Origin of the sequence: Methylobacterium radiodurans (assembly GCF_003173735.1) — a bacterium.
Classification (GTDB): Bacteria; Pseudomonadota; Alphaproteobacteria; order Rhizobiales; family Beijerinckiaceae; genus Methylobacterium; species Methylobacterium radiodurans.
Genome location: NZ_CP029551.1, coordinates 3,633,508 through 3,688,966, shown reverse-complemented (window position 1 = coordinate 3,688,966; position 55,459 = coordinate 3,633,508). Strand labels below are relative to the sequence as shown.

General features: G+C 73.0%; 50 protein-coding genes, 1 tRNA gene and 1 pseudogene (1 of these 52 cut by a window edge). 33 read left to right on the top strand and 19 right to left on the bottom strand.

The features are described from left to right. A protein-coding gene (locus DK427_RS17240; protein WP_245930609.1) for an NAD-dependent epimerase/dehydratase family protein crosses the window boundary here: on the bottom strand, window positions 1-659 show its 5' portion. The gene continues 295 nt to the left of window position 1, outside the view; only the first 659 of its 954 coding nucleotides appear in the window; it begins with the start codon at window positions 657-659; its stop codon lies beyond the left edge, outside the window. A 6-nt stretch (window positions 660-665) separates the two neighbouring features. Beyond that, window positions 666-1,655, bottom strand: a complete 990-nt coding sequence (locus tag DK427_RS17235) for an MraY family glycosyltransferase (RefSeq protein WP_109952334.1) — start codon at window positions 1,653-1,655, stop codon at window positions 666-668. Window positions 1,656-1,800: 145 nt separating this feature from the next. Between DK427_RS17235 and DK427_RS17230 the strand changes: the two genes are divergently transcribed. Then, on the top strand, window positions 1,801-2,781 hold the full coding sequence (locus DK427_RS17230) for a catalase family peroxidase (RefSeq protein WP_109952333.1): 981 nt from the start codon (window positions 1,801-1,803) through the stop codon (window positions 2,779-2,781). A gap of 75 nt (window positions 2,782-2,856) precedes the next feature. On the opposite strand, the gene nagZ is transcribed toward DK427_RS17230, so the two are convergent. The 3 genes from nagZ to argS all read right to left on the bottom strand — a co-directional run bounded on the left by nagZ (window position 2,857) and on the right by argS (window position 7,251). Beyond that, window positions 2,857-3,861 carry a beta-N-acetylhexosaminidase gene (gene nagZ / locus DK427_RS17225; protein WP_109952332.1) on the bottom strand — a complete coding sequence of 335 codons (1,005 nt, stop codon included), beginning with the start codon at window positions 3,859-3,861 and terminating at the stop codon, window positions 2,857-2,859. Between the two features lie 249 nt (window positions 3,862-4,110). After that, entirely contained in the window at window positions 4,111-5,463 is a 1,353-nt protein-coding gene (locus DK427_RS17220; RefSeq protein WP_109952331.1) for an SPOR domain-containing protein, read from the bottom strand. Between the two features lie 33 nt (window positions 5,464-5,496). Then, window positions 5,497-7,251: an arginine--tRNA ligase gene (gene argS, locus DK427_RS17215; RefSeq protein WP_109952330.1), complete on the bottom strand. Its 1,755-nt coding sequence runs from the start codon at window positions 7,249-7,251 to the stop codon at window positions 5,497-5,499. 301 nt (window positions 7,252-7,552) lie between these two features. On the opposite strand from argS, the gene DK427_RS17210 reads away from it, so the two are divergent. Next, window positions 7,553-8,050, top strand: coding sequence for a hypothetical protein (locus DK427_RS17210; protein WP_109952329.1), 498 nt, complete (start codon window positions 7,553-7,555; stop codon window positions 8,048-8,050). A 22-nt stretch (window positions 8,051-8,072) separates the two neighbouring features. Here DK427_RS17210 and DK427_RS17205 read toward each other — a convergent pair whose 3' ends face one another. Further along, the gene (locus DK427_RS17205) at window positions 8,073-9,320 is read right to left on the bottom strand and encodes a deoxyguanosinetriphosphate triphosphohydrolase (RefSeq protein ID WP_109952328.1); all 1,248 of its coding nucleotides are present in this window, start codon (window positions 9,318-9,320) and stop codon (window positions 8,073-8,075) included. A 171-nt stretch (window positions 9,321-9,491) separates the two neighbouring features. Between DK427_RS17205 and DK427_RS17200 the strand changes: the two genes are divergently transcribed. Continuing rightward, complete coding sequence (locus DK427_RS17200; RefSeq protein ID WP_109952327.1) at window positions 9,492-9,818, top strand: HesB/IscA family protein; 327 nt, start codon at window positions 9,492-9,494, stop codon at window positions 9,816-9,818. A gap of 57 nt (window positions 9,819-9,875) precedes the next feature. On the opposite strand, the gene DK427_RS17195 is transcribed toward DK427_RS17200, so the two are convergent. Next, window positions 9,876-14,270, bottom strand: a complete 4,395-nt coding sequence (locus DK427_RS17195) for a translocation/assembly module TamB domain-containing protein (RefSeq protein WP_109952326.1) — start codon at window positions 14,268-14,270, stop codon at window positions 9,876-9,878. Window positions 14,271-14,413: 143 nt separating this feature from the next. Further along, window positions 14,414-16,450 carry an autotransporter assembly complex protein TamA gene (locus DK427_RS17190; RefSeq protein ID WP_109952325.1) on the bottom strand — a complete coding sequence of 679 codons (2,037 nt, stop codon included), beginning with the start codon at window positions 16,448-16,450 and terminating at the stop codon, window positions 14,414-14,416. 793 nt (window positions 16,451-17,243) lie between these two features. Between DK427_RS17190 and DK427_RS17185 the strand changes: the two genes are divergently transcribed. The 3 genes from DK427_RS17185 (at window position 17,244) to DK427_RS17175 (ending at window position 18,483) form a co-directional block, all read left to right on the top strand. After that, on the top strand, window positions 17,244-17,624 hold the full coding sequence (locus DK427_RS17185) for a DUF6481 family protein (protein ID WP_109952324.1): 381 nt from the start codon (window positions 17,244-17,246) through the stop codon (window positions 17,622-17,624). Window positions 17,625-17,854: 230 nt separating this feature from the next. Beyond that, window positions 17,855-18,142, top strand: coding sequence for a hypothetical protein (locus DK427_RS17180; protein WP_109952323.1), 288 nt, complete (start codon window positions 17,855-17,857; stop codon window positions 18,140-18,142). Between the two features lie 110 nt (window positions 18,143-18,252). Continuing rightward, the gene (locus DK427_RS17175) at window positions 18,253-18,483 is read left to right on the top strand and encodes a hypothetical protein (protein ID WP_245930607.1); all 231 of its coding nucleotides are present in this window, start codon (window positions 18,253-18,255) and stop codon (window positions 18,481-18,483) included. Window positions 18,484-18,501: 18 nt separating this feature from the next. Here DK427_RS17175 and DK427_RS17170 read toward each other — a convergent pair whose 3' ends face one another. Both DK427_RS17170 and DK427_RS17165 read right to left on the bottom strand, forming a co-directional pair. Then, a complete protein-coding gene (locus tag DK427_RS17170) occupies window positions 18,502-18,798 on the bottom strand; it encodes a PilZ domain-containing protein (RefSeq protein ID WP_162559820.1) in 297 nt (98 codons plus the stop codon). Between the two features lie 218 nt (window positions 18,799-19,016). Then, window positions 19,017-20,054 carry a glutamine synthetase beta-grasp domain-containing protein gene (locus DK427_RS17165; protein ID WP_109952321.1) on the bottom strand — a complete coding sequence of 346 codons (1,038 nt, stop codon included), beginning with the start codon at window positions 20,052-20,054 and terminating at the stop codon, window positions 19,017-19,019. Window positions 20,055-20,512: 458 nt separating this feature from the next. On the opposite strand from DK427_RS17165, the gene DK427_RS17160 reads away from it, so the two are divergent. Then, window positions 20,513-20,701 (top strand): DUF2735 domain-containing protein, encoded by a 189-nt coding sequence (locus DK427_RS17160; RefSeq protein ID WP_109952320.1) that lies wholly within the window; start codon window positions 20,513-20,515, stop codon window positions 20,699-20,701. A 21-nt stretch (window positions 20,702-20,722) separates the two neighbouring features. Here DK427_RS17160 and DK427_RS17155 read toward each other — a convergent pair whose 3' ends face one another. The 5 genes from DK427_RS17155 to DK427_RS17135 all read right to left on the bottom strand — a co-directional run bounded on the left by DK427_RS17155 (window position 20,723) and on the right by DK427_RS17135 (window position 26,458). Continuing rightward, window positions 20,723-21,664, bottom strand: a complete 942-nt coding sequence (locus DK427_RS17155; protein ID WP_109952319.1) for a glutaminase — start codon at window positions 21,662-21,664, stop codon at window positions 20,723-20,725. A 10-nt stretch (window positions 21,665-21,674) separates the two neighbouring features. Then, window positions 21,675-24,434 (bottom strand): molybdopterin-dependent oxidoreductase, encoded by a 2,760-nt coding sequence (locus DK427_RS17150; protein ID WP_109952318.1) that lies wholly within the window; start codon window positions 24,432-24,434, stop codon window positions 21,675-21,677. Continuing rightward, a complete protein-coding gene (locus tag DK427_RS17145; protein ID WP_109952317.1) occupies window positions 24,434-25,264 on the bottom strand; it encodes an FAD binding domain-containing protein in 831 nt (276 codons plus the stop codon). The genes DK427_RS17150 and DK427_RS17145 overlap by 1 nt, the downstream gene beginning before the upstream one ends. Window positions 25,265-25,408: 144 nt before the next feature. Next, window positions 25,409-25,684: a YiaA/YiaB family inner membrane protein gene (locus DK427_RS17140; protein WP_109952316.1), complete on the bottom strand. Its 276-nt coding sequence runs from the start codon at window positions 25,682-25,684 to the stop codon at window positions 25,409-25,411. Window positions 25,685-25,732: 48 nt separating this feature from the next. Beyond that, on the bottom strand, window positions 25,733-26,458 hold the full coding sequence (locus DK427_RS17135; protein ID WP_109952315.1) for a PspA/IM30 family protein: 726 nt from the start codon (window positions 26,456-26,458) through the stop codon (window positions 25,733-25,735). 159 nt (window positions 26,459-26,617) lie between these two features. On the opposite strand from DK427_RS17135, the gene DK427_RS17130 reads away from it, so the two are divergent. From DK427_RS17130 to DK427_RS17095, 8 genes are all read left to right on the top strand, one after another. After that, window positions 26,618-27,304 carry a TetR/AcrR family transcriptional regulator gene (locus tag DK427_RS17130; protein WP_109952314.1) on the top strand — a complete coding sequence of 229 codons (687 nt, stop codon included), beginning with the start codon at window positions 26,618-26,620 and terminating at the stop codon, window positions 27,302-27,304. A gap of 174 nt (window positions 27,305-27,478) precedes the next feature. Next, window positions 27,479-29,155 (top strand): methyl-accepting chemotaxis protein, encoded by a 1,677-nt coding sequence (locus DK427_RS17125; protein WP_109952313.1) that lies wholly within the window; start codon window positions 27,479-27,481, stop codon window positions 29,153-29,155. Between the two features lie 536 nt (window positions 29,156-29,691). Beyond that, window positions 29,692-30,513 (top strand): guanitoxin biosynthesis heme-dependent pre-guanitoxin N-hydroxylase GntA, encoded by an 822-nt coding sequence (gene gntA / locus DK427_RS17120; protein ID WP_109954233.1) that lies wholly within the window; start codon window positions 29,692-29,694, stop codon window positions 30,511-30,513. Continuing rightward, the gene (locus DK427_RS17115) at window positions 30,510-31,454 is read left to right on the top strand and encodes a methyltransferase (protein ID WP_109952312.1); all 945 of its coding nucleotides are present in this window, start codon (window positions 30,510-30,512) and stop codon (window positions 31,452-31,454) included. Before gntA ends, DK427_RS17115 begins: the two co-directional genes overlap by 4 nt. Before the next feature lie 3 nt (window positions 31,455-31,457). After that, a complete protein-coding gene (locus DK427_RS17110; protein ID WP_109952311.1) occupies window positions 31,458-32,384 on the top strand; it encodes an L-histidine N(alpha)-methyltransferase in 927 nt (308 codons plus the stop codon). A gap of 110 nt (window positions 32,385-32,494) precedes the next feature. Next, the gene (locus DK427_RS17105; RefSeq protein ID WP_109952310.1) at window positions 32,495-33,004 is read left to right on the top strand and encodes a ferritin-like domain-containing protein; all 510 of its coding nucleotides are present in this window, start codon (window positions 32,495-32,497) and stop codon (window positions 33,002-33,004) included. Then, window positions 33,001-34,035, top strand: a complete 1,035-nt coding sequence (locus tag DK427_RS17100; protein ID WP_245930606.1) for an SDR family oxidoreductase — start codon at window positions 33,001-33,003, stop codon at window positions 34,033-34,035. The genes DK427_RS17105 and DK427_RS17100 overlap by 4 nt, the downstream gene beginning before the upstream one ends. Then, on the top strand, window positions 34,036-34,911 hold the full coding sequence (locus tag DK427_RS17095) for an alpha/beta fold hydrolase (RefSeq protein WP_109952309.1): 876 nt from the start codon (window positions 34,036-34,038) through the stop codon (window positions 34,909-34,911). 115 nt (window positions 34,912-35,026) lie between these two features. Here the strand turns inward: DK427_RS17095 and hmpA are convergent, their stop codons facing one another. Next, window positions 35,027-36,256, bottom strand: a complete 1,230-nt coding sequence (gene hmpA, locus DK427_RS17090) for an NO-inducible flavohemoprotein (protein ID WP_109952308.1) — start codon at window positions 36,254-36,256, stop codon at window positions 35,027-35,029. A gap of 106 nt (window positions 36,257-36,362) precedes the next feature. Between hmpA and DK427_RS17085 the strand changes: the two genes are divergently transcribed. From DK427_RS17085 to DK427_RS17075, 3 genes are all read left to right on the top strand, one after another. Next, a complete protein-coding gene (locus DK427_RS17085) occupies window positions 36,363-36,812 on the top strand; it encodes an Rrf2 family transcriptional regulator (protein WP_109952307.1) in 450 nt (149 codons plus the stop codon). Window positions 36,813-36,956: 144 nt separating this feature from the next. Then, a complete protein-coding gene (xseA, locus tag DK427_RS17080; protein ID WP_109952306.1) occupies window positions 36,957-38,666 on the top strand; it encodes an exodeoxyribonuclease VII large subunit in 1,710 nt (569 codons plus the stop codon). Window positions 38,667-38,709: 43 nt separating this feature from the next. Further along, window positions 38,710-38,898, top strand: coding sequence for a hypothetical protein (locus tag DK427_RS17075; RefSeq protein ID WP_109952305.1), 189 nt, complete (start codon window positions 38,710-38,712; stop codon window positions 38,896-38,898). Window positions 38,899-38,911: 13 nt separating this feature from the next. On the opposite strand, the gene DK427_RS17070 is transcribed toward DK427_RS17075, so the two are convergent. Continuing rightward, window positions 38,912-39,709, bottom strand: coding sequence for a GNAT family N-acetyltransferase (locus DK427_RS17070; RefSeq protein WP_109952304.1), 798 nt, complete (start codon window positions 39,707-39,709; stop codon window positions 38,912-38,914). A 207-nt stretch (window positions 39,710-39,916) separates the two neighbouring features. Between DK427_RS17070 and DK427_RS17065 the strand changes: the two genes are divergently transcribed. Then, a complete protein-coding gene (locus tag DK427_RS17065) occupies window positions 39,917-40,144 on the top strand; it encodes a DUF4170 domain-containing protein (protein ID WP_109952303.1) in 228 nt (75 codons plus the stop codon). A 175-nt stretch (window positions 40,145-40,319) separates the two neighbouring features. Then, window positions 40,320-41,267, top strand: coding sequence for a ribose-phosphate pyrophosphokinase (locus DK427_RS17060; protein WP_109952302.1), 948 nt, complete (start codon window positions 40,320-40,322; stop codon window positions 41,265-41,267). 16 nt (window positions 41,268-41,283) lie between these two features. On the opposite strand, the gene DK427_RS17055 is transcribed toward DK427_RS17060, so the two are convergent. After that, window positions 41,284-42,072, bottom strand: coding sequence for an aldolase (locus DK427_RS17055; protein ID WP_109952301.1), 789 nt, complete (start codon window positions 42,070-42,072; stop codon window positions 41,284-41,286). A 314-nt stretch (window positions 42,073-42,386) separates the two neighbouring features. On the opposite strand from DK427_RS17055, the gene DK427_RS17050 reads away from it, so the two are divergent. The 10 genes from DK427_RS17050 (at window position 42,387) to DK427_RS17005 (ending at window position 52,740) form a co-directional block, all read left to right on the top strand. After that, on the top strand, window positions 42,387-43,100 hold the full coding sequence (locus DK427_RS17050) for a DUF1013 domain-containing protein (RefSeq protein WP_109952300.1): 714 nt from the start codon (window positions 42,387-42,389) through the stop codon (window positions 43,098-43,100). 310 nt (window positions 43,101-43,410) lie between these two features. Further along, window positions 43,411-45,123 carry a 30S ribosomal protein S1 gene (gene rpsA, locus DK427_RS17045; RefSeq protein WP_109952299.1) on the top strand — a complete coding sequence of 571 codons (1,713 nt, stop codon included), beginning with the start codon at window positions 43,411-43,413 and terminating at the stop codon, window positions 45,121-45,123. A 457-nt stretch (window positions 45,124-45,580) separates the two neighbouring features. Then, a complete protein-coding gene (locus DK427_RS17040; protein ID WP_109952298.1) occupies window positions 45,581-46,150 on the top strand; it encodes a hypothetical protein in 570 nt (189 codons plus the stop codon). 287 nt (window positions 46,151-46,437) lie between these two features. Then, window positions 46,438-47,415, top strand: a complete 978-nt coding sequence (gene sppA / locus DK427_RS17035) for a signal peptide peptidase SppA (protein WP_109952297.1) — start codon at window positions 46,438-46,440, stop codon at window positions 47,413-47,415. A gap of 77 nt (window positions 47,416-47,492) precedes the next feature. Beyond that, entirely contained in the window at window positions 47,493-47,801 is a 309-nt protein-coding gene (locus tag DK427_RS17030) for an integration host factor subunit beta (RefSeq protein WP_109952296.1), read from the top strand. A gap of 28 nt (window positions 47,802-47,829) precedes the next feature. Further along, entirely contained in the window at window positions 47,830-48,192 is a 363-nt protein-coding gene (locus tag DK427_RS17025; protein ID WP_109952295.1) for a lipopolysaccharide assembly protein LapA domain-containing protein, read from the top strand. Between the two features lie 22 nt (window positions 48,193-48,214). Next, complete coding sequence (locus tag DK427_RS17020) at window positions 48,215-48,907, top strand: phosphoribosylanthranilate isomerase (RefSeq protein ID WP_109954231.1); 693 nt, start codon at window positions 48,215-48,217, stop codon at window positions 48,905-48,907. A gap of 60 nt (window positions 48,908-48,967) precedes the next feature. Further along, entirely contained in the window at window positions 48,968-50,209 is a 1,242-nt protein-coding gene (gene trpB, locus DK427_RS17015) for a tryptophan synthase subunit beta (RefSeq protein WP_109952294.1), read from the top strand. Window positions 50,210-50,307: 98 nt separating this feature from the next. Beyond that, window positions 50,308-50,384, top strand: a tRNA-Met gene (locus DK427_RS17010). A 499-nt stretch (window positions 50,385-50,883) separates the two neighbouring features. Continuing rightward, window positions 50,884-52,740, top strand: coding sequence for an ABC transporter ATP-binding protein (locus DK427_RS17005; protein WP_245930605.1), 1,857 nt, complete (start codon window positions 50,884-50,886; stop codon window positions 52,738-52,740). A gap of 122 nt (window positions 52,741-52,862) precedes the next feature. On the opposite strand, the pseudogene DK427_RS17000 reads toward DK427_RS17005, so the two are convergent. Next, window positions 52,863-54,224, bottom strand: a pseudogene (locus DK427_RS17000) (8'-apo-carotenoid 13,14-cleaving dioxygenase). Window positions 54,225-54,492: 268 nt separating this feature from the next. On the opposite strand from DK427_RS17000, the gene DK427_RS16995 reads away from it, so the two are divergent. The 3 genes from DK427_RS16995 to DK427_RS27145 all read left to right on the top strand — a co-directional run bounded on the left by DK427_RS16995 (window position 54,493) and on the right by DK427_RS27145 (window position 55,459). Beyond that, window positions 54,493-54,678, top strand: coding sequence for a hypothetical protein (locus DK427_RS16995; RefSeq protein WP_109952292.1), 186 nt, complete (start codon window positions 54,493-54,495; stop codon window positions 54,676-54,678). Between the two features lie 4 nt (window positions 54,679-54,682). Then, entirely contained in the window at window positions 54,683-55,150 is a 468-nt protein-coding gene (locus DK427_RS16990) for an HAD family hydrolase (RefSeq protein WP_109952291.1), read from the top strand. Between the two features lie 81 nt (window positions 55,151-55,231). Continuing rightward, a complete protein-coding gene (locus DK427_RS27145) occupies window positions 55,232-55,459 on the top strand; it encodes an MgtC/SapB family protein (protein ID WP_425452601.1) in 228 nt (75 codons plus the stop codon).

Below are 55,459 nucleotides of genomic sequence, written 5' to 3'. Positions count from 1 at the left end.
AGGGGCCCGGGGGCGGCGAGCACCGCGTCGACCGCCGCCGCGAGGCTCTCCGCGGAGATCAGCGAGCGCCGTGCCGAGAGGCTCCCCAGCGGCAGCCAGTAGGGCGTGCGGGCGAGCCGCAGGAGGGCCGCCATGTTGCCCTTCACCCCCGCCCCATAGACGAGGACGGGGCGCAGGGCCACCCAGTCGAGACCGGTCTCGGCGAGCGCCCGCTCCGCGTCGAGCTTCGAGCGGCCATAGGCGTCCGTGGGCGCGGGCGCGTCGGCCTCGGTGAGCACGCCCGGCGCGCTCGCCCCGCACTGCGCCCGGATCGAGGAGAGGAAGACGAAGCGGCGCACCCTGGCGCGGGCGGCGGCCTCGGCGAGGCGGCGCGTCGCCTCGGTGTTGAGGGTGCGGTAATCGTCCTCCGGCGCCCCCGACATGGCGTGGGCGAGCCCGGCCGAGTGCACCACCGCGTCGATGTCCGAGAGGGCGGCCGCCATGTTCATCGGCCGCGTCAGGTCGCCGACGACGGCGCTGGCCGCCCCCTCCGGCACCTCTACGGGCCGGCGCAGCAGCACCCGCACCCGGTAGCCCCGGGCGGTCAGGCTGCGCAGGAGATGCCGGCCGATGAAGCCCGTCGCCCCGGTGAGGGCCACGTGACGGATATCGCGGGTCACCGGTTGCTAGCTCCTGGCGCGGGCGAAGCGGGCGAGCAGCCCCGCGACGAGGATCGTGCCGAGGGCGAGCGCGGCCACGGTGACGGGCCATGCCGGCCAAAGCAAGGTCGCGGCCGCCAGCCCCGCCAGCGCGAGGTTGAGCGCGAGGACGCGCCCGACCACGCCCGGCACGGTGAGCCCGTTCACCGTCGCCCGCTGGTAGAAGTGGCTGCGATGCGCCTCCCAGACCCGCTCGCCGGCTTGGAGCCGGCGCAGCAGCGTCAGGGTGGCGTCGGCCAGGTAGTAGAGCGGCAGCAGGATCGCGGCGGTGAGCCCACCCTCGAGGGCGAGGCGGTAGAGCAGCCACGCCACGAGGAGCCCGATCGGCAGCGCGCCGACATCGCCCAGGAAGAGCCGCGCCACCGGCCGGTTGAAGGGCGCGAAGCCGAGCATCGCCCCGAGCAGCCCCGCCGCCACGAGGGTCGGCAGAGCCGGCAGGTAGCCGAGCGCGCCGAAGGCGAGGAGCGCGCCCGTCACCGGCACGATCTCGGCCACCGTCATCCAGTCGAGCCCGTCCATGAAGTTGACGAGGTTGACGAACCAGAGCCCTGCCAGCACCGCCAGCGCGCGCTCGACCGGCAGCGGCAGCCAGGGCAGGAGCTGCCCCCGCAGGCTGGCCACCAGCGCGGTCACTACCGCGGCCTGCACCGCGAGCCGTAAACTCGCCGGCAGCGGCCGGATGTCGTCGACCGCGCCGAGCACGGCCAGGATCGTGGCGCCGCCGGCGAGCGCCAACCACTCGCCGACATCGCCCAGATCGGACGTGCGCAGCACCCCGGCCGCGAACAGGGCCGCCGTCACCACGGCGATGCCTCCGCCCTGCGGTGTCGGCTCGGCGTGGCTGGAGCGGGCGTTCGGCCGGGCGAGCGCGTAGCGCACCAGGAGCGGGCGCAGGCGCACGATCAGGCCGGCGGAGAGCGCGGCGGCGAGCGCCACGGCGACGAGGGGGCTGAGCATGGCCCGGCCGATAGCGCGGAAACGCCGCGGGGGCGAGATCCGGGCCGCGACGGCGTTTGTGACTTGATTGTGCGCAATTAAAATGGTTCCAAGGATGTCGTTGCCTGCCGCCGATTCTCGGCCCAACGATTTCGGGAGACGCCCCATGATCCGGTTCCGCACCATCGCCGGCTGCGCCGCCGCGGCCGCCTGCCTCGTGAGCGCGGCCCGCGCCGAGGAGACCGATGCCGGCGCCATCGTCGCCGCCCAGTTCGCGGCCGGCGGCAACCACACGGGCGTGCGCGCCAGCGGTGCCAAGGGCGTCTGCCTGAAGGGCGCATTCGCGCCCGCCCCCGGCGCCGCGGCTCTTTCGAAGGCGCCGCACTTCACCAAGACCGTGCCGGTCACCGCCCGCTTCTCGATGGGCGGCAGCAACCCGAAGGTCTCCGACAAGGCCAAGCCCGTCACCCGCGGCTTCGCGATGCGGATGGAGGACCCGGCCGGCGACCTCGTGTTCGTGGTGATCTCGGCGCCGGTCTTCTCGACGAAGACCCCGGCCCAGCTCCTCGAATTCCTGCAGGTCCGCGCCCCCGGCCCGGACGGCAAGCCGGACGCGGAGAAGATCAAGGCCTTCTCGGCCCAGAACCCCGAGACCACCCGCCAGGCGGCCTGGCTCAACGCCCGGCCGGTGCCGGCGAGCTACGCGGGCGTCGATTACTGGGCGGTGCACGCCTACACGCTGACGAACGCGAAGAACGAGGCGAAGGTCGCGAAGCTCAAATTCGTCTCCGCCGACAAGGCCGGCCTCACGGACGACGAGCTGAAGGCCAAGCCCGACAGCTTCTACGTGGACGAGCTGAAGGAGCGCCTCGCCAAGGGCCCGGCCCGCTTCGACCTCGTGGCGATCCTGGCCGAGCCCGGCGATCCGACCGCGGACCCGACCGCCGCCTGGCCCGAGGAGAGCCGCAAGACGGAGACGCTGGGCACGCTGAGCATCACGGCGATCGCGCCGGACGCGACGTGCGACGCCCGGACCTTCGACCCGGTGGCGGAGCTGCCGGACGGCGTTGCCGGCCCGAGCGACGACCCGATGTTCGCGATCCGCTCGCCGGCCTACGCGGTCTCGGTCTCGCGCCGGACGAACTGAGCCCAAGGCCCCCTCTCCGCGTTGGGCGGACGGGGGGCCGCCCGCGCGGGCCCGAGCAGTGCGATCGCGTCCCGATCAGGCCGCCAGACCGAGGGCCGCCGCGAAGCGGGCGCGGGCCTCGGGCAGGTCGAGGCCCTCGCCCGCACCCAGCCGGGCGAGGGCCGCCTCGGCCCGGCGGGCGGCCTCGCCCGCGAGCAGCGGCGCGCCCTCGGCGACCGCCTGCATCTCGGCGCGGTCGCCGTTGCAGTGGAGCGCCACGTCGATCCCCGCCGCGAAGGCCGCCTCGGCGCGGGCCCGGAACGGACCCTGGAGGGCGTGCATCGAGAGGTCGTCGGTCATCAGCAGGCCGTCGAAGCCGATCGCGTCGCGAATCACCCGTCCGATCACCGTGGGCGATTGGGTGGCCGGCCGCTCGGGGTCCAGCGCCCGGAAGACCACATGGGCGCTCATCGCCATCGGCAGGTCGGCGAGCGCCCGGAAGGGCGCGAAATCCTGGGCCTCCAGGGTGGCGAGGTCGGTCTCGACCACCGGCAGGCCGTGGTGGCTGTCGCAGGCCGCGCGGCCGTGGCCGGGGATGTGCTTCATCACCGGCAGCACGCCGCCCGCCATCAGGCCCTCGGCCACCGCCCGGCCGATCTCGGCCACCGCGGCCGGCGTAGTGCCGTAGGCGCGGTCGCCGATGATGTCGTGCGCGCCCATCACCGGCACGTCGAGCACCGGCGCGCAATCGACGTTGATGCCGACCTCCGCGAGGTCGTGCGCCATCAGCCGGGCGCCGAGCCGGGCGAGCGCCGCCGCCGCCCCGTCGAAGCGTGCATAGGCGCGGCCCGCCGGATAGGCCGGCCAGTGCGGCGGGCCCATGCGCTGCACCCGGCCCCCCTCCTGGTCGATCAGGATCGGCGCGTCGGCCCGGCCGACCGTGTCGCGCAGCGCCGCCGTCAGCGCCCGCACCTCGTCGGGCGTGCCGATGTTGCGCTTGAACAGGATGAAGCCCCAGGGCCGCACGTCCCGGAAGAAGGCGGCCTCCTCCGGCGCGAGGGTCCGGCCGGCGCAGCCGAGGATCAGGGCACGGGAGGACATCGGGACGGGCTCGCGCGGGGTGGACGGGACCGGATCGGGATCCGGGGGGCCGAGGAGGATCCGCCGGAGGAACCCCGCCCGCAAGGCGAAAGCGGGGCAGCCCCTTGCCCGCGGGCGATGCCGCCCGGCGGGTGTTGCGTTCCGGACTCGGGGGAAAGACCTTGGGGGAAGAGAGGCGGCCGACGCGCTAGGCGACACGGCCCAGGATCTGGCCCAGGATCTGGCCCAGGATCTGGCCCGGTTCTCGGCTCAGTTCTTGGCCACGAAGCACTGGCCGCCCGCGCCCTGCAACTCGCTGCACAGGCTCGTCGCCTCGGCCTTGGCGAGCGGCCCGACGCGGACGCGGAAGATGGTCTTGCCGTTGACCTCGGCTTGGCGGATCAGCTCGGGCTTGCCGGCGAGCTGGCTGTACTTGCGCTGCATCTCGCGCAAGGCCGTCTGGGCGTCGCCCGCGCTGTTGCGCACGCCGAGCTGCACCGAGAAGCCGCCGACCGCGGCGCTGCTCACGGCGGGCGTGTCGGCCGCGGCCGTGGTGGCGGGCTCGGCCGGGATGACCGAATCGGGCGAGGCGGAGGCGAGGCGCTGCGGCGCCTTGCGGATCGACGGGGCGGGGCGCGCCTGCGCGGCGGCGGGCTCCGGCGCGGCGGGGGCGGGCTGAGCGATGGGCTGGGCGGCCTGGACCGGCGCCTGGACCGGAACTTGGGGCGTCGCGGCGGCGAGGCGCGCGGGCCTGGCGCGCGGGGCCGGCTCGTCGGTCGGCATCGTCATGGTGGGGATGGGCGAGACGGGCGGCGCCTCGTCGGCGGCCTCGCGCTGGGGCGCGGGCGCGGTGGCGGGCGGCGTGTCGGGCTTCACCGCCACGGTGCGGACGCGGCGGGGCTCGCCGAAAGCGTCGAGCGGGGCGCTGCCCGGGGTCACGGCGCCCGTCTGGGCCGCGCGGGCGGCCTGGCCGATGTCGATCGGCTGCTCCTCGCGGTTGACGATGCGGATCTGGCTGTCCTTCGCCTTCGGCTCGTAGATCTGCCGGTTCTGGTCCGGGATCTCGACGCCGTCGGCGACCTTCGGGGCGACCTTGAGCGGGGCCGTGTCGGCCTGGATCACCGGCACGCCGCCGGAATGGCCGCCGCTCAGGCCCTTGTAGGCGAGCGCGCCGCTCACCGCGACGGCGACGACGGCGACGCCCGCCCCGACCGTGGCGAGCCGGCGGCGGGGCCGCACGCGCTTCAGGGCGCGCTGGTCGGCCGCGGGCTCCTCGCCGTAGCTCTCCGGCGGCGCCTGCTCGACGGAGGCGAGATACTGGTCGAAGGCGTCGGCCGGGTTGGGGCGATGCGATTCGGGAGCGAAGCTCGGCTCGACCCGGCCCTGCCAGGACGGGTCCATGGCGGATTGCGGGGCGGGGTGCGCCGCGGCGCGATCCTGCTCGCCGCGCCGCTCGTCGCGGGCGGCCAGCAGGGCGCGGAAGGGGTCGTCCTGCCCGACGATGCGGGCGAGCTCGGCGAGCGGGTCCTTGGCCGAGGGCGCGCCCGGCTTGCCCCCGGTCTGCTGCTGAAGCTCACGCGCGAAGGCTTCGAGGTCGAGCTGGGCGCGCGCGGCATTCGTCATGGCAGCAATCTCCCTCTAACGCCGATCCGGGCGTCAGCGCATCTCGTCGGGTGCGGTGACGCCCAGCACTGCGAGACCGGAAGCGAGCGTGCTCCGCACGGCCTCGACGAGGGCTAGCCTCGCCTCGGTCGACTTTCGGTCGGTTGCATTAACAAACCGTAATTGCGGCAAGTCTTTGCCCTTGTTCCAGAAACTATGCAGCGAACTGGCGACTTCATAGAGGTGGAAGGCGATGCGGTGCGGCTCGTGCGCGGCGGCGGCCGCTTCCAGCACCCGGGGGTACTGCGCCACGAGGCGCATCATCTCGACCTCGCCCGAATCGGCGAGCAGGCCGAGGTGGGCTCGCGCGAGCGTCGCGGCGTCGGAAAAATCCGTGTCCGGATAGGCCTCGCGCGCCTGCCGCTGCACCGAGCGGGCCCGGGCATGGGCGTACTGCACGTAGAAGACCGGGTTGTCCTTCGACTGCTCGACCACCTTGGCGAGGTCGAAATCGAGGGTGGCGTCGTTCTTCCGGTAGAGCATCATGAACCGGATCGCGTCGCGCCCGACCTCGTCGATGACCTCGCGCAAGGTCACGAACTCGCCCGCGCGCTTCGACATCTTCACGGGCTCGCCCGCGCGCAGGAGGCGCACCAGCTGGCAGAGCTTCACGTCGAGGGTGGCCTCGCCGTCCGAGACCGCCTTCACGGCCGCCTGCATGCGCTTGACGTAGCCGCCGTGGTCGGCGCCCAGCACGTCGATCATCTCGCGGGCGCCGCGCAGGAACTTGTCGCGGTGGTAGGCGATGTCGGCCGCGAAGTAGGTGTAGGTGCCGTCCGACTTCAGCAGCGGCCGGTCGGTGTCGTCGCCGAACTCGCGCGTGCGGAACAGGGTCTGCTCGCGGTCCTCCCAATCCTCCGGCAGCTGGCCCTTGGGCGGGGGCAGGCGCCCCTCGTAGACGAGGCCGCGCGCCCGCAGGGCCCCGAGCAATTCGCCCACCGCGCCGCTGTCCTGGAGCTTGCGCTCGGAGAAGAACACGTCGTGGCGGATGCCGATCGCCGCGAGGTCGTCGCGGATCATGTCCATCATGGCGGCGAGCGCCGCGTCGCGCACGAGCGGCAGCCACTCGGATTCGGGCTTGTCGGCGAGCGCATCGCCGTACTCCGCCGCGAGCCTCTGGCCCACCGGGATCAGGTAGTCGCCCGGGTAGAGCCCCTCCCCCACCACGGCGTCGCTGCGGCCGAGCGCCTGGAGGTAGCGGATGTGGGCGGAGCGGGCCAGCACCACGACCTGGGCGCCCGCGTCGTTGATGTAGTACTCGCGCACGACCTCGCGGCCCGCCGCGACGAGGAGGTTGGCGAGCGCGTCGCCGAAGACCGCGCCGCGGCCGTGGCCGACATGCATCGGTCCCGTGGGGTTGGCCGAGACGTACTCGATGTTGACGAGCCCGCCCGGCATCCGGGCCCGGCCGAAGCCCGCCGGGTCGGCGAGCGCCGAGCGCACCACGTCCTGCAGGACGTGCGGCGCCAGCCGCAGGTTGATGAAGCCGGGGCCCGCCACGCTCGCCTCGGTGACGCGCGGGTCGGCGCGCAGCTCCGCGGCCAGCGCCTCGCCCAGCGCCTTCGGGTTGGCGCGCGCCTCCTTGGCCAGCACCAGCGCGGCGTTGGTGGCCAGATCCCCGTGGGTCGGGTCGCGGGGCGGCTCGACCACGACGCGGCCGAGGTCGAGCCCCTCGGGCAGGGTTCCGGAACGGGTCAGCGCTTCGAGGGCATCGCGCACGCGCGCCTCGAACAGGGCGAAGATGTTCATGGTCGTGTCGTCGGATCCGTCGCAAGGGCCGCCGGGAACGGACGGCGGCGCGTGCCTTGATGCCCGCGCATAGCAAGGGGGACGATGCAAGTCACGGCAAGGGGCCTCGGCGAAGGCGTCATGGCGAAGGCGTCATGGCGAAGGCGTCATGGTGCGCTACCCAGGCCCGTGCCGCCCGCCCGCGCGAGGACTGTGTTGTCCACCAGGATGGGAAGATCTGCGTAGAGCTCCGGCTTGAACCGCCACGGCCAAGTTTGCGTTGACTGGCGTGTCGCGCGTCCCGCGCGCTGGAGAACACCCGATGAAGGCCCTTGTTCTGGCTGGCGCGGCGCTCGGCGCCGGCCTGATGATGACGCCCGTGAGCGCCGAGGCCGGCCCCTACGGCTACGGCGGCCATCGCGGCGGTTACGGTGGCGGCTTCGCCGGACACCGCGGCTTCGGCTACGGCGGCTACGCGGGCCGGGGCTTCGGTTACGGCGGCTACGGTGGGCGCGGGTTCGGCTACCGCGCGGCCGGCTACGGCTATCGCGGCGGCTATTACGGCGGCCGGGGCTATTACGGCGGGCGCGGCTACGGTCGGGGCCTCGGCCTCGGGCTCGCCGGCGCGGGGATCGGTCTCGGCGTCGGCCTCGCGGCGGGCGCGCTCGCGGGCAGCTCCTACGGCTACGGCGCGCCCTATTACGGCACGAACGGCTACGGCTCCTACGGCTACGCCCCGGTCGGCTACAGCTACCCGTCCTACGGCTACGCCGCCCCGGCCTACGGCTACAGCTACGGCGCCGGCTGCGGCTGCTGGTAGGCGCGCACCCGCTCGCCGGGCCTCACGGCTCGGCGAGCGGCAGGCCGCGGCTCGGCGGGGACCAGTGCAGGTCTGGCGTCGAGCGGAAGAGGCTCCGGTGGGCGAGCACCGCGTAGGTGTCGGTCATGCCGGCGATGTAGTCGCTGATCCGGCGCGCCACCCGGGCCTCGGAGGCGTCGCTCAGCCCCGCGCTCCACTCCTCGGGCATCCGGACCGGGTCGGCCGAGAAGGCCGCGAACAGGTCGGCCACGATGGCGTTCGCCTTGGCGCGCACCGCCATCACGCCGGGATGGCGGTACATCCGGGCGTAGAGGAAGCGCTTGATGTCGGCGTCCGCCGCCGCGATGGCCGGCGAGAACGCGATGACCGGCGCGCCCGCCGCGCGGATGTCCTCGACGCTTGCCGGCCCGAGTTCCGCGATGCGGCGCTCGCCCTGCCCGATCAGGTCCTCGACGAAGCGGGTGATCACCCTCCGGGCCAGCTCGTGGATCTTTCGCGACGTCTCCAGCCCCGGGTGAAGGCCGTCGATCTCGTCCAGCAGGCTCTTCAGGAACGGCACCTCCGCGAGATCCGCGAGGTCGAACAGGCCGGCCCGCAAGCCGTCGTCGAGGTCGTGGCTGTCGTAGGCGATGTCATCGGCCAGTGCCGCGACCTGCGCCTCCGGCCCGGCATGGTGGGCGAGTTCGAGGGGAAAGAGCGCGTCGAATTCCAGGATCGCCGCCGGGATGCCGGCCTGCCGGTAGCGCGGCGTCGGGATGCCGTCTGCCTCCAAGAGCGGGCCGTTGTGCTTGACCAGCCCCTCCAGCGTCTCCCAGGCGAGGTTGAGCCCGTCGAAGCCGGCGTAGCGCCGCTCCAGCCGCGTGACGATGCGCAGCGCCTGGGCGTTGTGGTCGAAGCCGCCGTAGGGCGCCATGCAGGCGTCGAGGGCGTCCTCGCCGGTGTGGCCGAAGCAGGTGTGGCCAAGGTCGTGGGAGAGCGCCAGCGCCTCGGCCAGATCCTCGTCGAGGCCGAGCGCGCGGGCGAGCGCGCGGGCGATCTGGCTGACCTCCAGGGTGTGGGTGAGGCGGGTGCGGTAATGGTCGCCCTCGTGGTGCACGAAGACCTGGGTCTTGTGCTTCAGCCGCCGGAAGGCGGTGGCGTGGACGATGCGGTCGCGGTCGCGCTGGAAGGCGCTGCGGGTCGGCGAGGCCGGCTCGGGGATCAGCCGCCCGCGCGTGCGCGCCGGATCCGTGGCGTAGGGCGCGCGCCAGCGCTCACCGGGCGGCCGCACGCGATCCTCTCCGCTCCGATACCCGCATGGATACCCGCATGACACCCCCAACCCTGCCCGCGTTGCGGGGCCCGTCCGTCGCCCATATCTTGTGGGCCTGGGTGCGTCCGGCAATCGCCGGGCGCCCGCTTACGCACAAGGCCTTCCGGTAGATTCATGTCGGATGCATCGATGACCGAGATCACCCTGACCCCCCGCGCCGCCCGGCGCATCAACGAGATCATGGGCGCCGAGCCGCCCGGCTCGGTGCTGCGCATCAGCGTCAACGGCGGCGGCTGCTCGGGCTTCTCCTACGCCTTCGACATCGCCCGCGACCGCGTCGACCAGGACGTGGCGGTGGAGCGCGACGGCGCGACCGTGGTGATCGACCCGGTCTCGCTGGAATACATGAGCGGCTCGACCATCGACTTCGTGAACGACCTGATCGGCCAGTCCTTCAAGATCGTGAACCCGCTGGCCACCGCCTCCTGCGGCTGCGGCACGTCGTTCTCGATCTGAGAGTTCCGGGTTTCCAAAGGGTCGTGACCCTTTGGCGGGGTCCCGGGGCGCGCGGCCCTACCACTCCCACTCGGCGCCGACGCCGAGGCTGGTGCGGCCGTCGCTGCCGGCCTCGCCCTGGACCTTCACCCGGCGTGTCACGTCGTAGTTGATCACCGCGCCCGTGTCGGCGGGCTTGGCGCCGGCCTTCACGCCGACGCTGAGCCGGTCCGAGAGGTAGCGCGAGGCCCCGACCGCCGGGCCGCCGCTGGTGCCGGTCGAGACGTCGAGGCTGTCGAGCCCGAGCCCCTTGCGGGCGGATTCGAACACGTCCGGCCCCCCGGCCCCGCCGGAGAGCTGCGACACGGCCTGGGCCAGCTGCAGCGCCTGGAACGGCGACAGGCTGCCCGAGGCCTTCTTGAAGAGGAGCCGCGACAGCACCTCGTCCTGCGGCAGGGTCGGGTCCGAGGAGATCTCGAAGGCCGGCTGGTTGGCCGGCCCGGTGACCGCGACGCGGGCCGTGATGTCGGTCGCCTTGGTCTCGGCCAGGAAGTCGAGGTCCGGCCGGGTCAGCTCGCCCCCGAAGGTCAGGCGCCCGCGGGTGAAGTCGAGGCGCTGGCCGATGATCTGCAGCCGCCCGCGGCGCATCTCGAAGGCGCCCGTCGCCCCGGGATCGCGCGAGGAGCCGGTGACGCGCAAGCTGCCGCCGAGTTCCGCGTCGATGCCGCGCCCGCGCACGAAGATGCGGTTCGGCGCCTCCACCTGGATGTCGAGGGCGGCGTCGAAGGGCGCCGCGGCCCGGCCCCGTTTCCCCGCGGCGGCGGGCTGGCGCGCCTGCGGCCGGCTGGCGAGGCGGGCGCGCACCTCCGGCGTGGTGTTGACTCGGCGCGTGCCCGGCAGCGGCTTGGCGGTCGCGGGCAGCCGGTCCGGCACCGAGACCTCGACCGAGGCCAGATCGACCCGGCCGGTGATCCGCGGTCTTTCCGCCAGCGGACCGCTCAAGCTGAGGTCGAGCCCTGCCACCGCGGTGACGAGGGGGCTCGAGACCAGCTCCGCGTTCCGGCCGGTGATGCGCACGGAGCCCGGGAAGCCCCGGGCCGGCTCCAGCGCGACGCGCCCCTCGGCGCCGAGCGTGCCGCCGTTGCGGGTCGCGGCGGTGAGGCGTTCCAGCACGATCGTGTCGCCGCGCCCGACCGCCCGTCCCTGGATGTCGGTGAGGCGGATGCCCTGGAGCGGGTCGGTGAAGCTGCCGCCCGAGAGCGTCGCCGCGCCCTCGGCCCGGGGCGCGGCGGGCGTGCCGCCGATCCGCGCGTCGAGGGCCACCCGCCCGCCGACCCGCTGGCCCGAAGCGCTGAGCAGGCTGTTGGCGAGGGCGGCGTCGAGCGTGCCCCGGGCGGTGAGCGCCAGGGCCTCGTCCGGATCGACCGGCAGCGAGCCGCCGAGCGTCAGCTCTGCGCCGCGTCCCGCGCTCACCCGCCCGTCGATCCCGACCCGGCCGTCGCTGAGCGTGCCGGAGGCCCGCGCCTCGACCGGCGGCAGGCCGGCGCGGCGGGTCTCGGGCGTCACCACACGGGCGAGGCTCAGGCTGTAGCGACCTCTCGGGCGCTCGGGCGTGCCGGCGAGGTCGGCCTCGCCGTCGAGGGTGCCGGAGACCTGGAGCCGCGGGCTGGCGATGCGGGCGAGCGCCAGCGGCAGGGCCCGGATGCCGATCTTCAGGTCGAGGGCGTCGCGCCCCGCCCGGCCGGCGAGCGTCAGGCGGCCGGAGCCCGCATTCACCGCGAGGCTGTCCACCGCGACCGCGCCGTCCGCGAAGGTCAGCGTGGCGGGTGCCGCCAGCGCGAGCCGGTCGGCCCCGCGCGCCGCGCTGAACCGTGCGAGGGCCAGCCGCAGCGGCGGGCCCGGCATCAGCCGGGCGGCGCCGTCGAGGTCGAAGCCGCGGGCTTTTGCCGCGAGTACGAGGTCGGTCGCCTGCGGGCCGCCGGTCGCGGTGAGGCGGACCGTGTCGAGGCTCTCGCCCGCCGCGATCAGCCGGTCGGCCTCCAGGCGCCCGTCGAGCCGCGGCGCGGCGCGCAGGTCCGAGCCCCGCAGGTCGGCGTCGAGCCGGGCGAGGCCGATTTCCCCGGCGCGCAGCTGCGCCGCCCGGGCCTTCAGCGCCGCGTCCTGGCGCCCGCCCGCGCGGGTGAGGGCGAGGTCGGCCTCCAGGCCGCCGCCGAGGCGGGTCAGCGCCAGGGCCGAGAGGTCGTCGAGGTCGCCGGCCTTCAGCGCCAGATCGCCCTCGGCGAGCCAGGATTCCGCGGCGAGACGCCCCTGACCGGCGAGGCTCACCGAGCCGAGGGCGAGGTTCAGCCGGTCGAGCTGCCAGTCGGCACCCGCCCGGGCGAGGTGGAGGTCGCCCGCGAGCGGCTTGCCGCCGACACTGCCGGCGAGCTTGAGGCTGGCATCCGCCTGGCCCAGCGCGTCCGTGACGATCGCGTCCGCCCGCAGGCCCCGGACCGGGCGGCCGAGCGCGCTCGCCTCCGGCGCCTCGATCACGGCGGCGAGGTTCGGGCGCTCCAGGGTGCCGGTGAGCCGGCCCGACAGGGTGGCCCGGCCGCCGAGCCGCGGGTCGAGGCCGGAGAGGTCCTTGAGGTCGATGTCGGCCCGGGCGTCGGCCAGCCGCGCGGTGGCGCGGCCCTCCAGCCGGGCGATCATGCGCGCGCCCTCGAGCCGCACCGCGTCGAAGCCGTAGCCGTCGTAGACGGTCGAGAGGCGGCCGGTGAAGCGCGGGGTCTCGCCGAGCAGCCGGTCGAGCACCGGCGTGCCCAGCGCGAGATCGCCCGCGCGGAGGTCCACCTCGGCCGAGACCGCCCGGCGGGCCGGGTCGCCGCCGAGCCGGGCCGTGCCCGCAAGACTTCCGGCAAGGCGCCGCCCGGCGAGGCCGGAGAAGGCCGCGACGTCGCCGAGCCTTCCCTCCGCCGTGCCCGAGAGCGTGTTGCGGCCGATCCGGCCGGCGTAGGTCGCGGTGAGCGTCGGCGCCTCCAGGGCGAGGCGCGAGACGGTGAGCACGTTGTCCGGGTCGAGGCTGCCGGCGAAATCGAGGGCGGCGCGTCCGCCGATCGCCCGCTGCAGGGCCGGGTCGGTGAGTGCCAAGCCCTCCACCCGCGCATCGGCCGCGAGCGCGAAGCGCTGGGCGTCCGCCGGCTCGGCCTTCAGGTTCGCCTCGATCCGGTCGAGCGCGCTGTCCCCCGCCCGCAGGCCCGCGGCGCGCAGCGTCCCCAGCACCCGCGGCCGGCCGAGCGGCCCCTTGAGGCTGGCGTCGAGCACCAGCGTGCGGATCTCGGCCCGCTCGGTCCGGGTGACGTCGCCCTCGGTCGGCACCGCGCGGGCCTGGAGCAGGAAGTCGGCGTTGCGCGCCGCGTCGAGATTGCCGCGGGCTTCCAGCCGCGCGGTGCGGGAGGCGAGTTCGAGCCGGTCGATCCGCAGCGCCCCGCTGTCGGCGAAGCCGATCGCGCCGTCGAGCTTCGTCGTGCCGGCGAAGACCGCGGCGGCGGGGCCGGGCAGCAGGCCCTCGACCCGGGCGGCGAGGTCGAGCCCGAGGCGGCGCTCCGCCCCGACCCGCGAGATCCGGGCGCCGCCCTTCGCGCCGATGCCCTCGCCCGCGTCGAAGTTCAGACGGGCGTTCCAGGCGTCGAGGGTGCCGCGCCCGTCGAGATCGAGGGCGATCGGCGGCTCGCCCGGCACGTTCAGGCCCTTCGAGAGCAGCCCGCCCGCGGGCTCGCTCAGCACGGTCCTCACCTCCAGCCGCTCGCCCTTCGGCACGAAGAGCAGGCGGGCCGCGAAGCTGCCGCCGGCATCCAGCCGGTTGACGCTGACATCGAGGTCGAGCCCCTCGGCCGGGTTGCCGAGCCGCACCGTGCCGCTCGCCGCGAGCCGGGCATTCTGGCCCGCGACGGGCTCGGCCAGCGCCAGCTCGGCGAGGCGGAAGGCTTTCACCGCGATCTTCACCGGCAGGTCCGGCAGCAGGGTGCCGTCGGGCTCCTCGGTCGCCGGGTGGGCGGCCGGGATCGGCCGGCGCAGCACCTCGATCTTCCCGATCTCCAGGCTGTCCACCTCCAGCCGGCCCGACAGCAGGGCGAGGCGCCGCCAGACGATGCGGGCGCGGTCGAGCCGCAGCCAGACGCCGTCGCGGTCGCTGATCGCCACGTCGCGGATGGTGGCGTCGGAGGACAGCGCGCCGTCGACCGCGCCGATCGCGACCCGGGAGGAGGGCGTGGAGAGGGCCTTGGAGAGGAGCCCGCCGAGCACGGATTTCTCGCCCTCGTCGGCCGCGCGGGTGGCAGGTGCGGCGAGTGTGAGGACGAGGAGACCCGCCACGGCGACGCAGCAACCCCCTCTCCCCACGCGCGGGGAGAGGGCCGCGACGACCCTGTCGTCGGCGCGGCGAGGCGGCAGCCGGGGGTGAGGGGGCCTCGAAGGACGAGCCTCCTCCGGCATCGCCCCCTCACCCCCGCGTCGATCCCCGTGGGATCGATCGCTCGGCTCGCCCCCGACGAGGGGGGCTCGCCCCTCTCCCCGCAAGCGGGGAGAGGGGATGCGCGTGCCTGAAACCGATCGTCCGGGCTTCCTCGGAAACACCATCAGAACGCCTGTCCCAGGCTGATGTAGAGGGCGGCCGGGGGCTCGCGGTATCCCTTGATCCGGTCGAGCGGGAAGGCGACGTCGACGCGGATCGGGCCGATGCCGGTGTAGTAGCGCAGTCCCAGGCCCACCGCCGTGCGGATGCGCTCGTCGAAATCGGGCAGCGAGCCGGCGAACGCCGTGCCGGCATCGAGGAAGGGCACGATGCCGATCGTGTCCGTGACCTTGATGCGGGCCTCGAGCGAGGCTTCCAGCAGGCTCTTGCCGCCGACCGGCAGGCCGAAGGGGCCGCGGGGTCCGAGGGTGCGGAAGGGGAAGCCGCGCACCGAGCCGCCGCCGCCCGCGAAGAAGCGGATATTGGCCGGGATATCCTCCAGCGAGGCGCCCGAGATCGAGCCGAAGCCGAGGCGGCCGGCGAGGACGTAGTTGGCGTCGGCGTCCAGCGCCCAGTAGGTCGAGCCCTGCGCCTTCGCCACGAAGATCGCGGGGTCCGAGCCGAGGAAGCCCGCGTAGGGCGTGGCCGATGCGGTGAGCCGCACGCCCCGGGTCGGGTCGAGCAGGCTGTCGGTCGAGTCGTAGGCGACCGAGGCGCCCACCCCCACCAGCCGGTAATCGACCTTGCCGAGCGCGTCCTGCGAGCGGCCGGCCTGTCCCTCGATGCCGAGTTGCGCGAAGAACGTGTCGGAGAAGCGCTGGCGCAGGCCCACCGTGCCGCCGCCCGCATCGACCACGTAGCTCTGCTGCGCCTCGCGGCCCGCGAAGGCGCTCATCACGAGGTCGGTGCGGCTGCCCCACAGCGCGGGCTTCACGAAGGTCGCGGCGAGGCGGCCGCCGAGCCCGTTCGAGTCGATGCCCGCGAGCTTGCGCTGGCGGGCGTAGAGGTCGTTGCCGAGATAGTAGAGGTCGGCGTCGAGGCGCAGCGTCTCGCCCCCGCCGAACAGGTTGCGGTTGGTGTAGGTCGCCCGCACGCCCGGCCCGTCGACCGTGGAGTAGCGGGCCGAGACGCCGATCAGGTTCCGCGGCCGCTCGGTGAGGTCCACGAAGATCGGCAGGTTGCCGTCCGCATCCAGCGCCTCGCCCTCGCGCACCCGGACCGAGCCCAGCGCCTCGACCTTCGCCAGCGATTTCCGCATGTCGGCGAGCGCCTTGGGCGAGTACGGGTCGCCCGGCTCCGTGTAGATGAAGGAGCGGATCACCGCCGGGTCGACGCCCTCGGCGCCCCGCACCGCGACCGGCCCGAGCCCCGCCCTCGGCCCGGGATCGACCGTCAGGGTCACGTCCATGACGCGGGCGGCGTCGTCCACCACGGGGTCGCGCCGCACCACCTTGGCGAAGGGGTGGCCGAGCCCGCGCAGGCGGTCGACGATCGCCGCCTCCCGGGCGAGCACGGCGGCCGAGCGGGCGGGGGTGTCGGGATCGACCCGGGTCAGGCGCTCGGGGATCAGCGCCGGCGGCAGCGGCCGGCCGGCCCGGTCCAGCACCGCGACGCGGCGCAGGTGGTAGAGGGGCCCCGGATCGACCACGATCTTCACCGGCACCAGGGCCCGGCCCCGGTCGGCCTCGGCCGAGCGGGCGGCCCGGTCCAGCGAGGCCTCGCCGGAGAGCGTCACCGCGCCGATCCGCACGGCGGCCCGGCCCGCGTAGTAGCCGTAGCCCTCCAGCACCTCGGGGAGCTTGCGCAGGTCCGCCTCGCCCCGGCGCGCCAGCCCCTCCCCGTCCGGGGGCGGCTCGCGGCGGAGCTTGTACAGGCTGGAGGCGTCCTGCACCGCGGTGACGAGCGCGTCGTCGTCCGCGCCGCGGACCTTCACGTCGTAGGGCAGCGCCGTCATGGAGGGGGCGAGCGGCTCCTCGCTCTCCCCGAAGAGGCCGAACAGGTCGAAGGCGGCGGCCGGCGCCGGGCCGCCGAGCGCGAGCCCGGCCGCCAGAACCCAGGAGCCCAGAGACCAGGAACCCGGAGCCCAGGCAACGGAGGCTCTTGCGCAGGCGCACCCGCGGCCGAGCGCCGCGGGCCGGTCCGCACCGGCAGGTCCGCGCATCCTCACGCGACGCGCGACCACGCGCGCCCTGCGGCGTAGGCTTTGCGCGCCGTCGCGTTCGGGCCGCGTCGGCGCACCAGTGCGGTCGTCATGGTTGAAGCCCCCCGCTTCAGGTGCCGGCGCGACGCGGGCACCCGGAGCGAGCGGAACCGCCGACGCGCCGCGACCGGGAGGCCGGTCGCCGGAGGGCTAGCGCCCGTCCGATCCGAGGCAGGCCCCCCACCCGCGAGGGACCGAGCCTAGCCGCACGAGGCTGGACCAGCAACCTCAGGGCTTCTGACGCGGCGCCGCAGGCCGTCCGGGAGCCGTCCGGTTCGCCCGCCGGGCCGGATCTGCACAGGGCTGTCCACAGCCTCCCGCGAGCCTCCCGCGCGGCGGGGGGATGGCTGGGCTGCGCCGGACGGCGCTGCGCGGCCTTGCCGGATCGGGTACGAGGCCCTACCTCAAGCACCGTCCAGACGAGACGGCCCGACGCGGTGCGGGGCCGATCGACAGTCCTCCGACGCCCGGGAGCGGTGGTTCTGACCGCCGCGATTATCGGCACGCCTGAGGTATTTCGGCATCCGTCGCAGAAACTTTCGTCGGAAGGACGACAAATGTTACCGGGATGGGCTCCTACAGGGTCCGTCGTCGGTTGCCTTGAAGGGGCGCATCGGTCATTGGCTGTCCGTCCCACTCCGAGAACGGCCCGAGCCTGCGGCTCGCGGACCGCGCCCTTCGTCCGGCCCGACCCATCGGATCCGGCTGGACCGTACGGGAGCACGAGCATCGAACATCGATCGAGAAAGGCCAGATGAGCGCATTCGACTACAGGAACTTCGACGACCGCCGCCAGAATTCCGCCAATGCCAAGGCCGCCCTGCTGGCCAAGTTCAAGGCCCGCCCCCCGGCCGACGACCCTGAGGTCCGGGCCAAGGCCGAGGCCCGTGCCGCGGTCACCCGCGCCCGCGAGGAGCGCACCCGCGAGCGCGAGGCCGCCCGCGTCGCCGCCGAGCTGAAGGCCGCGGCCGAGAAGCGCGCCCGCGAGGAGGCGGAACTCGCCGCCCAGATCGCCCGCGAGCAGGCGGAACTCGCCGCCACGCAGGAGCGCAAGGCCGCCGAGCTCTCTGCCAAGAAGGCGGCTCGCGACGCCCGCTACGCCGCCCGCAAGGCCAAGGCGAAAGTGAAGCGCTGAGACGGCGCGGCCCATTCGGGCCGCCGCCCCGGCCGATCATCAATCGTCCACCGACGCCGTCCGTGCCCCGCACGGACGGCGTTTGCATGTCGGCAAGGATCTCGGCGAGGATCTCGGCACAATCCGCCGGACCGGTCCGCGCCGTCGGTGGGGCCGCGTGCCGGCGGAACCCCTTGGCGCGCGGCCGCCGCATCCCATCTCCCCGCCTCCGATCCGCGCGGAGCCGAGCGATGCGCTTCCTGCCCTGTCCCCTTCTGCTGCTCGCCGCCCTGCCGGCCGCCGCGCAGGCTCCGGCCGCGACCGTCCCGGTCTGCGAGAGCCTCGTGGCCCTGCGCCAGCTTGCCGCGAGCGCGGGCGAGGACCGGACCCGCGCCGCGGCCCTCGTCGCCGGCCGGCCCGGCTGCCGGCTCGTCCCGCGCGAGGGGATCGGCGCGGTCGAGCACCGCGCGATGGTGGGCGGCGCCCCCTACGAGTGCCTCGCGCAGCCCTCGGGCGGCTGCGTGTGGGTGATGCCCTGACGCGGCGGCGGCCGCCGAGCGTCCGCGTCCTGTCCCGCTTCCTCCGCGGCCGGGCCGCGCTATTGTTCGGGTGGGGCGGCCCCGAACCGGGCCGCAGGGGGATCCGTACGATGACCGACACGCGCGCGACGATCGGGGCCTGTTTGGGGATGGCGTTGGCAGCGCTTGCCGCGGGTGGCGCGCGCGCGGAGCCGCCGATCCGCGGCCCGCAGGATGCCGCCTGCCGTCAGGAAGCCCGCGCCCGCGTGTTCTCGGCGCCCAATCCCCGCGGCCTCGAACCCGAGGCGATCGGCCGGCAGATCTACCACGCCTGCATGCGACGGGCGAAGCACCGGCGGTAGCCGGAGCGGCTCGGCCCGTCAGGTCCGGGCGCGGCGCGCGCTCGCCAGATCGATCAGGTTCGCGGCCCGCGGCAGGAAGGCCACGCCCAGGCTGTCGCCGCGCCGCCAGACGACCCGCGCACGGTGATGCTCCCGGCGCGACTCGATCGACAGGTCGAGTTCCTCCGGCAACGGCACGGCGCCGCTGAAGTCGAGCCGGGCCCCCTCTGTGCCGAGGTTGCGCACGCGGCAGGACAGGGTCTGCTGGCCATGGTTGAAGGTGATCGCACCGCCCAGGAAGGTCCGGTTCCGCCCGTTTCGCCGCCGCTCGATCATGCCCTGCCCTCCCGATGCCTCGACCATCTCAGGTTTTGGCGGACCTGGGAACAAAGTCACGCGCCCGTGAGGCGTTTATGCTTCATTAGGCTTAATCCTCGTGCTCAGGTTGCGCGGCGCCGAAGCGTGCGAAGCCCGCAACGAGGAGGGGCCGGCGACCCTCGCGGATCGCCGGCCCCTCGGGCGATGGTGCGGCGCGCGTCCCGCGCCGCGGAGGATCAGGCGGCGGCCGCGGCGGCGCCGGTCGGAACCTCGGAGATGGTCTTCAGCACCTGGCTGGCGATCTGGTAGGGGTCGCCCATCGAGTTCGGGCGGCGATCCTCAAGATAGCCCTTGTAGCCGTTCTTCACGAAGGAGTGCGGCACGCGGATCGAGGCGCCGCGATCGGCCACACCGTAGGAGAACTTGTTCCAGGGCGCGGTCTCGTGCTTGCCGGTCAGGCGCTTGTCGTTGTCCGGGCCGTAGACGGCGATGTGGTCGTGAAGGTTCTTGTCGAAGGCGGCCATGAGCGCCTCGAAATACTCCTTGCCGCCGACTTCACGCATGTAGGCGGTCGAGAAGTTGCAGTGCATGCCCGAGCCGTTCCAGTCGGTGTCGCCGAGCGGCTTGCAGTGATACTCGATGTCGATCTCGTACTTCTCGCAGAGGCGCTGCATCAGGTAGCGCGCCATCCACATCTCGTCGGCAGCCCGCTTGGAGCCCTTGCCGAAGATCTGGAACTCCCACTGGCCCTTGGCCACCTCGGCGTTGATGCCCTCGTGGTTGATGCCGGCGGCGAGGCAGAGGTCGAGGTGCTCCTCGACGATCTGGCGGGCGACCGAGCCGACGTTGGAGTAGCCGACGCCGGTGTAGTAGGGGCCCTGCGGGGCCGGGTAGCCGCTCTCGGGGAAGCCGAGCGGGCGGCCGTTCTGGTAGAAGAAGTATTCCTGCTCGAAGCCGAACCAGGCGCCCTCGTCGTCGAGGATGGTGGCGCGCTTGTTCGACTCGTGCGGGGTGACGCCGTCCGGCATCATCACCTCGCAGAGCACCAGCACGCCGTTGGTGCGGGCCGGGTCGGGGAAGTGGCGGATCGGCTTCAGCATGCAGTCGGAGGAGCCGCCCTCGGCCTGCTTGGTCGAGGAGCCGTCGAAGCCCCACATCGGCAGCTGCTCGAGGGTCGGGAACTCGGAAAATTCCTTGATCTGGGTCTTGCCGCGCAGGTTCGGAACCGGCGTGTAGCCGTCGAGCCAGATGTATTCGAGCTTGTACTTCGTCATCGTGATTCTCTCGTCAAACCCTGACAAAAGTCCTGGAGTAAAAGTCCTGGAGATCGCGGATCCTGTGCGCCGGCGACGGCTCGCGGCCCCTCTTGCACAGGCCGTGCCAATCCCGCGGTCTCGGGCGCGGGAAGCGGCGAAAAACGCGCCTCGGTGACGGAACCGCCCGGAGGACCGCGACTTGTCTCGCGCCGACGCGGCATTCTTCCATTGCGCCGGCTCAATGCCTGCCTTCTGTGCAGTGCCAGGGGACCCTCAAAATCGCACACCGAAGAGGCAGTGGTTTTTAGAATCGTGGGCGATCAGGCGTCAGTGGATTTCGCAAGAGGCACGCTGCGCAAATTGCCGGCAAACAGTGATTTCTGGGGTGCAGAACGCGCAAAGAGTGGGCATCTTCGTATCGACAGCGCCGCCGATGCGTTGGGACCCTATCGCGGATAGAGGGAGCGCCGAGCCCCATGAACACCGATTTCCATCGCCCGACCGCCAAGATCTACACGTTCCCGGTCGGGGGCCGCGCCGGCCAGGCCGCCCGCGCGGCGGCGCCCGCCGCCGCCCCGCAGATCTGCACCGCCGGCAGCGGCTGGTACCACGAGGCCGCGATCCAGGAGGAGGCCGAGCGCAACCGCCTCCCGCGCGGGCGCTGAAGCGGACACCCTGCACGGATCTCACACTCCGAAGATCGACCAGCCCATGCGCCGGGTGAGCGCCTCCAGCGCGATGCGGCCGAGATGCGAGTTGCCGGCGGCGTCGAGGCCCGGCGACCAGACCGCGATCGAGGCCTTGCCGGGGGCGACCGCCAGGATGCCGCCCCCCACGCCGCTCTTGCCGGGCAGGCCGACCCGGTAGGCGAACTCGCCCGAGCCGTCGTAGTGGCCGCAGGTCAGCATGATCGCGTTGATGCGGCGCGCCCGCTCCGGCGAGACCACCGAGTGGCCGGTGGCCGGGTTCATCCCCGAATGGGCCAGGAACCGCCCGGCGGTGGCGAGCTGGCGGCACGACATCGCGATGGCGCAGTGGTGGAAGTAGACGCCGAGCGTGTAGACCACCGGATTGTCAAGCACGCCGAAGGACTTCATGTAGTTCGCCAGCGCCGTGTTGCGGAACCCCGTGCGCTGCTCGGAGGCCGCCACCGCCTCGTCGATGACGATGGAGGCGTCCTGCCCCAGGAACTGCATGAAGCGCAGGATCTCGCCGAGCGCCTCCCGCGGCTGATGGCCGGACAGGATCACGTCGGTGACCGCGATCGCGCCCGCGTTGATGAAGGGGTTGCGCGGGATGCCGCGCTCGCGCTCCAGCTGCACGATCGAGTTGAAGGGGCTGCCCGAGGGCTCGCGCCCGACCCGCCGCCAGAGCCGGTCGCCGACCATGCCCAGCGCCAGCGTCAGGGTGAAGACCTTCGAGATGCTCTGGATCGAGAAGGGCATGTCCGCGTCGCCGCCTGCCGCGACGTGGCCGGCGGCGTCGATCACCACGAGGCCGAAGCGGCGCGGATCGACGGTGGCGAGTTCCGGGATGTAGTCGGCGACCGTGCCCCGGTCGGGCCGCTCCCGCATCTCCTCGGCGATCTCCCGGACGGCGCCGTCGAGTTCGGCGGCTGTGTGGCTCATGCGAGGTCGCTCATGACGGGCTGCTGACAGGCTGTGCGGCGCAGGCCGCCGCCACGCCCGAGAAGATCCGGTCGGGGGCGAAGGGCGTGGCGGTCGGGCGGTGGCCGGTGGCGTCGCGGATCGCGCTGGCAAGCGCCGCCGCGACCGGGTTGAACGGGCTCTCGCTCATCGACTTGGCGCCGAGCGGGCCCACCGCGTCGTGGGTCTCGGCGAACAGCACCCGGGTGCGCGGCACGTCCGCGAAGGCCGGGATGTGGTAGTTGCGGAAGCTGCGCGTCGCGACCGCGCCGTCCGCGAGGCGCATGTCCTCGTAGAGCGCGGCGCCGATCGCCTGGGCCACCCCGCCCTCGACCTGGCCGCGGCACTGCATCGGGTTGATCACTCGGCCAGCATCGGCCGCGTGGATGCTGTCGAGGATGCGCACCACGCCCGTTCGCTCGTGCACCGCGACCCGGAAGGCCTGCACGTTGAAGGCGACCGAGCGGGGCGTGCCGGTGGCGAACCCCTCCGCCGCCAGGCCGGCGAGCGCGGCGAGCGGAACGGTCCCGCCCGGCCCCGCGACGCCGTCCCGCTCCGGCCGGCAGGCCTCCGGGTCGGCCCCGAGCCGCGCGGCGGCGGCCCCGCGCAGAGCCTCGGCGAGCGCGGTCGCGGCCCGGTGGGTCGCTTGGCCCGCGACCACGATGCCGGTGCTGCCGTAGGCGCCGGTGTCGAAGCCGACCGCGTCGGTGTCCCCCGCCTCCAGGCGGATCCGGTCGGGCGCGGTGCCGAGCGCCGCGGCCGCGAGCTGGGCGTGGACCGTGGCGGTGCCGTTGCCGAACTCGGCGGTGCCGGCTCGGAGCGCGTAGGTGCCGTCCGGGTCGAGCCGGATCCGCGCCTCGGCGAGATGGCCCCGGGGCGGGATCGTGTCGATCATGCCGAGCGCCATCCCCCGCCCCACCCGCCAGCCGGGCTCGGGCCGGGCCGCCGGCAGGGCCCTCAGGGCCTCCTCGGCCAGGTCCAGGCACTGGTCGAGGCCGTAGCTGCCGTACTCCACGTCGTGCGGTTCCAGGCTCGTCGAGACCATCGGGTCGCTCGGCCGCACCGCGTTGCGGCGGCGCAGCGCGAACGGGTCGATGCCGAGCGTGCGGGCGAGCTCGTCCATCGCCGATTCCATCGCGAAGATGGTCTGGCTCAGCCCGTAGCCGCGGAAGGCCCCGGCCGGCACGGTGTTGGTGTAGACGCTGGTGCCGTCCACCCGCTTGTTCGGGCAGCGGTAGACCGCGATCACCTCGTTGCAGCCGTGGTGGAGCACGCCGCCCGCGTGGTTGCCGTAGGCGCCGGTCTCGGCGCACACGTCGAGCGCGATGGCCGTCAGCGTGCCGTCCGCCTTCGCCCCGAGCTTCACCCGCACCCGCATCGGGTGGCGGGTGGTGGTCGTCGCGAACTGCTCCTCGCGGGTGAGTTCCCAGACCACGGGGCGCCCGAGCTTGAGCACGGCCAGCGCGACCAGATCCTCGGTCAGCATCTCCTGCTTGCCGCCGAAGCCCCCGCCGACCCGGCCGCAGGCGACCCGCACCCGCTCGCGCGGCAGGTCGTAGAGGGCGCAGAGCGCGTCCCGGGTGAGGAACGGGACCTGGGTCGAGGCGCGGATGACGAGGCGCCCGTCCGCGTCGAGCCAGCCCATCGCCGCGTGGGTCTCCAGATGCGCGTGCTGCACCCGCTGCGAGACGTAGGTGCCCTCGTGCACCGCGTCGGCCTGCGCGAAGCCCGCCTCGACGTCGCCGATCGACCCGTGCGCCTCGGCCGCGAGGTTCGGGTGGCCGTGCAGCGGGGGCGCGTCGGCGCCGGGCTCCGGGGCGGGGCGGTCGGCCGGATCGTGGACGCGGGGCGTGCCGGGGGCGAGCGCCGCCTCCGGGTCGAGCACGCCGGGGCGGATCTCGTAATCGACCGTGATCAGCGCGAGGGCGGCCTCGGCCGCGGCCTCCGTCTCCGCCACCACCGCGGCGACGCGCTGGCCAATAAACCGGATGACGGGATCGAGCACCCGGGTGTCGGCGGCGTCGTCCCGCGGGTTGTGGTGGCGGGCGGTCGAGAACGCGCGGTCGGGCGCGTCCGCGTGGGTGAGCACCGCGACGACGCCGGGCAGCGCGCGGGCGGCGGCCGCATCGATCGCGCGGATGCGGGCGCTGGCGTGGGGGGAGCGCAGCACCTTCATGTGCAGGAGCCCCGGCACCGCGTGGTCGAGCGTGTAGGCGGCCCGGCCCGTCACCACGGCGGGACCCGCGGGTGCGGGCAGGCAGCGCCCGACCGGATCGGCGCCGGGCTCGTAGGCCTCGGCCCGCGAGACCCCGTCGAGCGCGTCGGCGATCGCGCCGTAGCCGGTGCAGCGGCAGAGATTGCCCTTCAGCGCCGCGCCGGGATCCCGGCGCTGGCCCTGGTCGAGGGCGGCGGCCGTCATCACCAGGCCGGGGGTGCAGAAGCCGCACTGGAACGCTTGCGCGGCGAGGAAGCGCGCCTGCATCGGGTGGAGGTCGGCGGGGACGGGCCCCCCCGGCGCGCAGGCGCCCGCGAGCCCCTCGATCGTCGTGACCCTGCGCCCCGCCGCCCGGAAGGCCGGGGTGATGCAGGCATGGACCGGCTCGCCATCGAGATGGACCGTGCAGGCGCCGCAATCGCCCGCGTCGCAGCCCTTCTTGACGCCGTACCAGCCGAGGCCGCGCAGATAGGTGCGCAGGCACTGGCCGGGGCGGGCGTCGGCGCCTTGCGCCTGCCCGTTGACCGTGAGCCGCATCACGCCCCCTCCCCCGGTTCGCTCGCGAGTTCGCCGCGGATCTCCGCGGCGAGCAGCCCCGTGACGTGGCGGCGCCAGGCGGGCGCGCCGTGCACGTCGTCGTACCAGAGGTCGTCCGGGATCGCCGCGAGCGCGGATTCCAGCGCCCCGGCCTCCGGCACGGTGGCGAAGCGGACCTGCAGCGGCCGGCGGGTCGCGGCCGTTACCGTGAGGGCGAAGGCCCCCGTCCCGTCCAGCGTGCCGATCAGCAGAGCGCCCGAGCGTCCGTTCGGGCTCAGGGCGATGCGCCGGAAGGCGGCGCGGCGCCGGAGCGCGGCGGCCGGCAGGTCGATCCGGCGCAGCACCTCGCCGGGGTGGAGCGCCGTCGCGCAAGGGCCCAGCACGAGGTCGAGCACGGGCAGGTGCCGCTCGCCCCCCTCCGGCGTCCAGATCAGGCAGGTGCCGTCGAGGGCGGCGGTGAGCGCGATCATCGGCCCGGCCGGCAGCGCGAGGCAGAGGTTGCCGCCGACGGTCGCCGCGTTCCAGACCTTGAACGAGCCGAGCAGCGCCCGGCAGCACTGCCCGACGAGCGGCCGCGCCGCCCAGTCCGCGGGCAGGTCGAGCCGCTCCAGCGCCGCGATGGTGCAGGTGGCCCCGATCGATAAGCCCTCCGCCGTGACCGCGTGCGGCGCCCAGCCGAGCCCCGCGAGATCGACGAGGCGGGCGAGATGCGGCTGCGGCTCGGAGAACAGCCAAGTCCCGCCCGCGAGCCAGGCGTCGCCCGTCCGCCAGGGCGGCAGGGCCTCCCGGACGCCGGGTGTCAGCACGCTCTCGATCGTGTTCAGGTCCATGCGGAGCGCCCTCGCAAGACTCCCACCATCCCCGCACCATCCGCGCATCGGCCTCCGGCGGTATCGCGGATGCGGGGCCGGACTCAAGCGGGTGGCCCTCCCCCGCCTCCGCAGAGGCACGGGAGGGCCGCCGAGGGCGTGCCCCTACTCCTTGGTCGCCGTCATCAGCAGGCGCTCGGTGCGGGCGTCCTCGATGCGGTTGACCATGCGGCGGGATTCGTGGACGTCGCGCACCGTCTTGGTCATCGTCACGCAGGACTGGATCAGCATCACCGTGCCCATGGCGAAGTAGCCCTTGAGCCAGATGTCGATCGGCATGAACACGATGCCGAGCGCCACCATCGCGATGGAGCCGAGGAACGAGGCGTAGGTGAAGCTCACCCAGCCGGAGGAGTGCTGCTGCGTCTGCTCGTGGGTCATGGTCGTGTCTCCTGGGAATCGGACGCGGGGAATGGATCGGCGGACGGGTCAGGCGGTCGCGGACACTGTTTCGGCGGCCGGCTCGGAGACCGGCTCGGCTGCGCGCCGGCGCAGGCGCTCCAGCACCGCGCCGCCGGTCGGCGTGCCCGCCGAGCCCGGGGCCGGACCGAAGCCCGCCCGCTCCAGGCGCGCGCCGATGTCCCGGCCGGGCTCGGCCTCGGCGAGCGCGGCCTCCGTGTCGGCGGCCTCGGCCTGGAGGGCGCCGAGGCGCGCCAGCGTCGCCTCGGCCTCGCGCAGGGTGGCGGCGTCCTGCCGGGCGGCGCCCGCGCCGAGGCGGCGGACCGCCTCCTGCGCGGCGGCGACGCGCCGGCCGCGCTCCAGCTCGGCCTGCCGCCGCGTCGCGTCGGCGACGCGGGCGCGGATGCGCCCGATCTCGGCCGCGAAGCGGGCCCGGGCCGCCTTCAGGGCGTCGCGCTCGGCCTCCAGGTCCGCGATCGAGGCGGCCGCCTCCGTCGCGAGGTCGTCGCGCCCGCCCCGGAGGGCTGCGACCGCCTGCGCCTCCAGCGCGGCGATGCGCGCCTCCGCTTCCTCCAGGCGGCGCGCCTCGGCGCGGTCGCCCGCCACCGCCGCGGCGAGCGCCTGCCGGCCCCGCTCCAGCCCGGCGCGGGTCTCGCGGATCTGCTGGTCCAGGATCAGCAGCGCGTTACGGTCGAAGATCTCCTCGGCGGCCCGCGCCGCCTGGCCACGCAACAGGGTCTCGAACAGCTTGAACATGGGATCGCTCCACTCCGTGAACGATGTTCACGAACCGATAGGTCGCACGGTTATGAACGATGTTCAGTGCGCTGCGGCACCTCCTGCGGCGCGCCCGCGCCGCGCAGGGACGCGGGCGTGAGCGGCGGCTCGGGCGGGGACCGACCCGAGGATCCGCGGATGGATCCGTCCGCGGACCGGCGCGGGGAGCGCCGCGCGGCCCTGCGGGAGGCGCTGATCGGCGCCGCCGAGCGCACGGTCGCGGAGCAGGGCCTCGCCGCCCTCCGGGCGCGGGACCTGGCGCGGGCGGCGGGCTGCGCGGTCGGGGCGATCTACACCGTCTTCCCGGATCTCGACGCCCTGGCGCTGGCGGTGAACCTGCGCACCCTGAACCTGTTCGACGCGGCCCTGGGGCCCGTGGACGCGCCGGCTCCCGACCGGCCGGCCGGAGGAGGGACTGTAGGAGCGACCGCTGACCCGCGCGCGGCCGCCGACGCGCTAGTGCGGCTCGGCCTCGCCTATCTGGCCTTCGCGCAGGCGCATCCGCTGCGCTGGGACGCGCTGTTCCGGCACCGCCCGCCGCCTGGCCAGCGGGCGCCGGACTGGTACGTGGCCGAGCAGGCGCGCCTGTTCAGCCGCATCGAGCGCCCCCTCGCCGCTCTCCGCCCCGACCTGCCGGAGCCGGAGCGCAGCCTGCTCGCCCGCAGCCTGTTCTCGGCCACCCACGGCATCGTCGCGCTGGGACTCGACGAGCAGCGCATGGCGCTGCCCGCCGCGACTCTGCGGGTGCAGCTCGAAACGCTCGTCCGGGCCATGGCCGCAGGTCTGATGTCGCAGAGGCCTGGAGAATTCACGTTCGGAGCGTGAGAGAGTCCGCAAGTTGAGACTTCAGGTAGGATCGGCGGAGCGGAATTAAAACGAGCATCGACAAAAAGAGGCTTCTCCGGCTTCTTGTCCGGGTAGCATGTGTTCGATGATCGTTAACCGTCTTTCATTAGAGGAGGATCGAGAGGCTTCGGGTGAACCGAGAAGGATATTTCGATGGGGCTCAATCTCAAGCAGTGGTTGGCCGGATTGTTCGGCTTGATGCTCGTCCTGGCGCTGGCGCAGGGCGGTCTGGCGCTCGTCAAGCTCGACGCGGTCGCGGCCCGCACCACGCTGCTGCTCGACGACACGATCCCGTCGGTGAATGCCGCGCACGGCATCAACGCCACGATCATCCGGACGCGGCTCTGGCAGTTTCGGTACGTCACGGCCGAGAGCGAGACCGAGCGGGCCGAGAGCTTGGCCAAGGCGGTCGCGTTCTCCGACGACCGGAACGGTCAGATCGAGGCCTACCGGGCGCGCGTCACCTCGGCCGCTGAGCAGAGGATCTACGACGACCTCCTGGCCAAGCTCGCCCTGATGAAGCCGGACTGGGACCGGCTGCGGGCCTTCCCGTCCGAGCGCCACGCGGAGGCGATGGCCTTCTTCCGGGGGCCGATGAACGCCAACTACCTCGCGGGCTCGGGTGCGGCGCGCGCGCTCGTCGACGTCAACCTCGCGGCCGCCAAGACGGCCGACGCGGAGGTCCGCGCCGAGCAGGCCTCGGCCACCCGCGCGACGGTGCTGATGCTCGGCGTCGCCGTGCTGATCGCGCTCGGCGCGATGGCCTTCTGCCTCCTCGGCGTGTCGCGGCCGATCGAGCGCATGACCGCGGCGATGCGGGCTCTCGCCGGCGGCGACACGGATTCGCAGATCCCCTACGGCGGGCGCGGCGACGAGATCGGTGCGATGGCGGGCGCCGTGCAGGTGTTCAAGGAGAATCTGATCCGCAGCCGCCAGCTGGAGGCGGAGACGGCGCTCGCCCGCGCCTCGGCGGAAGAGCAGCGCAAGGCCGGCATGCGCCAGATGGCGGACGGCTTCGAGCAGGCGGTCGGCGGCATCGTCGGCACGGTCTCCGCAGCGGCGGGCCAGCTGCAGGCCACCGCCCAGGGCATGAGTGCCACCGCGGACGAGACCGCCGCCCAATCCACCGGCGTGGCGGCCGCCGCCACCCAGGCGGCCCAGAACGTCAACACGGTGGCGGCCGCCGCCGAGGAGCTGGGCTCGTCGGTGGCCGAGATCGGCCGGCAGGTCTCGGGGTCGGCGAGCCTCGCCCAGGCGGCGGTGGCCGAGGCCGCCGCCACGGCCGGCCTCGTGCAGGATCTGGCGCAGGCGGCCAGCCGCATCGGCGACGTCGTGGCGCTGATCTCGCAGATCGCGGGCCAGACCAATCTCCTGGCCTTGAACGCGACGATCGAGGCGGCGCGGGCCGGCGAGGCGGGGCGCGGCTTCGCGGTGGTGGCCGCCGAGGTCAAGGAACTCGCCAACCAGACCGCGCGCGCCACCGAGGAGATCACCAGCCAGATCGGCCGGATCCAGGGCTCGACGGATCAGGCGGTGGGCGCCATCGGCGGGATCGGTGCGCGCATCCGCGAGATCTCGGACGTCGCCAACGCGATCGCGGCCGCCGTGGAGGAGCAGGGCGCGGCGACGCAGGAGATCGTGCGCAACGTCGCCCAGGCGTCGGCCGGCACCGGCGAGGTGACCACGAACATCGCGGGCGTGGCGGGCGCGGCCGAGGAGACCGGGGCTGCGGCGGCGCAGGTGTTGGCCTCGGCCTCGGACCTCTCGCGCCAGTCCGAACATCTCTCGGCGGAGGTGCGGCGCTTCCTCTCCACCGTGCGCGCCGCCTGAGACGCGTTCCGCGCGAGCGCTTCGGATGCGGGTCCGGCCCGCTCCTCCCCGAGCGCAGGGAGGGGCGGCGGGGCTGTGCATGGGGCAGGGGTCGCGTCCTGCGCCACCCCCGTGCGGGATCTGCGACCCCCTGGAGGTCCCTGCCCCGCAGGCGCGTGCGCGCTCCGGGTCAGCATATGGATCGAGCGGAAGCGGGCCGGACCGATGCGTTGCCGTTCTTGTCGGGCCGGAACGCTGTCCCGCTTCCAGATCTTCCTAACATAAATCAGGTGCGCGGCTGTAATTCCTCAAGTGCGGAAAGCATTTGTCGCATCGGACGCCGTCAATCGTTCGGAACCATCCTGTGCGGCTTCGGTTCTCTGCCCAGATCGACACCGCATGAGCGGGCGCTCGACCTCTCCATGTCCGATCTGGACTGAGCCGTAATTGCCGGGCGCAGCCGCGCGGTCGCGCCCGTGCGACAGCCACAGGTGCCCATGCAACAGGTAGCCGCCCCGCCACAGGTTCCTCAGCGTCCCGGATTCCCTCAGTCCTCCCTGCGCCTTCCCGCGGACGATGCCGGCCATCCCCTGGCCGAGCGCTTCCGCGCCTTCATCCGCAACCCGCCCTTCCCCTGCGTCGGAGCCAAGTCCGCCCTCACCCGCGGGCGCCTGCGCATCGCGGTCGCGCGCGACATCACGGACGGCGGCGGCGACGCGCGGCTCTACGCGGCGCTGCTCGCCTTCATCGGCCGCTACAAGGCGCGCGCGGACCTGTTCCAGAGCTTCGCGGTGGTGTTCGAGGGCCCGCACGACCTCTCGGAGGAGGCGTTCGAGGCCGCGCTCTGGGCCCGTGCCCAGGCGCTCGCCGACCAGGATTGCCGCATCGGCCACGCCGCCGACCCGCGCGTCGCCGACGATCCGGAGGACCCGCACTTCTCCCTGAGCCTCGCGGGCGAGGCCTTCTTCATCGTCGGCCTGCACCCGCGGGCGAGCCGGCTCGCCCGCCGCTTCGAGGCGCCGGTCCTCGTCTTCAACCTGCACGACCAGTTCGAGCGCCTGCGGGCGGAAGGGCGCTACGAGCGCCTGCGCGAGACGATCCTGGCCCGCGACGCCGACCTGGCGGGCTCCGTCAACCCGATGCTCGCCCGCCACGGCGAGCGCTCGGAGGCGGTGCAGTACAGCGGGCGCGCGGTGCCGGCCGACTGGGCCTGCCCGTTCCGGCGCGGCAGCCCGGAGCCCGGCGCCGACTGGGCGGCGGTGGCCCGGGATCTCCGCGCGGGCGCCTTCGACGCGCGCCGCCTCGACGGGGCCGCCCCGGATGCGGCCGCCAGGACGGACGCCGAGACGGACAGCGACACGAACGGAGAGAAGCCGTGAGCGCGCTCTGGACCTCGGACGACGCCCTCGTGGCCCTGGCGGAGGCCCTGCGCGCCCGGGACTACGCCTTCACCACGGTGACGCCCGCGACCCACGCGCATGTCGCCCGCCGCATGGGCGACGCGCCCGCCCGGTCGCTGCGCGACGTGTTCGGCTGGAGCCGGCCCTTCGCGGAGGATCTCGTGCCGCCGGACCTCTTCCGGCTGATGCGCGAGGCCGGGATCCTCGTGCCGGCGGGCGAGCTCTGGCGCGCCACGATCCGCCTGTCGAGCCTCGACGGCGAGCTGTTCGTGCACGCGGCCTACCCGCCGACCGCCCAGGACGCCGTGTTCTTCGGGCCCGACACCATGCGCTTCGTGGCGTCCGTGACCCAGTATCTCGCGGGGCGCGAGGCGCCGGTGCGGCGGGCGGTCGATATCGGCTGCGGCAGCGGGGCGGCGGGCATCGCGGTCGCCAAGCGCGCGCCCGGGGCCGAGGTTCTGCTCGTGGACATCAACCCGAACGCGCTCGCAGCCGCGGCGCTCAACGCCCGGCTCGCGGGCGTCACCGGCACGGTGCCGGTATCGAGCGACCTCCTCTCGGGTACCGAGGGCCGCTTCGACCTCGTGGTCTCGAACCCGCCCTTCATGCTCGACGCGCAAGGGCGCACCTACCGGCACGGCGGGGGCGCGTTCGGCGAGGGCCTGTCGCTCGCCGTGGTCGAGGCCGCGGCCGCGCGCCTCAACCCGCGCGGCGCCCTGGTGCTGTTCACGGGCTCCGTCATCGTCGAGGGCGAGGACCCGTTCCGCGAGGCGGCGCTGACGGCCTGCGCCCGCGCCGGCCTCTCAGCCCATTACCGGGAATACGACCCGGACGCCTACGGCGAGGAACTGGCGGACCCGATCTACGCCCGGGCCGACCGCATCGCGCTCGCCGTCCTCGTCGCGACCCGGGAGGCCTGAGCGATGGCGGACGCGCCCCGCGAGGCCTTCGCCGAGGCGGTGCGCGCGGGCCTTTCCGCCCGGCCCCGCACCCTGCCCGGCACCTGGCTCTGGGACGAGGCCGGCTCGGTCCTGTTCGACCGGATCTGCGACAGCCCCGACTACCACCCGACCGGCCGCGAGACCGCGCTGCTGCCGGCGGTGGCCGCCGAGGTCGCCGGGCTCGTCGGCCCCGGCGCCAGCGTGGTCGAGTACGGCAGCGGCGCGAGCCGCAAGGTCCGCACCCTCCTCGACGCCCTCGACCGCCCGGCCCGCTACCTCGCCCTCGACATCTCCCGCGACTACCTCGAGGCCTCCGTGGCCCGGCTTGCGCCGGACTATCCGGCGGTCGCCATGACCCCGGTCTGCGCCGATTACGGCGGCCCGGTGCGCCTGCCGGTCCGGCTCGACGACGGGCCGGTCCTCGGCTTCTTCCCGGGCACCAGCATCGGCAATTTCGCGCCCGAAGCGGCGCAGGGCCTCCTCGCCCGCATCCGCGACACGCTCGGGCCCTCCCGCCTCCTCGTCGGGGTCGATCCTACCCGGGACGAGGCCCGGCTGCGCCGCAGCTACGGCGGTCCCCTGATGGCGGCCTTCCACCGCAACATCCTGGTGCGGATGCGGCGCGAACTCGGCGCGGCGCTCGATCCCGAAGGCTTCGCGCACGCCGTGCGGATCGAGCCCGATCCGTTCCGCGTCGAGGCGCATCTGGTCGCGCGCGGGGCGCAGGCGATCCGGCTCGACGGGGACGCGTTCCCCTTCGCCGACGGCGAGAGCGTCCGCACCGACACCTCGCACAAGTACCCGCCCGACGCCTTCCGGGCGCTGGCCGAGCGGGCCGGCTGGCTGCCGGAGCGGGTCTGGCTCGACCCGGAGGGGCTGTTCAGCCTGCACCTGCTCCGGACCGAATGACGCAACCCTTCCGTGCATCGTTCCGGAAACTTGGCCGCACCGCGGCGCGCTGATGTCCGGACGGTCCTTCAGTGCCGCCCGCCGGCACGCCATCCGAGGAGACGATTCCGATGACTCTCGACACCCGCGCGATCTACGTGACGGCCCTCAAGAACACCCACGCCCTGGAGATGCAGGCGCTGCAGATCATGGAGCGGCAGATCGAGCGGCTGGAGCGCTACCCCGAGATGGCCGACGCGCTGCGCCGCCACGTCGAGGAGACCCACGGCCAGCGCCAGCGCCTGGAGGAGGCTCTGGGCAGCCTCTCCGAGAGCCCCTCGACCATCAAGGAGGGCATCCTCGGCTTCGTCGGCAACATGATGGCGCTCGGCCACACCCCGGCCCAGGACGAGATTCTGAAGAACACCTACGCCAACCACGCCTTCGAGAACTTCGAGATCGCGGCCTACACCTCGCTCTTGACCATCGCGGACGCCGCCGGCCAGGGCGCGCACAACACCGGCTTCCAGCAGTCGCTGCGCGAGGAGCAGGCGATGGCCCAGCGGGTGAACGAGCTGATCAAGCCGACGACCCTGCGCTACATCGAGCTGACCACCGCGGGCGAGAAGGCCGACCGGTGAGCGGAGCCGGGGGGAGCGGCCGCCGGCCGCCGCTGGCGCGACAGGTCGTCGTCGTCACCGGCGCGTCGAGCGGCATCGGGCTGGCCACCGCCCGGATGGCGGCGGCGCGGGGCGCGCGGGTGGTGCTCGCCGCCCGCAGCGCCGACGCGCTCGCCGAGATCCGCGCCGGGATCGAGGCCGACGGGGGGCAGGCCATCGACGTGCCGGCCGATGTCGGCGCCCGCGCGGACGTGGAGCGGATCGCCGCCCGCGCGGTCGAGGCCTTCGGCGGCTTCGACACCTGGGTCAACGTGGCGGGCCTGACGATCTACGGGCCGCTCGGGCAGATCAGCGACGCCGACCACGAGCGCCTGCTGCGCACCAACCTCTGGGGCACGGTGCTGGGCTCGCTGGTGGCCGTCGACCATTTTCGCAGCCGCGGCGGCGGCGGGCTGATCAATCTCGGCAGCGTCGCCTCCGACCTGCCCTTCCCGTTCCAGGGCATGTACGTGGCGAGCAAGCACGCGGTGAAGGGCTTCACCGACGCGCTGCGCATGGAGCTGCTGCAGGAGGGTCTGCCGGTCGCCGTCACCCTGGTGAAGCCGGCCTCCGTCGATACCCCCCTGCCCCAGCGCGCCCGCAACTACATGGAGCGCGAGCCGACGCTGCCGCCGCCGGTCTACGCGCCGGAGGTGGTGGCCCGCGCGATCCTGCACGCCGCGGTCCACCCGCAGCGGGACATCTATATCGGCGGCGCCGCCAAGCTGATGGTCGCCACCAAGGAGTTCGCGCCGGGCGCCTTCGACTACCTCGCCCCGGCGATCACCGCCTTCCAGAAGCGGTCGCGGCCGCCCGAGCACCCGGAGGGCGCCCTGCACGCCCCCGTCCGGGCCGGGGATGTGCGCGGCGGCCAGGGCGCCTTGGTGCTGAACTCCAGCGCCTACACGCGGGCGAGCCTGCACCCGCTGGCGCTGACCGGCCTCGCCGCCGCGGGGCTCGCTCTCGGCGCCGCGACGCTGCTCGGGCCCCGTCCGCGGCGGCGGCGGCTCTGAATGGCGGCCGATCCCGCGCCGACGCCCGACCCGTTCGACGGCCCCGCCCCGCGCCGCTTCCTCGACCTGCCGGGCTTTCCCCGCATCGCATACACGGAGACCGGGGCCGGGCCTCCGCTCGTCCTCGTCCACGGCGCCCTGGTGACGCTCGACGACATGTGGCTCGGGCCGATGGCCGCCCTCGCCCGGCACTTCCGGGTCGTGGCGATCGACCGGCCCGGGCACGGCGAGAGCGGGCAAGGGCGGCTCACGGACGCCTCGCTCTGGCGGCAGGCCGACCTCGTGCTGGCGCTGGCCGACGCGCTCGGGCTGGAGCGCCCGGTCGTGGCCGGGCACTCCTTCGGCGGGGCGGTGGCGCTCGCCTGCGGCCTCGCGGCGCCCGAGCGGATCCGCGGCGTCGTGGCCGTGTCGCCGATCGCCTTCCCGGAGCCCCGGCTGGAGCAGGTGCTGTTCGGGCCGCGCGCCGTGCCGGTGGTGGGACCGCCGCTCTCGCGGGGGCTCGCCCCGACGGACGCGCTGCTGCTGCCGCTCCTGTGGCGGGCGATGTTCCTGCCCCGCGCCATGCCGGAGGCCTTCGCGCGCCGCTTCCCGTTCGAACTCGCGGGCCGGCCCGACCGCCTCGTCGCGGACGGCGAGAACGCCAACCTGCTCTGGGTCGACCTCGCCCGCAGCGCGGCGCTCTACCCGCTCTGCCGGGCGCCGGTGCATATCCTGTCCGGCAGCGGCGACATCGTCACCAACCAGACCCTGCACGGGCGCGGCGCCGCCCTGCTGATCCCAGGCGCCCGTCTGCACTGGCTGCGGGGTGAGGGCCACATGCTCCACCATGTCCGACAGGACGCGGTGGTGGAGGCGGCCCTGGCGCTCTCTGGCTGATGTCCCGGAGCCCCGGGATTGGCTTCTCCGACCCGGCAAAGCCGGGACGGAGAAGCCAAATGCAGGGTTCCACCCTGCACCCGCGAAAGGCCTCAGGCCTTTCGAAACCGGGACTTCAGGCCGCCTCCAGCTCTGGCGCCGCCAGTTCGTCCGCGGGGCCGAAGAACTCGTAGCGGATCCGCTCCGCCGGCACGCCGCGGGCGGCGAGTCCGTGGGTCAGGGTGGCCAGGAAGGGCTTGGGGCCGCACAGGTAGAAGGTCGCCCCCGCGGGCGCGGCCTCCACGAGCCAGCCGGCCGTGATCCGCCCCCGGTGCGCGTCCGGCCCGAGCGGCGCGTCGACCGCCAGATCCTCGTAGAAGGTCGCGAGCGTGAGGCCCGGTGTCCGCTCGGCCAGCACCCGCATCTCCGCCGCGAAGGCGTGGCTGCCGCGGCTCTGGGTGCCGTGCGCCCAGAGGACCGGACGGTCGGGATTCCCGGCGGCCAGCGTCTCGGCCATGCTGAGCAGCGGGGTCAGGCCGACGCCGCCGCTCGCCAGCACCACCGGGCCCTCGCCCTCCAGCACGAACTCGCCCGCCGGCGCCGCCACCTCCAGCACCGTGCCGGGACCCGCATGGTCGTGCAGCCAGTTCGAGACGAGACCCTCGGGCAGGCCCGGCCGGCTCTCGCGCTTCACGCTGATCCGGTAAGCCCGCGCGTTCGGCGCGCAGGAGATCGAGTAGTTCCGCTTCAGCACCGGCCCGCCGGAGAGCGCGACGCGGAAGCCCAGATACTGTCCCGGCCGGTGGGGCATCACCGACCCGCCATCTGCCGGCACCAGCCAGAACGAGCGCACGGCCTCGCTCTCGTCCCGCAGGGATTCCACCCGGAAGGCGCGCCATCCGGTCCAGCCGCCCGGTGCCGCCGCGTGCGCCCGGTAGAGCGCCGCCTCGCGCCCGATCAGGATCTCGGCCAGGAACCAGTAGGCCTCGCCCCAGGCGGCGCAGATCTCGGGCGTCGCCGCCTCGCCCAGCACGTCGCGGATCGCCGCCAGCAGCGCGTCGGCCACGTGCGGATAGTGCTCGGGCAGGATGTTGAGCGCGACGTGCTTCTGGGCGATGCGCTCGACCGCGCCGCCGAGCGCGCCGAGATCGTCGATGTGGCGCGCGTAGGCCAGCACCGCCTGGGCGAGCGCCTTCGGCTGCGAGCCGGTCTCGCCGTGGTGGGACTGGTTGAACAGGTCGCGGATCTCGGGATTCTCGAACAGGCGCTCGTACATGCGGCGGGTGATGGCAAGGCCGTGGGCCTCGAGGGCCGGCACGGTGGCCTTGATCAGCGCGACGGTGGCGGGGTTGAGCGGTTCGGGCATGGTCGCCTCAGAAGGTGTATTGGCGATGCACCTTTATAGCCTACAACCTTTGGTCGCAAGACAAAGGTGTAGCGATGATGTACCTTTTCGGCGCCCGGATCCCTGCATGCGCCTGACCCGCTACACCGACTACGCCCTGCGCACCCTGATCTATCTCGGACTGAACGAGCCGCGGCAGAGCTCGATCGGCGAGATCGCGCGCGCCTACGGCATCTCGGAGAACCACCTGACCAAGGTGGTGCACCAGCTCGGCCGGCTCGGGCTGGTTCGCACCATCCGGGGTCGGGGCGGCGGTCTGCGGCTGGCGCTCGACCCCGCCGAGATCGTGGTCGGCGCGGTGGTGCGCCAGACCGAGGAGGACTTGGCGCTGGTGGAGTGCTTCGCGGGCGGCGCCTGCGCCATCACGCCCTCCTGCCGGCTGCGGCGGGTGCTGGGCGAGGCGCTGGCGGCCTTCCTCGCTGTGCTCGACCGCTACACCCTGGCCGACCTCCTGGGCGACGGCGACGGGGCGGCGGTCGCGCTGATGCTCGGGCTCGCGCCGCCTGAGCCGGCCTAGGGGAGCGTCACTCGCTCTCTCCCGCAGAGCTGAGGGAGAGTGACGGCCCCATCGTGTCCCCCGCGCCCCGCCCCACCCGAAAGCGGTGGCCCCGCCCTGCCCCGGGCTCGACCGGCCCGGCGCCAGGGACTAGCCTCCGGCCCCATGCCCCTCGTGCCCCCGCCCCCGCGCGCCGCCCAGCGCCCGCCGGAACCCGCCGCCACCGACGTGCCCTCCGCACGAGTGCTGGCCGCGAACCAGCCCGAATGGTCGGTCGGCGACCTCGCGGCGGCGCTCAAGCGCACCCTGGAGGACGCCTTCGGCCACGTGCGCCTGCGCGGTGAGATCTCGGGCTATCGCGGCCAGCACGGCTCGGGCCACGCCTACTTCTCCCTGAAGGACGGGCAGGCACGCATCGACGCGGTGGTCTGGAAGGGCGTGTTCGGGCGCCTGCGCCAGAAGCCGCAGGAGGGGCTGGAGGTGGTCGCCACCGGGCGCATCACGACATTTGCCGGCAAATCTTCGTACCAGATCGTGGTCGAGAGCCTGGAGCCGGCCGGTCTCGGCGCCTGGATGGCGCTGCTCGAGGAGCGCAAGCGGGCTCTCGCCGCGGAAGGGCTGTTCGATCCCGCGCACAAGAAGCCCATCCCCTACCTGCCCCGCGTCGTCGGCGTCGTCACCTCGCCGACCGGCGCGGTGATCCGCGACATCCTGCACCGTCTGGAGGACCGCTTCCCCCGCCCCGTCCTGGTCTGGCCGGTGCGGGTGCAGGGCGAGGGCGCGGCGGAAGAGGTCGCGGCCGCGATCCGCGGCTTCAACGCCCTGGCGCCCGGCGGCCCGATCCCGCGGCCCGACGTGCTGATCGTCGCCCGCGGCGGCGGCTCGATCGAGGACCTCTGGTCCTTCAACGAGGAGTGCGTGGTCCGCGCCGCCCACGAGAGCCGGATCCCTCTGATCTCGGCGGTGGGCCACGAGACCGACACCACGCTGATCGACTACGTCTCCGACCGCCGCGCGCCGACGCCCACGGGCGCGGCCGAGATGGCGGTGCCGGTGCGCGCCGAACTCGTCGCGACCGTGCACGACCTCGGCGGGCGCAACCACGGTGCGGTGCTGCGCCGGCTGGACCGCGACCGCGCGGACCTCCGGGCGGCGGCCCGGGCGATTCCCCCCGCTGACGCCTTCCTAGCGGGCAAGCGCCAGCGCCTCGACCTCGCCGAGGCCCGCCTCGCGCCGGCCCTTGCCGCGGGCGCGCGCGGCCATCGCCAGCGCCTGCAGGCGCTGCTCGACCGGCTCGCCCGCCGCTCGCCCGACGTGGCGCTCGCCAACGCCCGCGCGCGCCTCGCCCGCATCGACCACCGGCCCCGGACGGCCGTGCGCAACGACCTCCTGCGCAAGGGCGAGCATCTCGGCCAGCTCGGCCGCCGCCTCGTCGTCGCCCGCGAGGCCACGATCGAGCGGGCCCGGGCGCTGGAGGCACGCCGGGCGGACCGGCTCGCCGCGGTTCTGGCCCGGCTGCATCAGGCTGGCGCCCGCACGGTCGAGCGCCGCCGCGACCGGCTCGCCGCGCTGGGCGGCCTCCTCGGCTCTCTGAGCTACCGGGCCGTGCTGGAGCGCGGCTACGTGCTGGTGCGCGACGCGGACGGCACGCCCGTGCGCCGCGCCGCGGACGCCGCCCGCGCGCCCGGCCTCAGCCTGCAATTCGCGGACGGCACGGTGCGGGCGCGGCCGGAGGGCGCGGAGGCCGAGCCCCCTGCCTCGCCCTCTGCCCTGCCCGAGTCCGACAAGGTCGCGCGCCGCGCGCCGCGCCGGGCCGCAACCCGCAGCAAGCCCGCCGAGCCGGAGGCGCGGCAGGCCTCGCTGTTCGAGGCGTGAAGGCCGTAACGGCGGATTCACCGGCGCCCGTCAGACTGGGCCCATGACCACCGTCGCCGCCCAGGCCACCCAGATGCTCGCCGCCGCCTTCTCCCAGCAGATGGGGGTGGCGGTGGCGCGCCAGCAGATCACGGCCGATCGCGCGGTGGACGAACTGGTCGCGGGCGCGATCCAGCCCGCCGCGCCCCCTGCCCCGCCCGGCCAGGGCCGGGTCGTCGACACGCGCGTCTAGCCCGCCACGACCCTCACGCCGTCCTCCGGCTGCCCGCTTCGGATCCCGAGTCGGCCTCCGGCGCGCGTCGGTAATGGTAGCGCGACACCTCCCGGTCGAAGCCGAGTCCCGCGTAGAGCGCCCGGGCCGGCGCGTTATCGGCCACCACCTGGAGGCAGGCGGCGGTCGCACCCCGGGACCGGCCCCAGCGCATCAGCGCCGACACGACGCGCCGGCTGTAGCCCCGCCCGCGGCACGCCTCTTCTGTGGCCACCGACTCGATCACCACCAGATCCCCGTCGAGCACGCCGTAGGCCTGCGCGGCGATCGCCCCGTCGATGCACAAGGTCGCACAGGCGCGCGGCAGCAGGATCGCGCCGTGCATCGCCCGGTAGGCGCGCTCCGCCTCCGGATCGGACCGGTTGACTGCGGCGCGGAAGGCCAGCCACGCCGCGTCCGGCGCCTCGGCGAGGCTGACCCGATCCTCGCTCGCGCCAAGCTCCGCGAGATCCCCCGCGAGGTCGGCCACGAGCGTCAGCGAGGCGCCCTCGGCGGCGTAGCCCTGGCGGGCCAGCGCCGGGTCGAGTTCCGGCGCGAGCGAGACGATCCGGAACAGGGCCAGCCGGCCCAGCCCGCGGAAGACCGCCTCGCAGGCCGCGACCGCCGCCTCCGGGCCCGCGCGGGGGCCGCGCAGCGGGTTCACCGCGTTCGTCCGCCGGGTCGGGCCGCCGGCCGCCCGCAGCAGCCAGCCGCCGAGATGCGCCTCGCGCGGCGCCGGCCAAGCGTTGCGGCAGGCCTCCTCGACCCGCCAGGCCAGATCCGTCCCGTCCATCCGCATCTCCTCCTGGCCTGCCCTCCCCGCCCGCACCGTGAACGTCCCGTTGCCCAAGCCCGCATCCGGGCCGGGCCGCCGCGGCCCCGACACCGCCTTCGGGGTTGACGCGCCTGCCGCGGTTTGCGACCGCCTGCCGCGGCACGCCTCATGCCTCACGCCGCCCGCGGCGGGGTGCCCCGGGTGCTGCCGCAGGCAGGAGGCCGCATGACCACCACGATCGACAGCGACCAGAAGCTCCACCTCGTCTTCGGCGGCGAGTTGTCGGATCTCGAAGGCGTCCGCTTCCGGGATATCAAGGGCCTCGACATCGTCGGCATCTTCCCCGACTACGCCTCCGCCCAGGCTGCCTGGAAGGCCAAGGCCCAGGCGACCGTCGACAGCGCGCAGACGCGCTACTTCATCGTCCACCTGCACCGTCTGCTGGAGCCGTAGGCGCGCCCCATGCGCCTGGCGCATGGAGTGCATGAAACCATTGTGACGACAGCACGCCGCTGGTAAGAGCCCCGCCGGTCCGGCCGGGGCTCGCGCCCGTCGGTGAACATCGTGTCGGGTATTCGCGAGATGCATCCCGCAGGGATGCGCGGTGAGGGCAAGTGGGGCTGCACGCATGACGTCCTCGATCAAGATCATCGCCGGCAACGCGAGCCGGCCCTTGGCCGAGGCGATCGCCGCCTATCTCGAATTGCCGCTGGCCAAGTGCATGGTGCGGCGCTTCGCCGACATGGAGATCTTCGTCGAGCTGCAGGAGAACGTGCGCGGCGAGGACGTCTTCATCGTCCAATCGACCGCCTTCCCGGCGAACGACCACCTGATGGAGCTGCTGATCATGATCGACGCCGCGCGCCGGTCCTCGGCCCGGCGCATCACGGCGGTGATCCCCTATTTCGGCTACGCCCGTCAGGACCGGCGCACCTCGGGCCGCACGCCGATCTCGGCCAAGCTCGTGGCGAACCTGATCACCCGGGCCGGCGCCGACCGCGTGCTGACCCTCGACCTCCACGCCGGCCAGATCCAGGGCTTCTTCGACATCCCGACCGACAACCTCTTCGCCGCGCCCGTGATGGTGCGCGACATCAAGGAGCGGGGCGGCTCGACCCAGGACCGCATGGTGGTCTCGCCGGATGTCGGCGGCGTGGTGCGGGCGCGCGCCATCGCCAAGCGCATCGACGCGCCGCTCGCCATCGTGGACAAGCGCCGCGAGCGGCCCGGCGAGTCGGAGGTGATGAACATCATCGGCGACGTCGAGGGGCGCTCCTGCATCCTCGTGGACGACATCGTCGATTCGGGCGGCACGCTGGTGAACGCCGCCGAGGCGCTGCTCAACGCCGGCGCCAAGGACGTCTCGGCCTACATCACGCACGGGGTGCTCTCGGGCGGCGCGGTCTCGCGCATCGCCGCCTCGCGGATGAAGGAACTCGTCATCACCGACTCGATCCAGCCGACGCAAGCCGTCAAGCTCGCCCGCAACATCCGCGTGGTGACGATCGCCCCGCTGCTCGGCGAGGCGATCGGGCGCACGGCGACCGAGTCGAGCGTGTCGAGCCTGTTCGACTGAGATCCGGGGGATCCCCCTACCCCGAGAAATCCGGCTCCTCGCGGGCGAGGCGCCGCCGGATGCTCTCCAGGTGCAGCCGCGCGCTCTCGGGGTCGCCCTCGCGCATCTGCGCGGCGGTGCGGGCGGCGATGTCGGCCGGCACTGGCACCAGCGGTCGCCCGCTGCCCATCGCCTTCAGCTGCACCTCGGCGGCGCGCTCCAGGTAGTACAGGTCGTCCCAGGCCTCGGCGACGGTCGGGCCGGTGACGATCACCCCGTGGTTGCGCAGGAACACCACGTCCGCCTCGCCCAGCGTCGCGGCGATGCGGTCGCCCTCGCTGTCGTCCAGGGCGAGGCCGTTATAGGCGTCGTCCACCGCCACCCGGCCGTAGAACTTCAGCGCGGTCTGGCCGGCGAAGGCCAGCGGCTGCCCGGCGATCATGCTGAGGGCGGTGGCGTTCGGCATGTGGGTGTGGAAGGCGGCCCGCGCCCGCGGCAGGCGGGCGTGCAGCCGGGCGTGGATGAAGAAGGCGGTGGCCTCCGGCTGTCCCTCGCCCTCCAGCACGTGCCCGTCCAGGGAGCAGACGAGCAGGTCCGAGGCGCGGATCTCCGCGAAGGCGAGGCCGTAGGGGTTGACCACGAACAGGTCGTCGCGCCCCGGCACCACGGCCGAGAAGTGGTTGCAGATCCCCTCCTCCAGCCCGTAACGGGCGGCCATCCGGAAGCAGGCGGCGAGGTCGGTGCGAGTCCGCGCCAGCCCGGCCCGGTCGATCCCGTCGAGGCCGGGACGGGCGGAGGCGCCGACCGCGCGCAGTTCGTGAGCCACTGCGATGTCTCCTCAGATCGTTGCCCCGGCACACGGCGGATGCGCGCGCTGTCCGTGCGGCACGAAGGTAAACGCAGGAAACAGCCCCGCGCGGCGCCGCGCAAGCGGCCGGTCCGATACCGGCGCCGACGATCGTGAGCCGGCCGCGAATCGCCGACGCACGACGATTGCGCCGCCCCGGCTCCCCGCCTATAGTGCGGGCATTCCCCAATTTGTGGCGTGAGACGGGACGTCCGGACAAGTCGAGCCGGAGCCCGCGGACCGGTGCCCTCTTTTCCGGGCCGTTCCCGCGCCCGTGAACGTGGAGCCGCCCGATGTCCCAGGGTCCGCTGATGCCCAAAGCCACCGCCGTGTGGCTGGTCGAGAACACCTCGCTCGCCTTCGAGCAGATCGCCGATTTCTGCAAGCTGCACCCGCTCGAGGTGAAGGGCATCGCCGACGGCGAGGTCGCGGCCGGCATCAAGGGGCTCGACCCGATCACCACGGGCCAGCTCACCCGCGACGAGATCGAGAAGGCGCAGAAGTCGCCGCACTACAAGCTCAAGCAGGCGGTCTCCAAGGTGAAGCTGCCGGAGGTGAAGCGCACCACCAAGGGCCCGCGCTACACCCCCCTGTCGCGCCGCCAGGACCGTCCGAACGCCATCCTCTGGCTGGTGCGCAACCATCCCGAGCTGAAGGACGCGCAGATCATCCGGCTGGTGGGCACCACCAAGTCTACCATCCAGCAGATCCGCGAGCGCACCCACTGGAATTCGGCCTCGCTCCAGCCGATGGACCCGGTGACGCTGGGCCTATGCACCCAGATCGACCTCGACTTCGAGGTGCAGCGCGCTGCCGCCGACCGTCCGGCCCACGTCCAGGCGGATGCCGGCGCCTCGCTGCTGCCGGCCGAGGTCTCGACCGCGCAGGCCTACGAGGCCGAGGACGACCACCGCCCCGGCCGCGGCGACGAGCGCCTCGACGCCGATTCGGTCTTCGCCAAACTCAAGGGCCGGCGCAGCGAGGACGAGGACGACGAGGCGTACTGACAGGCGCGCTGGCCCGCGCCGGACGCGTCCCCCCGGAGGGGGCGGGTTTATCCGTCGCGATTGTCTCCGGAATCCTTTTGCTGTATGGAGCGCGCGTCCTTTCGGTAGGATTGCGCGCTTCGTCTTTTCTGCGTGCCCTCCGCCAAGAGCCGGCAGGACCGCCCTCGGACAGCGCATCACTGCGTCGGCAAGCCGCTCCGGCAAGGATCGGTCGCCCCTCCCGCCATCCCGGGAGCGGCCGCGGTGGACGGGGACGCATCGCAACACGAGCCGCCGACGCCGGGCCCCGCGCGGGTCCTCAGGAGACAGAATGACCGCTGGTACCGCCCTGCAGCAGAACGCCTATCGCGACGACTTCGCGGCGCTGCTCGAGGAGAGCTTCCTCCAACACGAGATCACCGAGGGGTCCGTCGTCAAGGGTCGCGTCGTCGCGATCGAGAAGGACGTGGCCGTCATCGACATCGGCGCCAAGACCGAGGGCCGCGTCGCCCTGAAGGAGTTCACCGGCCCCGGCCGCGAGGGCGAGCTCAAGGTCGGCGACGAGGTCGAGGTCTACGTCGACCGCATCGAGAACGCGCTCGGCGAGGCCGTCATCTCGCGCGACAAGGCCCGCCGCGAGGAATCGTGGGTCAAGCTTGAGAAGGCCTTCGAGGCCAACGAGCGCGTCACCGGCACGATCTTCAACCAGGTCAAGGGCGGCTACACCGTCGACCTCGACGGCGCCGTGGCGTTCCTGCCGCGCTCCCAGGTCGACATCCGCCCGGTGCGCGACGTGACCCCGCTGCTGGGCACCCCCCAGCCCTTCCAGATCCTCAAGATGGATCGCCGCCGCGGCAACATCGTCGTGTCGCGCCGCACCGTGCTCGAGGAGAGCCGCGCCGAGCAGCGCTCGGAGCTGGTGGCCAACCTTGAGGAAGGTCAGGTCATCGACGGCGTCGTCAAGAACATCACCGAGTACGGCGCCTTCGTCGATCTCGGCGGCATCGACGGCCTGCTGCACGTCACCGACATGGCGTGGCGCCGCGTGAACCACCCGTCCGAGGTCGTGCAGATCGGCCAGACGGTGAAGGTCAAGATCATCAAGATCAACCACGAGACGCACCGCATCTCGCTCGGCATCAAGCAGCTGCTCGCGGATCCGTGGGAGGGCATCCAGGCCCGCTACCCGGTCGACGCCAAGCTCAAGGGCCGGGTCACCAACATCACCGACTACGGCGCCTTCGTGGAGCTGGAGCCGGGGATCGAGGGCCTGATCCACGTCTCCGAGATGAGCTGGACCAAGAAGAACGTCCACCCGGGCAAGATCGTCTCCACCTCCCAGGAGGTCGAGGTTCAGATCCTGGAGGTCGATCCGGTCAAGCGCCGCATCTCGCTGGGCCTGAAGCAGACCCTGCAGAACCCCTGGGAGGCCTTCTCCGAGAAGCACCCGGTCGGTTCCGAGGTCGAGGGCGAGGTCAAGAACAAGACCGAGTTCGGCCTGTTCATCGGCCTCGAGGGCGACGTCGACGGCATGGTCCACCTGTCGGATCTCGACTGGAACCGTCCCGGCGAGCAGGTCATCGAGGAGTACAAGAAGGGCGACATGGTGCGCGCCCAGGTTCTCGACGTCGATGTCGAGAAGGAGCGCATCTCGCTGGGCGTGAAGCAGCTCGGCGGCGACCCCTTCGCCGAGGCCGGCGAGATCAAGAAGGGTCAGATCGTCACCTGCGAGGTGGTCGAGGTGAAGGATTCGGGCGTCGAGGTGAAGATCGCCGACACCGACATGCAGACCTTCGTCCGCCGCGCCGAGCTCGCCCGCGACCGCGGCGACCAGCGTCCCGAGCGGTTCGCCCCCGGCGAGAAGTTCGACGCCCGCGTCGTGCAGTTCGACCGCAAGGCCCGCCGCGTGCAGGTCTCGATCAAGGCCCTGGAGATGGCCGAGGAGAAGGAGGCGATGGCCCAGTTCGGCTCCGCCGATTCGGGCGCCTCCCTCGGCGACATCCTGGGCGCCGCCTTCAACAAGAAGCGCTCCGACGACGAGTGAGCCGAGAGGCTCCGCCGCCCGTGCGGGCGGCGGCATCTCGCACGCGAAGCCCGTCCGGGATCCGTCCCGGGCGGGCTTCGCCGTTTCGGGGGCGGATCACGCCGCGGGCCGGGATCATCGTTTCGGATGCGCCGCCCGAGGCAGGTGGCGTGAACCGCGCCGCGCCCCGTCTCCCGCTCGGGCTACCGTACGCACGCTTCTTCCGAACGGGGCACGGGTCCCCTCTCCCGTGCGAGAGAGGGAGCGCGGTGCGGTTCCGGCCCGATCCAAACCACGACTTGCCCGTCGGTGAGCCGCCGATGGCGGAGGAACGCGCCGCGCTCAGCAAGCTCGATACGGCCTGACAGCGCCGGTTAACCTGACTTTCGCATCTCCCTGGCCAGATGCCGGCTGCGGCGGAGCGGGTCTTTCAAGTTTCCCGGCCGCCGATCCCGACCGAGCGGGCGGAAACAGGGTCATGAGAGCCGTCAGCGCGATGCGCGACTTTGCCATCGCCACCCTGCGGGAAGTCGGCGCGGCGCGGCCAGCCGACGCGGCCGGCACCGTGAGGTCGCCCGACCTCGTCGCCATCGCCAGCGCTGCCGGCCAGCGGGACGGCGGCCTTCCGGTCGACAAGCAGGCTCGGGCCAAGATCACCGAGGCGATGTTCAGCGTGAACACCGTCAACCTGACCAAGGTCAAGACGAAGCTGTTCGAGCGGCTGGGCGAGCTTCTGAACGTCCGTCAGGAGAGCTTCGACACGGCGGAGGCGTACGGGCGCGCACTCAAGCAGAAGTTGGCCGAGATCCGGCGCGAGCCCGGAAGCGAGGCGTTTCTTGCCAAGATCGAGAAGGAACTCGGCCTGGACAAGCTCAAGATCACGCTCGACGAACTGACCGATGCCATCGTCGACCCTGACGGCGAGGCCGGGCGGAAGCTCGATGCGGCCATCGAGAAGCAGTACGGCAAGGCGATCACATCCGCACGGGACGCGGACACTCCCCGCACCCTGGTCATGAGCAGCATCGGCACCTACCGGCCGCGATAGCCCCCGGCCGCCAGCCCCTACCCGGCCGCCACACCGGGCGATCCGCGCGCGCCGCCCGGCTGGAACGATGGTCCGGGGCGCCCGTGCACGCCCGGGGTCCGGGCCGCCATCGATCCGGCAATCTCAGTCAACCCTCTGGACCCAACCAAAGTTTGGGTGCAAACCGGCGCCGCTTGTGACAGCTTGGAGCCATCGGCGCCCCGGCCATGTGGTCGGGCTCGGGCGCGATCCAAGCAAGAAACGGAAGCCGGCCCGCGGGCCGGACGCGCGAGGGAGAGCACCATCGCATGGCCGCCGACGCCGAACTCCTGATCGACCGCCGGCGCCTGCGCCGCAAGCTCTCGCTCTGGCGGGTGCTGGGCATCGGCGGCCTCGTGGTCGCGGTCGGCGCCGTCGGCCTGCGCGCCCGCTCCGGCAGCGAGGGGCTCGGGTTCGGCGCGGTGCGCCCGCAGATCGCCCGCGTCTCGGTCTCGGGCTTCATCGCCGGCAGCGAGGCCACCGCCAAGCTGCTGAAGCGGGTGGGCGAGGCCTCGGCCGTGCAGGGCGTGGTCGTCTCGATCAACTCGCCGGGCGGCTCGACCACGGGCTCGGAGGAGCTCTACCGCAACCTGCGCCAGCTCGCCGAGAAGAAACCGGTCGTGGCCTTCGTGGATGGCACCGCGGCGTCGGGCGCCTACATCACGGCGCTGGCCGCCGACCACATCGTGGCGCGCGAGACCTCCCTCGTCGGCTCGATCGGTGTGCTGTTCCAGTACCCCGAGGTGTCGGGGCTGCTCGACAAGGTCGGCGTGAAGGTCGAGGCCATCAAGTCCTCGCCGCTCAAGGCCGAGCCCTCCGGCTTCGCGCCGACCTCGCCCGAGGCGCGCGCGGCTCTGGCCTCCGTGGTCGGCGACACCTACGCCTGGTTCAAGGGGCTGGTGGCCGAGCGCCGCAAGATGAGCGACCAGCAGCTCGCCGCCGTCTCGGACGGGCGCGTGTTCAGCGGGCGCCAGAGCATCCCGCTGAAGCTCGTGGACGAGCTCGGCAGCGAGCGGCAGGCGGTCGCATGGCTGGAGAGCGAGCGCAAGGTCGCCAAGAACCTGCCGGTGACGGACTGGAAGCCGCGCTCGGAGTCGGATTTCGGCCTGTGGTCGGCGCTTGGCACCGGCGCGAACCTCCTCGGTCTCGACGGCCTCTCGGCGCGCCTGCGCGGGCTGGAGACCGAGACGCGGGCACTGACCGAGGGCGGCCTGCTCGTCCTCTGGCGCCCCGCCGGCACGCCCTGAGCCGAGCCGCCCCGAGCCAAAGGCTTCCCGAGTCCGGCCGCCCACGCCCCTCGCTCCTTCGAGAAGACCGCCCCACGATGATCAAGTCGGAGCTCGTCCTCAGAATCGCCGAGCGCAATCCCCATCTCTACCAGCGGGACGTCGAGATCCTGGTCAACGCGATCCTCGACACGATCGCCGACGCGCTCGCCCGCGGCGACCGGGTGGAGCTGCGCGGCTTCGGCGCCTTCTCGGTGAAGCGGCGGGAGGCGCGCAAGGGGCGCAACCCGCGCACGGGCGCGGCCGTTGCCGTGTCCGAGAAGGCCATCCCCGTGTTCAAGACCGGCAAGGAGATGCGCCAGCGCCTCAACGCCGCCGGCATCGGCGACGGCCCGGCGGCCGAGTGAGCCGGATTCCTCCGGTCTGGAGAAGACGATGATCCGTTTCCTGAAAGGTCTGGTGCTGCTGCCGATCGCCGTTCTGGTGATCCTGTTCGCGGTGGCCAACCGCGAGCCGGTGCGGCTCTCCTTCGACCCGTTCTCGCAGGTGCCGGCCTTCAGCGCGAGCGTGCCGCTCTACGCGGTGCTCTTCGCCGCGGTCGCGGTCGGCATCGTGGTCGGCGGCATCTTCGCCTGGCTCGGCCAGGGCAATGTCCGCCGCACCGCCCGTCGCCGCGGGCGCGAGGTCCGGCGCCTGGAGGGCGAGACCGCGCGCCTGCGCGCCTACGCGCCCGAGCCCGTCGCGCCCGCTCCGGCGGGCGGCCTGCCCGTCCGCACCGCCCTCCCCGCCCCGCGCTGAGCGCGGTCCAGCACCGGAGCCTCTGGTGAGCGTGCGCGTCAAGATCTGCGGGCTCTCGACCGGCGACACGCTGGCGGCGGCGCTCGACGCGGGCGCCGACCTCGTGGGCTTCGTGCATTTCCCGGCAAGCCCGCGCCATCTCGGCTGGGCGGAGGCGCGCGCGCTCGCCGCCGCGGTGCGCGGCCGGGCCGAGCGCGTGGTGCTGCTGGTCGATCCCGACGACGCCACCGTGGCGGCGGCGCTCGAGAGCGTCGCGCCCGACCTGATCCAGCTCCACGGGCGCGAGAGCCCGGAGCGGGTCGCGGCGATCCGCGCGATGAGCGGGCGCCCCGTCATGAAGGCGCTCGGCATCGCGGAGGCCGCCGACCTCGCGCGCGTGGCCGACTACGCCGCGGCCGACCGCCTGCTCCTCGACGCCAAGCCGCCGCGGGGTGCGGCGCTGCCCGGCGGCAACGGGCTCGCCTTCGACTGGTCGCTCCTCGCCGGCCGCCCCCTGCCCCGGGGCTGGATGCTCTCCGGGGGCCTGCGCCCCGGCACGGTCGCCGAGGCGCTCGCCCGCACGGGGGCCACGGCCGTCGACGTCTCCTCCGGGGTCGAGACCGTGCCCGGCGCGAAGGATCCGGCCCTGATCGCGGCCTTCGTGGCGGCGGTGCGGGCCGGTGCCGCGCTCGGAGAAGCGGCGGGCGGCTTGGCGTCCGCGCCCCGAGGGGTCTAAAGCAGGCGCAAACGGGCACACGCCCGACCCAAGCGCCTGATCCCTGCCGAGGACCGCCCCGTGACCGTCGCACCCGCCCCGAACTCCTTCCGCACCGGCCCCGACGAGCGCGGGCGCTTCGGCATCTTCGGCGGCCGCTTCGTCGCCGAGACCCTGATGCCGCTGATCCTGGACCTCGAGAAGGCCTACACGGCGGCGAAGGCCGACCCGCAATTCCGGGCGGACATGGAATCCTACGGCACGCACTATATTGGCCGGCCGAGCCCGCTCTACTACGCCGAGCGGCTGACCGAGCACTTGCGGGCGCAGGCGCCCGCGGGCCGGGGCGCGAAGATCTACTTCAAGCGCGAGGAGCTGAACCATACCGGCTCGCACAAGGTGAACAACGTGCTGGGCCAGATCCTGCTGGCCCGCCGCATGGGCAAGCCGCGCATCATCGCCGAGACGGGCGCGGGCCAGCACGGGGTGGCCACCGCGACGCTCTGCGCGCGCTTCGGCCTCAAATGCGTGGTCTACATGGGCGCGGTCGACGTGGCGCGCCAGGCGCCGAACGTCTTCCGCATGAAGATGCTGGGCGCCGAGGTGGTGCCGGTGGAATCCGGCACCAGGACCCTCAAGGACGCGATGAACGAGGCGCTGCGCGACTGGGTCACGAACGTCGCCGACACCTTCTACTGCATCGGCACGGTGGCGGGCCCTCACCCCTACCCGGCGATGGTGCGCGACTTCCAGTCGGTGATCGGCATCGAGACCAAGCAGCAGATGCTGGCGCTGGAGGGGCGGCTGCCCGACTCGCTCGTGGCCTGCATCGGCGGCGGCTCGAACGCGATGGGCCTGTTCCACCCCTTCCTCGACGACCGCGAGGTCGAGATCTTCGGGGTCGAGGCGGCCGGCCACGGCGTCGGCAGCGGCCTGCACGCGGCCTCGCTCACGGGCGGAAAGCCGGGCGTGCTCCACGGCAACCGCACCTACCTGCTGATGGACGGCGACGGCCAGATCGCCGACGCGCACTCGATCTCGGCGGGCCTCGACTATCCGGGCATCGGCCCCGAGCACGCCTGGCTGCACGAGATGGGCCGCGTCACCTACCTGTCGGCCACCGACGCGGAGACGCTGGAGGCGTTCAAGCTCTGCTCGATGCTGGAGGGCATCATCCCGGCGCTGGAGCCCGCCCACGCGCTGTCCAAGATCCTCGAACTGGCCCCGCAGCGCCCGGCCGATCACCTGATGGTGCTGAATCTCTCGGGCCGGGGCGACAAGGATATCCCGCAGGTGGCCGAAATCTTCGGCACGAAGCTCTGAGCACGCAGGGCGGGCGTCGAGGGCGTTGACACCGCGGCGTCCCTCTTTCTATATCCAGCCACCGACGCGGCGGCCCGGACAGGGCCGCGGCGGCTTGGGGCGGGGTAGCTCAGCTGGTTAGAGCAGAGGAATCATAATCCTTGTGTCGGGGGTTCAAATCCCTCCCTCGCTACCATAATTTTAGCCCGCTCAGTCAACGACTTGGCGGGTTTTTTCATGCCCCAAAGGCGCTCTGAACGTGTTGCGATGGCCTGCAGCGCCCCTGCTGGAGCATCGTCTGGGCATGCGCCTGCTCGAACGGACGAGCCGAGCTGTATTGCCGCGCCTATGTGTTGACGAGGCTGCCGTTGCACGCCGCCCTGACTGACGAGATGCGCAGGCGGGCCGAAGGACGCCGCGTACGATCGCCAGGGGAGGCGCCGGCATAGGCAACGATGATGCCGGCTGCCCGGTCTGCCGCCCGGTATCTTGCAGCAACCTCGCTCCCAAGCATTAAGGTTGTCGGAGGCAGCGAACGACACGCTCGCGCTGATCAAAGCCGCGCCGTGGGGCGTCGTCAAACTTGGCACGAGCTGGGCGAGCGGCCGTGGAGCCACTCCAAAGGCTGGGGTGATCATCGCCACTCAATGCTCCTGGAGCACAGCAGGGAACGCCCGAGCGGCGCGACATTCACGTTGCATCCATCAAACACCGAGCGGCTTCGCAGCGCAGTCGCGGCACGGGTCGGTCCGCTTCGGCATCTCCCGGCCCTGTTCCGGCTCGCCTGGGCGACGAACCGCGCCCTGACCCTCCTCAGCATCGGACTGCGCATCGCCCGCGCGGCGGTGCCCGCGCTGATGCTCTACGTCGCCAAGCTCGTCGTCGACACCGTCGTGGCTGGACAGGCCGATGCCGCGCAGGCGAGCGCCTCCGCCTGGTTCGCCAGTCCGCTCCTGCGGCAGGTTGCGCTGCTGATCGGGGCCGAGCTCGTGCTCGCGCTGGCCTCCGACCTGCTTGGACGCGCGACGAGCCTCGTCGACGGGGTTCTGGCCGAGATGACCGGCAACGCCACCACGCTGCGGCTGATGGCTCACGCAGCCACCCTCGATCTCGCCCAGTTCGAGGACCCCGCCGTGCAGGACGGCCTGGAGCGCGCCCGTCGCCAAGTCGCTTGGCGCGCGAACCCCATGGGCCAACTGCTCGGCCAGCTCCAAGACGGGCTCACCGCCCTCTCGCTGGTGGTCGCCGTCGTCGCGTTCCTGCCCTGGCTCGTCGTTCTGCTCGTGCTCGCCCTGATCCCGGCCTTCCTCAACGAGCTCCACTTCAACCGCCTGGGCTACCGTCTCGCCTACCAGCGCTCGCCGGAACGGCGTGAGGGCGACTACATGCGCCAGCTCGGGGCCGGGGCCGAGAGCGCCAAGGAGGTCAAACTGTTCGGCCTCAGTGGCTACCTCGCCGAGCGCTTCGGCGTGTTCGCCGATCGGGCGCTGCGCGAGAACACCCGCCTCGCGCAGCGCCGGGCCGTTGCGGGCGGCCTCTTCGCCAGCCTCGGCACGCTCGCCTACTATCTCGCCTACCTCGTGATCGCGCTGCGGACGGCCACCGGCACGCTCACGCTCGGCGACCTCACCTTCCTGACGGGCGCCTTCCTGCGCCTGCGCGGTCTCGTCGAGGGTCTGCTGCTCGGCCTCTCCCAGCTCTCGGGCCAGGCGCAATATCTCGACGACCTGTTCGCGTTCCTCGCGCTCGCACCGCGCCTGCGCGCGCCCGAGCATCCCGCGCCCTTCCCGACACCGATCCGCGACGGCTTCGTGTTCGAGGCGGTGGGCTACCGCTATCCGGATGCGGAGCGCTGGGCGGTGCGGGGCCTCTCGCTCACGATCCGTGCCGGCGAGGTCGTGGCGCTGGTGGGCGAGAACGGCAGCGGCAAGACCACGATCGTCAAGCTCCTGGCGCGGCTCTACGACCCGACCGAGGGGCGCATCCTGCTCGACGGGCGGGACCTGCGCGATTACGACCCCGACGTCCTGCGCACGCGCATCGGCGTGATCTTCCAGGACTTCGTCCGCTTCGATCTCACGGCGGCCGAGAACATCGCGGTCGGGCGCATCGCGGCGCGGGCGGACGCGGCCCGCGTCGAGGGCGCGGCGGCGCGCGCGCTGGCCGACGCCGTGGTGGCGCGGCTGCCGGCGGGCTATGGTCAGCGGCTGGGCCGGCGCTTCGAGGACGGGGTCGATCTGTCCGGGGGCGAGTGGCAGAAGCTCGCGATCGCGCGCGCCTACATGCGCGAGGCCGAGGTGCTGGTCCTCGATGAGCCGACCGCGGCGCTCGACGCCCGCGCGGAGGCCGAGGTGTTCGCCCGCTTCCGCGCGCTCGCGCTCGGGCGCACCGCGCTGCTGATCTCGCACCGCTTCTCGAGCGTGCGCCGCGCGGATCGGATCGTCGTGCTCGGGAACGGCCGGGTACAGGAGGCCGGCACGCACGAGGAGCTGATCGGCAACGGTGGGCGCTACGCCGAACTGTTCGAGCTGCAGGCCGCGGCCTACCGATAAGGCAACAGCCGGCAGGCTGCCGAACTGCCGGATGACGTCGCCTATGCCAGCGTCGTCGGGCAGGGCCTGCACGCGGCGGACCTCACCGCGGGTGCCGATCGCCTTTGGCGACAGCGTGAGCGTCACGACCCCATGTCGGCGCCGGCTCCGAGGGGGCCGCAGCTGCCTCTCTCGCCCGGAGCGCGGGCCGGGAACCAGTTGCCGTGGAAGCCCGGCGGGATCCGGTGCCCGAGGCGGATCGTGGCGACCGGCGGCGCCTCGAACGATCGCGCGTCGAGAACGACGAAGTCCGTCGTGTCGTGGGCGGTGTCGATGACGAGCCCGACGAGCCAGCCTTCGTCCTCGCCGGCCTCAAGGCGAGCCGGCACGAAGACGAACTCCCCCGGGATGCTGCCGGCACCGAAGTCGTGCACGCGGCGCTCGCCCGTTTCCAGGTCGTGCTTGTAGAGTCGCGTCGCACCGGCGAGCTGCGTGTTGCCGTCGGCCGGGACGCTGACCGTGTAGAGGTAGCGGTGACGCTGCCCAAGACGGCGCTCATCGATGCGAGGGAATTCCTGCGCCGCGGAGTCGAGCACCCGCCGATCGACCCGCCGCGTCGCAGGATCGACCGTCCAGCGTTCAAGCCGGCCCGGTCTGTCGAGGCCACCCGCGGCCGAGGTGAACACCGCCTCGTAGGCGATCACATCGAGGATCACGCGTCCGTCCGCGTCGTCGTAGGCGTTGGCGGCGTGGAACACGAAGCAAGGCTAGACCGCGCACCAGACGATGTCGGCGCCGTCGCCCTGCCTGGGGAGCAGGCCCACGCGGGACCTGTGGTCGGAGTTCCAGCGGAACGGAAAGCGGTAGCCGGCCAGCACCGCCCCGAGCGAGAACGTGACGGGCAGGTCGAGTACGATCACGAAGCGCGCCGTGATCGCGCAATCGTGGATGCAGGGGCCGCGCTCGACCGCGACCGGCATATCCCGCACGACCTGCCCAGTCGGCGCGACGACGACGTGGCGGACGCGGTCCCAGATGCGGCCGTCGTAGGCGATCGCGTGGGTCTCGCCGGTCAGCGGGTCGCGGTGCGGATGCCCGGTGAAGGACCCGGCCAGCGTCCCGTCGAACGGGTTGTAGCGCTGCGCCTCCAGGGTCCGTGAGAGTTCGACGGGGAAGCTGCCAGCCTCGACGAGCGCGAAGATCCGGCCGCCGATCTCGACGACGTTGGTGTTGACGGTGTCGTTGCCACCCCGCCGCGGTCCGGGCGCGGCGGGTCGGCCGAGCGCCGCGGCGGCCGCGCGCGAGCCGATCCAGCGATTGCGGTACCACGGCGCCCTGCCGCTCTCGATCGCGAGACCGTGCACCATGCCGTCGCCGAGGAACCAGTCGTGGCCCCGCGTCGCCGGACGAACGGGGTTGGCCCCCATCTTGAGGTAGAGCCCGTCGAGACCGGGTGGGATCGTCCCGGTGACGGGGAGGTTCTCCAGGGTCAGTTCCTCCCGCATGGGTTCATGGACGCCGACCACGAAGGGGCTGCGCGTGCCAGGCAGGCGCAGCCGGTTGCAAGCCGCCAACAGGCCGACGCCGATCTCGGCGGCAGCGCGGAAGGCCGACTGGACTCGGTTCGGCATTGGCGGTCACTCGGATCAGGCAGCAGGCCAGAACGTCATCGAGGTGGGGCCACTTGGCTCCTGGACGCCGAAGGAGGCCCCAGGACCGGATGACCGGTCAGCACATTTACTCCTTGGTAACCGTCCGGACAGAGGTTGGCGCATGCTCAACCTCTCGGCACCACGCGCTCTGACGTTCCTGTTCTCCCTCGTGCTCGTGGGCCTGGCGGTCGCCAGCTTGTACATGCGCATCCCGACGATCGGTCCGACGGTCGTGAAGTTCAGAACCTGGCTCTTCGTCGGGGCCTATGTCGTGCTGGCACTCGGTGTCGTCACGAAGAGCTTGTGACCTGATGCCGACCGTCTTCCTGGACTGTGACGGCGTGCTCGCCGACTTTGATGCCGGAGCCGAACGCGTCTTCGGCATGCCACCAAGAGAGTTCGAGCGCCGCTTCGGGGCGAGGCGGTTCTGGAGCAACCTGGCCTCGCACAGTGACTTCTTCGGAGAACTCCCGCTGCTACCAGATGCCATGGAGCTCTACGGGGCTGTGCGCCACCTCCAGCCGGTCATCCTCACAGGATTGCCACGCGGCAACTGGGCTGAGCCGCAGAAGCGGCGTTGGGCTGAGAGGTACTTCCCCGGTGTCGAGGTGATCGCCACGAGTGCGGCTTTGAAGCGTGAGCATTGCCATCCAGGCGACGCCTTGGTGGACGATCGTGAGAAGTACCGTCACCTGTGGGGACAAGCCGGCGGCATCTTCATCCATCATCGTGATGCAGCTTCGTCGATCGGCGAGCTGCGCGCCCACGGCTTCTTGTAAAGAAAGTCAGAGAGATCGGCCTCGATCTTCTCGGACAAAGATCTGGTGCCTCTCATATGAGGCGAGGATGCTGGCGACGCGATCTGCGATGCACAGCGGGTTGTTCTCAGGAAGCGCGCCAAAGCTGTCGGGGTGCGAACCCTTGGGCTTGTGGGCCTCGGCGCCGTTCTGGTCACGCTGTCAGGCTCCGGATTTTCGGGTGAGATGACCGGTAACGCCAGCCGCGTTCTTCGGGGCCTGATCACCGGTATCGGCTTCCTGAACGCTGGCCTGATCGTGAAGGGAGCGAGGGCCATGTGCACGGTCTGA

What these genes read in the sequence shown, in the direction of transcription:
- DK427_RS17235 (WP_109952334.1), bottom strand. Translation starts at nt 1,655, where the DNA reads ATGCTCAGCCCCCTCGTCGCCGTGGCGCTCGCCGCCGCGCTCTCCGCC.
- DK427_RS17230 (WP_109952333.1), top strand. Translation starts at nt 1,801, where the DNA reads ATGATCCGGTTCCGCACCATCGCCGGCTGCGCCGCCGCGGCCGCCTGC.
- nagZ (WP_109952332.1), bottom strand. Translation starts at nt 3,861, where the DNA reads ATGTCCTCCCGTGCCCTGATCCTCGGCTGCGCCGGCCGGACCCTCGCG.
- DK427_RS17220 (WP_109952331.1), bottom strand. Translation starts at nt 5,463, where the DNA reads ATGACGAATGCCGCGCGCGCCCAGCTCGACCTCGAAGCCTTCGCGCGT.
- argS (WP_109952330.1), bottom strand. Translation starts at nt 7,251, where the DNA reads ATGAACATCTTCGCCCTGTTCGAGGCGCGCGTGCGCGATGCCCTCGAA.
- DK427_RS17210 (WP_109952329.1), top strand. Translation starts at nt 7,553, where the DNA reads ATGAAGGCCCTTGTTCTGGCTGGCGCGGCGCTCGGCGCCGGCCTGATG.
- DK427_RS17200 (WP_109952327.1), top strand. Translation starts at nt 9,492, where the DNA reads ATGACCGAGATCACCCTGACCCCCCGCGCCGCCCGGCGCATCAACGAG.
- DK427_RS17195 (WP_109952326.1), bottom strand. Translation starts at nt 14,270, where the DNA reads ATGCCGGAGGAGGCTCGTCCTTCGAGGCCCCCTCACCCCCGGCTGCCG.
- DK427_RS17190 (WP_109952325.1), bottom strand. Translation starts at nt 16,450, where the DNA reads ATGCGCGGACCTGCCGGTGCGGACCGGCCCGCGGCGCTCGGCCGCGGG.
- DK427_RS17185 (WP_109952324.1), top strand. Translation starts at nt 17,244, where the DNA reads ATGAGCGCATTCGACTACAGGAACTTCGACGACCGCCGCCAGAATTCC.
- DK427_RS17180 (WP_109952323.1), top strand. Translation starts at nt 17,855, where the DNA reads ATGCGCTTCCTGCCCTGTCCCCTTCTGCTGCTCGCCGCCCTGCCGGCC.
- DK427_RS17175 (WP_245930607.1), top strand. Translation starts at nt 18,253, where the DNA reads ATGACCGACACGCGCGCGACGATCGGGGCCTGTTTGGGGATGGCGTTG.
- DK427_RS17170 (WP_162559820.1), bottom strand. Translation starts at nt 18,798, where the DNA reads ATGATCGAGCGGCGGCGAAACGGGCGGAACCGGACCTTCCTGGGCGGT.
- DK427_RS17165 (WP_109952321.1), bottom strand. Translation starts at nt 20,054, where the DNA reads ATGACGAAGTACAAGCTCGAATACATCTGGCTCGACGGCTACACGCCG.
- DK427_RS17160 (WP_109952320.1), top strand. Translation starts at nt 20,513, where the DNA reads ATGAACACCGATTTCCATCGCCCGACCGCCAAGATCTACACGTTCCCG.
- DK427_RS17155 (WP_109952319.1), bottom strand. Translation starts at nt 21,664, where the DNA reads ATGAGCCACACAGCCGCCGAACTCGACGGCGCCGTCCGGGAGATCGCC.
- DK427_RS17150 (WP_109952318.1), bottom strand. Translation starts at nt 24,434, where the DNA reads ATGCGGCTCACGGTCAACGGGCAGGCGCAAGGCGCCGACGCCCGCCCC.
- DK427_RS17145 (WP_109952317.1), bottom strand. Translation starts at nt 25,264, where the DNA reads ATGGACCTGAACACGATCGAGAGCGTGCTGACACCCGGCGTCCGGGAG.
- DK427_RS17140 (WP_109952316.1), bottom strand. Translation starts at nt 25,684, where the DNA reads ATGACCCACGAGCAGACGCAGCAGCACTCCTCCGGCTGGGTGAGCTTC.
- DK427_RS17135 (WP_109952315.1), bottom strand. Translation starts at nt 26,458, where the DNA reads ATGTTCAAGCTGTTCGAGACCCTGTTGCGTGGCCAGGCGGCGCGGGCC.
- DK427_RS17130 (WP_109952314.1), top strand. Translation starts at nt 26,618, where the DNA reads ATGGATCCGTCCGCGGACCGGCGCGGGGAGCGCCGCGCGGCCCTGCGG.
- DK427_RS17125 (WP_109952313.1), top strand. Translation starts at nt 27,479, where the DNA reads ATGGGGCTCAATCTCAAGCAGTGGTTGGCCGGATTGTTCGGCTTGATG.
- DK427_RS17110 (WP_109952311.1), top strand. Translation starts at nt 31,458, where the DNA reads ATGGCGGACGCGCCCCGCGAGGCCTTCGCCGAGGCGGTGCGCGCGGGC.
- DK427_RS17105 (WP_109952310.1), top strand. Translation starts at nt 32,495, where the DNA reads ATGACTCTCGACACCCGCGCGATCTACGTGACGGCCCTCAAGAACACC.
- DK427_RS17095 (WP_109952309.1), top strand. Translation starts at nt 34,036, where the DNA reads ATGGCGGCCGATCCCGCGCCGACGCCCGACCCGTTCGACGGCCCCGCC.
- hmpA (WP_109952308.1), bottom strand. Translation starts at nt 36,256, where the DNA reads ATGCCCGAACCGCTCAACCCCGCCACCGTCGCGCTGATCAAGGCCACC.
- DK427_RS17085 (WP_109952307.1), top strand. Translation starts at nt 36,363, where the DNA reads ATGCGCCTGACCCGCTACACCGACTACGCCCTGCGCACCCTGATCTAT.
- xseA (WP_109952306.1), top strand. Translation starts at nt 36,957, where the DNA reads ATGCCCCTCGTGCCCCCGCCCCCGCGCGCCGCCCAGCGCCCGCCGGAA.
- DK427_RS17075 (WP_109952305.1), top strand. Translation starts at nt 38,710, where the DNA reads ATGACCACCGTCGCCGCCCAGGCCACCCAGATGCTCGCCGCCGCCTTC.
- DK427_RS17070 (WP_109952304.1), bottom strand. Translation starts at nt 39,709, where the DNA reads ATGGACGGGACGGATCTGGCCTGGCGGGTCGAGGAGGCCTGCCGCAAC.
- DK427_RS17065 (WP_109952303.1), top strand. Translation starts at nt 39,917, where the DNA reads ATGACCACCACGATCGACAGCGACCAGAAGCTCCACCTCGTCTTCGGC.
- DK427_RS17060 (WP_109952302.1), top strand. Translation starts at nt 40,320, where the DNA reads ATGACGTCCTCGATCAAGATCATCGCCGGCAACGCGAGCCGGCCCTTG.
- DK427_RS17050 (WP_109952300.1), top strand. Translation starts at nt 42,387, where the DNA reads ATGTCCCAGGGTCCGCTGATGCCCAAAGCCACCGCCGTGTGGCTGGTC.
- rpsA (WP_109952299.1), top strand. Translation starts at nt 43,411, where the DNA reads ATGACCGCTGGTACCGCCCTGCAGCAGAACGCCTATCGCGACGACTTC.
- DK427_RS17040 (WP_109952298.1), top strand. Translation starts at nt 45,581, where the DNA reads ATGAGAGCCGTCAGCGCGATGCGCGACTTTGCCATCGCCACCCTGCGG.
- sppA (WP_109952297.1), top strand. Translation starts at nt 46,438, where the DNA reads ATGGCCGCCGACGCCGAACTCCTGATCGACCGCCGGCGCCTGCGCCGC.
- DK427_RS17030 (WP_109952296.1), top strand. Translation starts at nt 47,493, where the DNA reads ATGATCAAGTCGGAGCTCGTCCTCAGAATCGCCGAGCGCAATCCCCAT.
- DK427_RS17025 (WP_109952295.1), top strand. Translation starts at nt 47,830, where the DNA reads ATGATCCGTTTCCTGAAAGGTCTGGTGCTGCTGCCGATCGCCGTTCTG.
- DK427_RS16995 (WP_109952292.1), top strand. Translation starts at nt 54,493, where the DNA reads ATGCTCAACCTCTCGGCACCACGCGCTCTGACGTTCCTGTTCTCCCTC.
- DK427_RS16990 (WP_109952291.1), top strand. Translation starts at nt 54,683, where the DNA reads ATGCCGACCGTCTTCCTGGACTGTGACGGCGTGCTCGCCGACTTTGAT.